56 protein-coding genes and 1 other RNA gene (1 of these 57 running past the window's edge) are annotated in these 57,671 nt (G+C 52.3%); 18 read left to right on the top strand and 39 right to left on the bottom strand.

Going from position 1 to position 57,671, the window contains the following annotated elements:
• Positions 1–185: 185 nt before the first annotated feature.
• Both AV656_RS00895 and AV656_RS00890 read left to right on the top strand, forming a co-directional pair.
• Positions 186–1,145 carry an anti-sigma factor gene (locus AV656_RS00895; protein ID WP_231877212.1) on the top strand — a complete coding sequence of 320 codons (960 nt, stop codon included), beginning with the start codon at positions 186–188 and terminating at the stop codon, positions 1,143–1,145.
• The gene (locus AV656_RS00890; protein WP_063177911.1) at positions 1,133–1,420 is read left to right on the top strand and encodes a hypothetical protein; all 288 of its coding nucleotides are present in this window, start codon (positions 1,133–1,135) and stop codon (positions 1,418–1,420) included. The genes AV656_RS00895 and AV656_RS00890 overlap by 13 nt, the downstream gene beginning before the upstream one ends.
• 111 nt (positions 1,421–1,531) lie before the next feature.
• On the opposite strand, the gene kynB is transcribed toward AV656_RS00890, so the two are convergent.
• From kynB to kynU, 3 genes are read right to left on the bottom strand one after another with little or no spacing between them, the layout of a single operon-like run.
• On the bottom strand, positions 1,532–2,161 hold the full coding sequence (kynB, locus tag AV656_RS00885; RefSeq protein ID WP_063177909.1) for an arylformamidase: 630 nt from the start codon (positions 2,159–2,161) through the stop codon (positions 1,532–1,534).
• 13 nt (positions 2,162–2,174) lie between these two features.
• Positions 2,175–3,029, bottom strand: a complete 855-nt coding sequence (kynA, locus tag AV656_RS00880; RefSeq protein ID WP_063177907.1) for a tryptophan 2,3-dioxygenase — start codon at positions 3,027–3,029, stop codon at positions 2,175–2,177.
• Between the two features lie 17 nt (positions 3,030–3,046).
• A complete protein-coding gene (gene kynU / locus AV656_RS00875) occupies positions 3,047–4,321 on the bottom strand; it encodes a kynureninase (RefSeq protein ID WP_082818550.1) in 1,275 nt (424 codons plus the stop codon).
• 185 nt (positions 4,322–4,506) lie between these two features.
• Between kynU and ilvA the strand changes: the two genes are divergently transcribed.
• A complete protein-coding gene (gene ilvA / locus AV656_RS00870; RefSeq protein ID WP_063177905.1) occupies positions 4,507–5,775 on the top strand; it encodes a threonine ammonia-lyase IlvA in 1,269 nt (422 codons plus the stop codon).
• A 47-nt stretch (positions 5,776–5,822) separates the two neighbouring features.
• Here the strand turns inward: ilvA and AV656_RS00865 are convergent, their stop codons facing one another.
• A complete protein-coding gene (locus AV656_RS00865; RefSeq protein WP_082818549.1) occupies positions 5,823–6,395 on the bottom strand; it encodes a uracil-DNA glycosylase in 573 nt (190 codons plus the stop codon).
• Positions 6,396–6,476: 81 nt separating this feature from the next.
• On the opposite strand from AV656_RS00865, the gene AV656_RS00860 reads away from it, so the two are divergent.
• On the top strand, positions 6,477–8,741 hold the full coding sequence (locus tag AV656_RS00860; RefSeq protein WP_063177901.1) for an ATP-binding cassette domain-containing protein: 2,265 nt from the start codon (positions 6,477–6,479) through the stop codon (positions 8,739–8,741).
• Positions 8,742–8,987: 246 nt separating this feature from the next.
• On the opposite strand, the gene AV656_RS00855 is transcribed toward AV656_RS00860, so the two are convergent.
• Positions 8,988–10,367: an aspartate aminotransferase family protein gene (locus AV656_RS00855; RefSeq protein WP_063177899.1), complete on the bottom strand. Its 1,380-nt coding sequence runs from the start codon at positions 10,365–10,367 to the stop codon at positions 8,988–8,990.
• 219 nt (positions 10,368–10,586) lie between these two features.
• Between AV656_RS00855 and AV656_RS00850 the strand changes: the two genes are divergently transcribed.
• Positions 10,587–11,450, top strand: coding sequence for a MurR/RpiR family transcriptional regulator (locus tag AV656_RS00850; protein ID WP_156484772.1), 864 nt, complete (start codon positions 10,587–10,589; stop codon positions 11,448–11,450).
• 112 nt (positions 11,451–11,562) lie between these two features.
• Here AV656_RS00850 and AV656_RS00845 read toward each other — a convergent pair whose 3' ends face one another.
• Positions 11,563–13,239 (bottom strand): formate--tetrahydrofolate ligase, encoded by a 1,677-nt coding sequence (locus AV656_RS00845; RefSeq protein WP_063177897.1) that lies wholly within the window; start codon positions 13,237–13,239, stop codon positions 11,563–11,565.
• A 130-nt stretch (positions 13,240–13,369) separates the two neighbouring features.
• Here AV656_RS00845 and AV656_RS00840 point away from each other — a divergent pair, with 130 nt between their 5' ends.
• Positions 13,370–13,993 (top strand): DUF3298 and DUF4163 domain-containing protein, encoded by a 624-nt coding sequence (locus tag AV656_RS00840; RefSeq protein WP_082818548.1) that lies wholly within the window; start codon positions 13,370–13,372, stop codon positions 13,991–13,993.
• A gap of 35 nt (positions 13,994–14,028) precedes the next feature.
• On the opposite strand, the gene AV656_RS00835 is transcribed toward AV656_RS00840, so the two are convergent.
• Entirely contained in the window at positions 14,029–14,631 is a 603-nt protein-coding gene (locus AV656_RS00835; protein ID WP_063177895.1) for an alpha/beta hydrolase, read from the bottom strand.
• Between the two features lie 176 nt (positions 14,632–14,807).
• Between AV656_RS00835 and AV656_RS16250 the strand changes: the two genes are divergently transcribed.
• Positions 14,808–14,945 (top strand): hypothetical protein, encoded by a 138-nt coding sequence (locus AV656_RS16250; RefSeq protein ID WP_156484771.1) that lies wholly within the window; start codon positions 14,808–14,810, stop codon positions 14,943–14,945.
• Between the two features lie 486 nt (positions 14,946–15,431).
• Here AV656_RS16250 and AV656_RS00830 read toward each other — a convergent pair whose 3' ends face one another.
• Complete coding sequence (locus AV656_RS00830; RefSeq protein WP_063177893.1) at positions 15,432–15,923, bottom strand: PaaI family thioesterase; 492 nt, start codon at positions 15,921–15,923, stop codon at positions 15,432–15,434.
• A gap of 310 nt (positions 15,924–16,233) precedes the next feature.
• On the bottom strand, positions 16,234–17,487 hold the full coding sequence (locus tag AV656_RS00820) for a cytochrome P450 (protein WP_063177887.1): 1,254 nt from the start codon (positions 17,485–17,487) through the stop codon (positions 16,234–16,236).
• Between the two features lie 157 nt (positions 17,488–17,644).
• On the opposite strand from AV656_RS00820, the gene pepF reads away from it, so the two are divergent.
• Together pepF and AV656_RS00810 are read left to right on the top strand one after the other, a co-directional pair.
• Positions 17,645–19,459 (top strand): oligoendopeptidase F, encoded by a 1,815-nt coding sequence (pepF, locus tag AV656_RS00815; RefSeq protein WP_063177885.1) that lies wholly within the window; start codon positions 17,645–17,647, stop codon positions 19,457–19,459.
• A gap of 138 nt (positions 19,460–19,597) precedes the next feature.
• The gene (locus AV656_RS00810) at positions 19,598–20,881 is read left to right on the top strand and encodes an NCS2 family permease (RefSeq protein ID WP_063177883.1); all 1,284 of its coding nucleotides are present in this window, start codon (positions 19,598–19,600) and stop codon (positions 20,879–20,881) included.
• 64 nt (positions 20,882–20,945) lie between these two features.
• Here the strand turns inward: AV656_RS00810 and AV656_RS00805 are convergent, their stop codons facing one another.
• Positions 20,946–21,695 carry a MerR family transcriptional regulator gene (locus AV656_RS00805; RefSeq protein ID WP_063177882.1) on the bottom strand — a complete coding sequence of 250 codons (750 nt, stop codon included), beginning with the start codon at positions 21,693–21,695 and terminating at the stop codon, positions 20,946–20,948.
• 133 nt (positions 21,696–21,828) lie between these two features.
• The gene (locus AV656_RS00800; RefSeq protein WP_063177880.1) at positions 21,829–24,414 is read right to left on the bottom strand and encodes a cation-translocating P-type ATPase; all 2,586 of its coding nucleotides are present in this window, start codon (positions 24,412–24,414) and stop codon (positions 21,829–21,831) included.
• Between the two features lie 169 nt (positions 24,415–24,583).
• Between AV656_RS00800 and AV656_RS00795 the strand changes: the two genes are divergently transcribed.
• Positions 24,584–26,641 (top strand): thioredoxin domain-containing protein, encoded by a 2,058-nt coding sequence (locus AV656_RS00795; protein ID WP_063177878.1) that lies wholly within the window; start codon positions 24,584–24,586, stop codon positions 26,639–26,641.
• On the top strand, positions 26,638–27,138 hold the full coding sequence (locus tag AV656_RS00790) for a metallophosphoesterase family protein (protein ID WP_063177876.1): 501 nt from the start codon (positions 26,638–26,640) through the stop codon (positions 27,136–27,138). The genes AV656_RS00795 and AV656_RS00790 overlap by 4 nt, the downstream gene beginning before the upstream one ends.
• A 37-nt stretch (positions 27,139–27,175) precedes the next feature.
• Here the strand turns inward: AV656_RS00790 and AV656_RS00785 are convergent, their stop codons facing one another.
• On the bottom strand, positions 27,176–27,760 hold the full coding sequence (locus AV656_RS00785) for a histidine phosphatase family protein (RefSeq protein WP_063177874.1): 585 nt from the start codon (positions 27,758–27,760) through the stop codon (positions 27,176–27,178).
• Positions 27,761–27,880: 120 nt separating this feature from the next.
• A complete protein-coding gene (locus AV656_RS00780; protein WP_063177872.1) occupies positions 27,881–28,747 on the bottom strand; it encodes an endonuclease/exonuclease/phosphatase family protein in 867 nt (288 codons plus the stop codon).
• A gap of 207 nt (positions 28,748–28,954) precedes the next feature.
• On the opposite strand from AV656_RS00780, the gene AV656_RS00775 reads away from it, so the two are divergent.
• A complete protein-coding gene (locus tag AV656_RS00775; RefSeq protein ID WP_063177870.1) occupies positions 28,955–29,257 on the top strand; it encodes a DUF5658 family protein in 303 nt (100 codons plus the stop codon).
• On the opposite strand, the gene helD is transcribed toward AV656_RS00775, so the two are convergent.
• The 9 genes from helD to AV656_RS00735 all read right to left on the bottom strand — a co-directional run bounded on the left by helD (position 29,228) and on the right by AV656_RS00735 (position 37,747).
• On the bottom strand, positions 29,228–31,486 hold the full coding sequence (gene helD / locus AV656_RS00770) for an RNA polymerase recycling motor HelD (protein WP_063177868.1): 2,259 nt from the start codon (positions 31,484–31,486) through the stop codon (positions 29,228–29,230). The two genes, AV656_RS00775 and helD, sit on opposite strands and share 30 nt — an antisense overlap.
• A gap of 105 nt (positions 31,487–31,591) precedes the next feature.
• The gene (locus AV656_RS00765) at positions 31,592–31,846 is read right to left on the bottom strand and encodes a DUF2087 domain-containing protein (protein WP_231877211.1); all 255 of its coding nucleotides are present in this window, start codon (positions 31,844–31,846) and stop codon (positions 31,592–31,594) included.
• Between the two features lie 28 nt (positions 31,847–31,874).
• The gene (locus tag AV656_RS00760) at positions 31,875–32,405 is read right to left on the bottom strand and encodes a GNAT family N-acetyltransferase (protein WP_082818547.1); all 531 of its coding nucleotides are present in this window, start codon (positions 32,403–32,405) and stop codon (positions 31,875–31,877) included.
• Between the two features lie 207 nt (positions 32,406–32,612).
• Complete coding sequence (locus AV656_RS00755; RefSeq protein WP_231877210.1) at positions 32,613–34,328, bottom strand: b(o/a)3-type cytochrome-c oxidase subunit 1; 1,716 nt, start codon at positions 34,326–34,328, stop codon at positions 32,613–32,615.
• Positions 34,325–34,798, bottom strand: coding sequence for a cytochrome c oxidase subunit II (locus AV656_RS00750; protein WP_063177864.1), 474 nt, complete (start codon positions 34,796–34,798; stop codon positions 34,325–34,327). Before AV656_RS00750 ends, AV656_RS00755 begins: the two co-directional genes overlap by 4 nt.
• A 17-nt stretch (positions 34,799–34,815) precedes the next feature.
• Complete coding sequence (locus AV656_RS16460) at positions 34,816–34,938, bottom strand: cytochrome C oxidase subunit II (protein WP_197462179.1); 123 nt, start codon at positions 34,936–34,938, stop codon at positions 34,816–34,818.
• A gap of 403 nt (positions 34,939–35,341) precedes the next feature.
• Positions 35,342–36,112, bottom strand: a complete 771-nt coding sequence (locus tag AV656_RS00745; protein ID WP_063177862.1) for a PH domain-containing protein — start codon at positions 36,110–36,112, stop codon at positions 35,342–35,344.
• Between the two features lie 65 nt (positions 36,113–36,177).
• Positions 36,178–36,873 carry a Crp/Fnr family transcriptional regulator gene (locus AV656_RS00740; RefSeq protein WP_082818546.1) on the bottom strand — a complete coding sequence of 232 codons (696 nt, stop codon included), beginning with the start codon at positions 36,871–36,873 and terminating at the stop codon, positions 36,178–36,180.
• A 211-nt stretch (positions 36,874–37,084) separates the two neighbouring features.
• The gene (locus AV656_RS00735; RefSeq protein WP_156484770.1) at positions 37,085–37,747 is read right to left on the bottom strand and encodes a hypothetical protein; all 663 of its coding nucleotides are present in this window, start codon (positions 37,745–37,747) and stop codon (positions 37,085–37,087) included.
• A 141-nt stretch (positions 37,748–37,888) separates the two neighbouring features.
• Here AV656_RS00735 and ssrS point away from each other — a divergent pair.
• Together ssrS and AV656_RS00725 are read left to right on the top strand one after the other, a co-directional pair.
• Positions 37,889–38,078, top strand: a non-coding RNA gene (gene ssrS / locus AV656_RS00730) — 6S RNA.
• A 74-nt stretch (positions 38,079–38,152) separates the two neighbouring features.
• Entirely contained in the window at positions 38,153–38,716 is a 564-nt protein-coding gene (locus AV656_RS00725) for an SLOG family protein (protein ID WP_063178837.1), read from the top strand.
• 134 nt (positions 38,717–38,850) lie between these two features.
• Here the strand turns inward: AV656_RS00725 and AV656_RS00720 are convergent, their stop codons facing one another.
• Together AV656_RS00720 and AV656_RS00715 are read right to left on the bottom strand one after the other, a co-directional pair.
• Entirely contained in the window at positions 38,851–39,525 is a 675-nt protein-coding gene (locus AV656_RS00720; protein WP_063177858.1) for a hypothetical protein, read from the bottom strand.
• A gap of 113 nt (positions 39,526–39,638) precedes the next feature.
• Positions 39,639–40,082, bottom strand: coding sequence for a helix-turn-helix domain-containing protein (locus AV656_RS00715; RefSeq protein ID WP_063177856.1), 444 nt, complete (start codon positions 40,080–40,082; stop codon positions 39,639–39,641).
• A gap of 204 nt (positions 40,083–40,286) precedes the next feature.
• Between AV656_RS00715 and thpR the strand changes: the two genes are divergently transcribed.
• The 3 genes from thpR (at position 40,287) to AV656_RS00700 (ending at position 42,332) form a co-directional block, all read left to right on the top strand.
• Entirely contained in the window at positions 40,287–40,835 is a 549-nt protein-coding gene (thpR, locus tag AV656_RS00710; protein ID WP_063177855.1) for an RNA 2',3'-cyclic phosphodiesterase, read from the top strand.
• A 125-nt stretch (positions 40,836–40,960) separates the two neighbouring features.
• Positions 40,961–41,284 carry a PadR family transcriptional regulator gene (locus tag AV656_RS00705; protein ID WP_063177854.1) on the top strand — a complete coding sequence of 108 codons (324 nt, stop codon included), beginning with the start codon at positions 40,961–40,963 and terminating at the stop codon, positions 41,282–41,284.
• Entirely contained in the window at positions 41,277–42,332 is a 1,056-nt protein-coding gene (locus AV656_RS00700) for a DUF4097 family beta strand repeat-containing protein (RefSeq protein WP_063177853.1), read from the top strand. The genes AV656_RS00705 and AV656_RS00700 overlap by 8 nt, the downstream gene beginning before the upstream one ends.
• 73 nt (positions 42,333–42,405) lie before the next feature.
• Here AV656_RS00700 and AV656_RS00695 read toward each other — a convergent pair whose 3' ends face one another.
• Positions 42,406–42,891, bottom strand: a complete 486-nt coding sequence (locus AV656_RS00695; protein WP_063177852.1) for a dUTP diphosphatase — start codon at positions 42,889–42,891, stop codon at positions 42,406–42,408.
• Positions 42,892–42,987: 96 nt separating this feature from the next.
• Between AV656_RS00695 and AV656_RS00690 the strand changes: the two genes are divergently transcribed.
• Positions 42,988–43,380 carry a hypothetical protein gene (locus tag AV656_RS00690; protein ID WP_063177851.1) on the top strand — a complete coding sequence of 131 codons (393 nt, stop codon included), beginning with the start codon at positions 42,988–42,990 and terminating at the stop codon, positions 43,378–43,380.
• 21 nt (positions 43,381–43,401) lie between these two features.
• On the opposite strand, the gene AV656_RS00685 is transcribed toward AV656_RS00690, so the two are convergent.
• The 14 genes from AV656_RS00685 to hflC all read right to left on the bottom strand — a co-directional run.
• Entirely contained in the window at positions 43,402–43,680 is a 279-nt protein-coding gene (locus AV656_RS00685; protein WP_063177850.1) for a DUF1294 domain-containing protein, read from the bottom strand.
• Between the two features lie 60 nt (positions 43,681–43,740).
• Positions 43,741–44,097, bottom strand: a complete 357-nt coding sequence (gene rplT, locus AV656_RS00680) for a 50S ribosomal protein L20 (protein WP_008299688.1) — start codon at positions 44,095–44,097, stop codon at positions 43,741–43,743.
• Positions 44,098–44,138: 41 nt separating this feature from the next.
• Complete coding sequence (rpmI, locus tag AV656_RS00675; RefSeq protein ID WP_008299689.1) at positions 44,139–44,339, bottom strand: 50S ribosomal protein L35; 201 nt, start codon at positions 44,337–44,339, stop codon at positions 44,139–44,141.
• 30 nt (positions 44,340–44,369) lie between these two features.
• Positions 44,370–44,933 (bottom strand): translation initiation factor IF-3, encoded by a 564-nt coding sequence (gene infC / locus AV656_RS00670; RefSeq protein ID WP_063177848.1) that lies wholly within the window; start codon positions 44,931–44,933, stop codon positions 44,370–44,372.
• An 884-nt stretch (positions 44,934–45,817) separates the two neighbouring features.
• On the bottom strand, positions 45,818–47,755 hold the full coding sequence (thrS, locus tag AV656_RS00665; protein ID WP_063177846.1) for a threonine--tRNA ligase: 1,938 nt from the start codon (positions 47,753–47,755) through the stop codon (positions 45,818–45,820).
• Positions 47,756–48,129: 374 nt separating this feature from the next.
• Positions 48,130–49,077 (bottom strand): primosomal protein DnaI, encoded by a 948-nt coding sequence (gene dnaI / locus AV656_RS00660; RefSeq protein WP_063177845.1) that lies wholly within the window; start codon positions 49,075–49,077, stop codon positions 48,130–48,132.
• Position 49,078: 1 nt separating this feature from the next.
• On the bottom strand, positions 49,079–50,449 hold the full coding sequence (locus AV656_RS00655) for a replication initiation and membrane attachment family protein (RefSeq protein ID WP_063177844.1): 1,371 nt from the start codon (positions 50,447–50,449) through the stop codon (positions 49,079–49,081).
• 28 nt (positions 50,450–50,477) lie between these two features.
• Positions 50,478–50,939 (bottom strand): transcriptional regulator NrdR, encoded by a 462-nt coding sequence (gene nrdR, locus AV656_RS00650; RefSeq protein ID WP_063178835.1) that lies wholly within the window; start codon positions 50,937–50,939, stop codon positions 50,478–50,480.
• Between the two features lie 190 nt (positions 50,940–51,129).
• A complete protein-coding gene (speD, locus tag AV656_RS00645) occupies positions 51,130–51,513 on the bottom strand; it encodes an adenosylmethionine decarboxylase (RefSeq protein ID WP_063177843.1) in 384 nt (127 codons plus the stop codon).
• A gap of 278 nt (positions 51,514–51,791) precedes the next feature.
• Positions 51,792–52,814: a glyceraldehyde-3-phosphate dehydrogenase gene (locus AV656_RS00640; protein WP_063177842.1), complete on the bottom strand. Its 1,023-nt coding sequence runs from the start codon at positions 52,812–52,814 to the stop codon at positions 51,792–51,794.
• Between the two features lie 128 nt (positions 52,815–52,942).
• Complete coding sequence (gene coaE / locus AV656_RS00635; protein ID WP_063177841.1) at positions 52,943–53,539, bottom strand: dephospho-CoA kinase; 597 nt, start codon at positions 53,537–53,539, stop codon at positions 52,943–52,945.
• Between the two features lie 13 nt (positions 53,540–53,552).
• On the bottom strand, positions 53,553–54,425 hold the full coding sequence (gene mutM / locus AV656_RS00630; RefSeq protein WP_063177840.1) for a bifunctional DNA-formamidopyrimidine glycosylase/DNA-(apurinic or apyrimidinic site) lyase: 873 nt from the start codon (positions 54,423–54,425) through the stop codon (positions 53,553–53,555).
• Between the two features lie 43 nt (positions 54,426–54,468).
• On the bottom strand, positions 54,469–57,102 hold the full coding sequence (polA, locus tag AV656_RS00625; protein ID WP_063177838.1) for a DNA polymerase I: 2,634 nt from the start codon (positions 57,100–57,102) through the stop codon (positions 54,469–54,471).
• 88 nt (positions 57,103–57,190) lie between these two features.
• Positions 57,191–57,671: the 3' end of a protease modulator HflC gene (hflC, locus tag AV656_RS00620; RefSeq protein WP_082818542.1), read on the bottom strand. Its footprint extends 572 nt past the window's final position; only the last 481 of its 1,053 coding nucleotides appear in the window; the start codon falls outside the window, past its right edge — the gene reads right to left on this strand; the stop codon is at positions 57,191–57,193.

Below are 57,671 nucleotides of genomic sequence, written 5' to 3'. Positions count from 1 at the left end.
GCAGCTGGATGCAGAAATTTGGTCAGTTTCCATATTTCTGCAACTTTTCGGAAACGGGTACGTTATTGATATTAGGTTCTTCAATGACCTATACCACAAACCTGACCTTCTGAATCCGGAACCCGGATACAAAGAGGTCATGATTTAGCGGCCGAAACCGAAATTGCTTAGATGGAGGAGATGGATTGGAATCATACAAAGAACGAATCGGCCGTACCCCCAAAAACACGGCGACCGGAAAAACCATGTCTGCCGCCAGGTGGAAACTGATTCTGACAATACTCACTGTGGCACTCCTGATCGTTCCGACAGGCTATATGCTGACTTTTGCCTATTATGCGTTTGGCACGAAATCGACGACACTGATGGATACTGCCAGCAATGTGCTTTATCTTACCGAACCGAACACCGCTTTGAAAGAATTGGAATTTGATATGGATTTCTCGCTGTTTTCGATGGATCTGTCATTTGACCAATACAAGCAGATTGGCAATGAGCATTATCCGGTCCGCCATTATGACCTGCATTTTGTTCTGGATGATCTTGTGGATAAGGAAATGACCTCAAATCTGGACAGGACACCGCCGAAGTACCCGACGGAAACCAATCAGTGGCTCGTCCATCCGGCACAGGGGGTGCCGGAATTCAACAGCGCACAGGAGTGGCAGGTACTTGCAGGACTGCCTGACGAAACCGTTGTCGAAGCCTACGTATCATTCAATGATCTCTATAAAGTGATCGATATAAGAAAAGAATTGCGGGGCACCGATGTTCTCTGGGCGGCGATCTACACCGGAACCGAGGATGAGATGCTGAGCACGGATGGTTATGTCGTTTCCCCGATCGGTTACCCGGTACAGCCTGACCAGACATACTGGTCACCTTTCCGGGATTCAATGTCACACGAAGAGACGTTCCTGCAGCTGCTTAAGGAAATTGAGCCGTATGAGGAGCTTGCAGCTGAAGTTTCTTCCCATAAAAACCTGAAACTCAAGGAACGGATCGCGTTTATTGAGGAAAATGGCTTTGCCGCATACGGTGCGGTGATCACCGGACCAAAGCAAGAGGTTGAGGCACTGAAAGATTCAGAGCTGATCCGGCATATGAAATTGGGTGAGGTGAAACTGTGGAATTGGACAAAGTAAAGCTTAAATCGTTTCAGGCGTTCGGATGGTTCAGTGTCATTACGGGTATTGTTGCGCTGGCGCTTCTGAACATTTCCATGCTGTCCGGGTACGATCTGGCGATCATCAGCCAGCTCTCCCTTTGGATATCGGTCATTCTCATATCGGGTCTGATTGCCCTCTTCAACAGACAAAGCCGTTCACTTGGTTTCTGGGGACTAGGAATTGCGGGTTACCTCGGATTTTTCGTTGCCGTGATCTTCATCCTCGGGTGGATCATCGTGCCGTTTCCCTGATGTCGCCAACGTCAACCCGGTTGACAAAATATTTTCTTCGTGAGCACTCAGGTTTTTCCCATTAATAAACCGGCCGGAAAGGAGTTCGTGCTCTTTCCGGCCGGTTGGTTCTTACGCTTTTCTGATGACGGCCCTGACCGGGCTCCCGTCAGCGCCATGGATGGCAAGCGGCAATGCAATGAAATCATAATCCCCCGGTTCAACATCAGCCAGCATCAGATTCTCGACGATATGGATGCCGTTGTCGCCGAGTGAATGGTGCGTCGGCAGTTCCTTGCTGTCTGTACGGTCAACGGAAGGCACATCGATGCCGAGAAGGAAGATCCCCTTCTCCTTTAAATAAGGTCCGATTTCCGGCCGGAGTTCGATAAACGACTCCGGGAACACAAGCGGATTGTTCGTTTCCGATGTCTTCAGGAGAAGACGCTCCGCACCTTCCAGGTTGTAGCCTTCCAGTTCGCTTCGTCCGAGTGAGGGGTGCATCGTCACATCGATGATTTTCGCTTTGCCGATGTAAGCGTTCACGTCCAGCTCATGAAGTCTCTTGCCACCCTCATCAAAATGAAACGGAGCGTCCGCATGGGTGCCCATATGGAGGCTTGTGCGGATTTCCCCGATGTTGACCGATCCGCTCTGCTCTTTCGTGACACCGAGCTCAAAACGGAACGGCGTATCTCCCGGCCAGTGCGCCATGTCATTACTGAGCGGCTGTGTAATATCTTTCCATCCTTCTTTCCCCATCCGTCTCCCCCTTTCAGAGTGTCGTTCTCAGGTCCCACAGCTCCGGGAAAAATCGGTGGTCAAGCACCTGTCTCAGGTAACCGACACCTGACGATCCGCCAGTGCCTTTCTTGAAACCGATGATGCGCTCGACCGTTTTCATATGGCGGAACCGCCACTGCTGGAGCCAGTCTTCCACGTCAATCATCTTCTCCGCCAGCTGGTACAGGTCCCAGTAACGGCCGACATCACGATATACCTCTTTCCAGGCATCTGCGACAGTGGGATCTCCGGCATAGACGACCGTATAGTCCCGGCCGATCAGTTTCGGATTGATCGGGAAACCTGCCCTCGCCAGCGCTCCGATTGCCGCATCGTAAAGCCCCGGCGTCCGGTAGGCTTCCAGAAGTTCCTGGTGCACGGCAGGATCTTTTTCATAGATTTTGAGTATGGCCTCCGACTTGTAGCCGAGTGCAAACTCGATCAGCCGGTATTGGTACGACTGAAAACCGGACGCCCTGCCGAGGCTGTCCCGGAATTCCAAGTATTCCGCCGGGGTCATCGTCGACAGCACATCCCAGGCCTGGATGATCTGGGACTGAATTTTCGAGACCCGAGCCAGCTTTTTGAATGCGGGCTGCATGTCATCTTTCCCGATGTCTTCAATGGCTGACCGAAGCTCATGCAGAATCAGCTTCATCCAGAGCTCGCTCACCTGATGGATGATGATGAACAGCATTTCATCATGGTGCCCGGACAGCCGGTTCTGTGAAGATAGCACTTTATCGAGTGACAGATACTCTCCGTAGGTCATCGAATCTCTGAAATCCGTATGGATGTCTTTTTCCTGTTCTAGCGCTTTTTTCAGGTCGGAAATTTTCTTGGGCATTGCCCGCCCCTCCTTTGTCAGGCGACGATGCCGCGCTTGTTTTCAAATTTCTTGTAGGCTTCCTCGTCCATGATTTTCTTCAGGATTTGGATGGTTTCATAGACTTCCTCAAATGAGTTATAAAGCGCGACCGGCGCCAGCCGGATTCCTTTTGGTGCTCTAAAGTCAGGAATGACGCCTTCTGCCTTCAGCGCACTGCAGATGCGTGCAGCCTCTTCATGTTCCAGATAGACATGGCCTCCCCGCCGGGCATCTTCCTGGGGGTTTGCCAGTTTGAAGCCATACCCATCAAGCTCCCGGCCAATCAGGTCCATCATGAAGCGCGTCAGTCCGAGCGACTTTTCCCGCAGGCGTCCGAGTCCGGCTTCCGCAAACAAGTCCAGGGAACCGGCAAGTGGTGCCATGCTGAAAAGGTTCGGTGTTCCCACCTGATAAGCGCCAGCGTGCGAAGCGGCAGTCATGTCATGTTCCATATCAAACTGTTTTTCTTTATCTGATCCGAACCAGCCGGCAAGTCCTGGAGCGGTACCGAAATGGCGTTCATGGACAAACAAACCGCCAGTCGATCCCGGACCGCCGTTCAAGTATTTGTAAGTGCACCAGAACGCGAAGTCTGCTCCCCAGTCGTGAAGGTCATGCTCCATCGCACCGACCGAGTGGCAGAGGTCGAATCCGATCGGGATGCCGTTCCGGTGTGCCGCTTCCGTCAGTGAAGGCATGTCAAGGATCTGACCGCTCCGATATAGCACCGACGGCAGGATCGCGATGGCGATTTCATCCGACATGGCGTTGATGATGTCCTCTTCCTCGATCAGGTGGCCGTCCCGGCTCTTCACACTGACCAGATGTTCTGCGGGATCCAGGCCGCGGAGCTCCAGCTGGCTCTTGATCGCATAAATATCACTCGGAAAGTTGAGTTCGTCCGCCAGGATCTTCGTCCTCTTCCCTTCCGGCCTGAAGAACGTGGCGAGGATCTGATGCAGATTGGATGTGGTCGACCCCGTCACCATCACCTCTTCGGGCTTCGCCCCGACAAACGGAGCCATTTTGGCAGAAAGCTCCTCCGGAAGATAAAACCATGGGCGTTCACCTCCGGTCCAGCCGTTGATGCCATGCACCTTCCAGGCATCCATCACATCCAGGAGTGCCCGCTCTGCCCGGCGGGACATCAGGCCAAGCGAGTTTCCATCCATGTAAATCGTTCCCGGCTGTATGTAGAATTCTTCACGGAAATCCTTCAGGCTGTCCTGCCGGTCAAATTCCCTTGCCTCATCCAATGTCGTTTTCGTCATTTCATGGCCCCCTAAGCTGTTTACTCAGACTGTACGGCAATGCCCCGGTCCTTGCAAGCGCTTTCGTTTTGTGGCTAGTTTTTAAAGATATAATTGTACACGAATCTTTAGAAAATTACCGTGAGATTTAAGATTATCCATGATAGAATAAAACCATTCAATTTCAAAAAAAGGTCGTGTTATGCATGCCAGCTACAAATGAACGGACAAAATTGCTTCATGTGGAGGATATCCTCATCGCCTACCAGAAGCTGAAGGAAGTCGTCGAACACACGCCCCTGCAGCTGAATAAACGGCTCTCCGAAAAATATGATTGCCGGATATACATCAAGCGCGAAGACCTTCAGCACGTCCGGTCATTCAAGCTCCGGGGCGCCTATTACAAGATCAAATCGGTCGAGAAGGAAGCCCGAGAAAAAGGCGTTGTCTGCGCGAGCGCCGGCAACCACGCCCAGGGCGTTGCCTTTGCATGTGCCGAACTCGGCATTGAAGGGAAAATCTTCATGCCTCAGACCACACCAAAGCAGAAGATCAACCAGGTGAAGATGTTCGGCCGTGACCAGGTCGAGATCATCCTGACCGGTGATACATTCGACGAATCATCTGCCCAGGCACTTGCCTATAAAGAGGAGCACGGTCAGCTGTTCATCCATCCGTTCGATGACCCTGTCCTGATGGCCGGACAGGGAACGGTCGCAGTTGAGATTCTGAATGACATCGAAGAACCTGCCGACTTCCTATTCGCCTCCATCGGCGGCGGAGGACTGATGTCCGGACTTGCCACCTACATGAAGAATGTCTCTCCGCAGACAAAAATGATCGGCGTGGAGCCGGCTGGCGCCGCCAGCATGAAAGCTTCAATCGAGAGCGGACAGGTCACTCCGCTCGATTCCATCGATAAGTTCGTCGATGGAGCTGCCGTACAGACTCCGGGATCCCTCACCTATGAGATCTGCAGCGAATACGTGGACGACATCCTTCCTATTCCGGAAGGCAAAGTGTGCACGGCCATCCTTGATCTGTACAATGAGCATGCCATCGTGGCAGAGCCTGCCGGTGCACTGCCGATCGCGGCGCTGGATGAATACAAGGGTCAAATCAAGGGCAAAACCGTGGTCTGTGTGATCAGCGGCGGAAACAATGACATCAGCCGCATGCAGGAAATCAGGGAAAAGTCGCTGATCCATGAAGGGCTCCTCCATTACTTCATTCTCGACTTCCCGCAGCGTGCGGGTGCACTCCGCCAGTTCCTGGACAATGTGCTTGGTCCGGATGACGATATCACAACGTTCGAATACACCAAGAAAAACAACAAAGAAAGCGGACCGGCGATTGTCGGAATAGAGATCAAGCACCCCGAAGACTACACCGGCCTGATCGAACGCATGAACACCCTCGGCTTCCCTTATAAAGAACTGAATAAAGACAGCTACCTTTTCGGCCTGCTGATCTGATTGGATAACTGTCCGGCGCTGCCGGGCAGTTTTTTCGTTTCATCGGGTCAGCTCTGTCCAATTTTATTTTTGACGAGCGCCAAGTCTTCTAGAAAGAGCTTATAGAGATTGGGACGGCGCCTGACCGCCAGGGGATGGTAGGCAACGGTCGTTTCGTAACCGTTTATTTTATGCCAGCTTCCCCTCAATCCCTTCACATCCAGTTCGGGGTCTCCGAAAAACGATTGCACGGCAACATTTCCAAGGCAGAGAATAAGAGTGGGCCGGTACTTCCGCAGCTGTTCGTCCAGATGGCGATGCATGCAAGTGTTCCTTGTTTGTTCCTTATCATATTTGCGGACCGGTTTTCTCTTCAAAATATAGGTCACATAAAACAGCTTGTTGTCCAACCCGGTTTCATGGATGGCCTGCTGGAAGGTCTGTCGGGTTCCGCATACAATCGGATTCCCCTCCCGGTCCTCCCGAGCGCCCGGATTGTCAAAGATCACCATGACGGGGGCCTTCGGATTTCCTTCTCCCCATATCATTCTCGTCCCCTGGAGGTAAAGCCCGCATTCCCTGCAATCCCGTTCATTTTCCGGAGTCGGATCCTCCGGCCAGATTTCCGGGCAAAATGGCATGATGTTCATCACCTTTCCAATCGTGTAAAGTACCCTATAACGGACAATTTATATCAATGATTGCCTTGAAGGAGTGTCATCATGCCATCCGTCAGCCAGGAAGTCATCCGCATCATCCATGCTAATGAGAATAACCTGAAAGACATTTCAGTGAATCTGCCCAAAAAGAAAATCACCGTTTTCACCGGCGTCTCCGGTTCTGGCAAGTCTTCCCTCTGTCTGGATACCATCGCCGCCGAGTCCCGCCGTGAACTGAACGAGACCTTCCCGAGCTTTGTACAGCAGTATCTTCCGAAGTATGGCAGACCCCGGGTCGGCAGGATTGAAAATCTGCCGGTGACGATCATCCTCGACCAGAGGAAACCGGCCCAAAATTCGCGGTCTACCGTCGGGACGTATACGGATATCTACGCCCAGCTCCGGCTGCTCTATTCCCGTATAGGCCATCCGTTCATCGGATACTCCGACGCCTTTTCCTTTAACCACCCGTCGGGCATGTGCACGCGTTGCGAGGGCATCGGCGAAGTGACGGACCTGGATGTTCACCGGCTGATCGACTTCGATAAGTCGCTGAATGATGAGGGAGTCATCAACTTCCCTGCCTTCACCACGGGTGCCTGGCGGTGGAAACGGTACGCCTACAGCGGCCTGTTCGAACTGGATAAGAAAATCCGTGACTACTCGCCCGAGGAATTGGAGCTGTTTCTCTACTCTCCTCAGATCAAACTCCAAAATCCGCCGGAGAACTGGCCCAAGTCCGCAAAGTTCGAAGGGATCGTCCCCCGCATGTACCGTAGTGTCATTACCCAGAAGGAGGGCAAGCGCCACCAGAAGGTGCTTGACCGGATGGTGACGACCTACCCATGCCCCGATTGCGGGGGCACCCGGGTCAACGAAAAAGTGCGGAGCTGCAAAATCGGCGGCAAAAGCATTCCCGATGTCGTGGCGATGCCGATCGAAGAAACAGTTGAATTTATTCGGTCGGTCACCGATCCGATTGCCCGCGAACTCAAGAAGGAATTGGAACTCCGGCTGCGTGCCCTGGTCGAAATCGGCCTCGGATACCTGACGCTCAGCCGCGGAGTCAGCACCTTGTCCGGAGGGGAAGCACAGCGGACGAAGATCGCAAAATACATCAACTCCTCTCTCACCGATATGGTGTACGTATTCGACGAGCCGAGTGCCGGGCTTCATCACTCGGACATCAGACGCCTGAGCAAATCGCTGATCAGGCTTCGGGACCATGGCAATACCGTACTGATTGTCGAGCACCATCCCGAAATCATCAAACTTGCGGATCATATCATCGACATGGGTCCCCTGGCCGGAGAACACGGAGGCGAAGTGGTATTCACCGGAAGCTATCCGGAGCTCCTGGCATCCGGCACGCTGACCGGACGCTCCCTGAAGCAATCCGTCCCGCTCAATTCCGGCCCCAGGACGCCTGCCGGGTGGCACCGACTTGAACAGGCATCGCTGCACAACCTGAAAGATGTCACCGTTGACCTGCCTCTCGGTGTCCTTACGGTGGTCGCCGGCGTTGCCGGATCAGGGAAGAGTTCTCTGATGCAGCTGTTTGAGCAGGATTGGACAGGTCTGATCGTCGCCATCAGCCAGAAAGCCATCGGAGCCACATCCCGCTCGACACCCGCCACCTATCTGGACATATCCGATGACATCCGGAAACGGTTTGCAAAAGAAACAGGTGAACCCGCCTCTCTGTTCAGCTTCAATTCCAAGGGAGCCTGCCCTGCCTGCCGCGGAAAAGGCATCATCGTTACCGGCATGCACTTTATGGACCCGATCGAAACAGTCTGTGAAGTGTGTGACGGCACCCGGTATGCACCCGAAGTACTTCAGTACCGGGTGGACGGGCAGTCGATTGCTGATGTGATGGGAATGTCGGTAAAAGAAGTGATCGGTTTCTTCGGAAACGAACCCTTCAAGGGACAGCTCATTTCTCTGGACCGCGTCGGGCTCGGCTACATCCGCCTGAACCAATCGATGTCGACCCTCTCAGGCGGTGAACTGCAGCGGGTGAAACTGGCAAGTCATTTGAATGAGAAAGGCACCGTTTTCATCATGGATGAACCGACCGAAGGCCTCCATCCGGATGATACGCGAAAGCTGATGGACCTTTTTCATCAGCTCGTCGAAGAAGGAAACAGCCTGTTTTTGGTCGAGCATCGGCTGGATGTCATCAAGCAGGCCGATTACCTGATAGAACTCGGTCCCGGAGGAGGCAGTGCAGGCGGCAACATCCTCTTCACCGGAACACCCGAAGAGCTTCTGAAAAGTGACAGGTCGATCACAAGACCGTATGTCGAAGAAAGCCTGCAACTCTGAACGAGGTCAATTTGAAACGGGCCCAGTCAACACGGATGAAACGCTTAAGAATCTGTTCAGATCAATTGTAAAGAGCGACAGGAAGGTCATCCCCGGTATCCTATTCACCGTTGTTGATCGCCTACAGCAGCCTTCTTGGAAATTGGGGAGGTTGTTTGCGTTGTTAGGTCTATTTAAGTAGTTGGTGTAAAACAAAAAAGAAGTCGAACGGTTATCATCACGTTCGACTTCTTCTCATTCGATTTATTATAGGCAATCAAGTGTCTGTTTGTATGCCTCCAACGTTCGATCCACTTCTTTTTCGCCATGAACGGTTGCCAGGCTATAACGGTTAAGAGGTTTGTTGTAAATGCCACGCGCCAGCAAGTGATAATCAATGTCTTTTCTTAGTGAATAATCGGATTCCTGCAAATCACGATAACTTTGGATCTTCTCTTTTTCCGTGATAATAATATTGAAAATGGAGCCCATGCCAATGGTCTGTACATGAATTCCTTTTTGAAGGAACAAATCATGTATTCCTGACTTCAATTGATTTGCCGTTTCAAACACATCGTCAATTTCTTGCTCAAGCACTTCAATTGTCGCCAATCCCGCAGCGAGTATTGTCGGATGCCCATTGTATGTCCCGCTATGAAACAGCACATCCTTCGCACCGGAGCGATTACTTTGACTGTTATCAAACACATCCGAAGCTGCGGTTGGTGCGCTGATCTCCATGATTTCTTTTTTACCCCCGACAATGCCGATGGGGAATCCGCCGCCGACAACTTTTCCCAATGCCGTAATATCTGGAGTCACGCCATAAACCTTTTGCGCGCCCCCTAGACCAAGGCGGAATCCCGTCTTCACTTCATCGAAAATAAGCAGAATACCCAGCTTTTTCGTCACGGCTCGCAGATCTTCCATGAAATCCTGTTCTGCCGGGATGAACCCTCCTTGAACAGGCTCCAGTATGACAGCCGCAATTTCATCCTTATGTTTGGTCAAGATTTCAGTCGTCGCTTCCAAATCGTTAAACGGCAAAACTATGGTGTTTTCAATTTGATGCGGCTCAACGCCTTTTGATTCTGCAATGGAGTTAGGGTTTTTCGCAGGACCAGCCTCGTTTAATGGTGGATTGACACTGAGAAGCACTTGGTTATAGCCGCCATGATAATGACCTTCAAATTTGGCAACCTTGTATTTCTCCGTATAGGCATAAGCCATTCTGATCGAAAGCAAGGTCGCTTCTGTTCCGGAATTCGTATACCGTAATCTTTCCATCCCCGGATAAAGCCCTTGGATTTTCCTCCCCATCTCCACTTCCAACTGATGGGGCGTTCCAAATAGCAACGTTCCTTCTTCCTCCATTTGGTTCCGAATGGCTTCCGTCACCTTTGGATGGCCATGGCCGGTCATTAATGCACCGTAAGAAAGCAAGTAATCCACATATTCATTGCCATCCAAGTCCGTCAAATAAGCGCCTTTCCCCTTTTGCATGATGACCGGATAAGGCTCAAAAAACTTGATATTGGCGGTCACTCCCCCGGGCATAACACTTCGGGAAGTCTCTGAAAACTCAAGTGAAGCTGTTGTTTTCCTGCGATACGCTTCCATCCCCGTTATCCCCTTGCTTTGCTCCATGCTTCCACCCCTAGTGAAGTTTTTATTTCATATTATATATTCAATATGAAATATTTATTTCGATTATACGGGGTGAGTTTGATCATGTAAAAGGATAAGGTTCCGATTTTAGAGTGGATTATTTGAAATTTAATTGATAATGAAATATCTGTTGCACTTTTTCTTTTATTCAAATAAGGTCAAAAGACAATAGAAAAATTAACGTTAGGATTTGATGTTTTGATTCAAAAAAATGTTTTTAAACATATTGCAGAAAACATGAATCAACTGAGTAAATCACAGAAGAAGATTGCCAACTACCTCTTGAAAAACGCCAACATGGTGCCCTTCTTCAAGGTCGCAACATTAGCAAAAAATGCGGGGGTCAGTGAAGCGACGGTCGTCAGGTTTGCAACGACCCTCGGATACAGCGGCTATCCGGAAATGCAACAGCATATGCAAGCCTCCATCCAGCAGCAGCTGACGTCGATGGACCGCTTAAAGATGTCTTCCCAGGTGTATGACGACAAAGAAAAAGCGATTTATGACATTTTCAATGACGACATCAGCAACATTAAGGCAACGATGGAAAACTTGGATGTCAAAGCGTTTCATAAAGCTGCCCAGTTACTTTTGGATGCTAAAAAAGTCTATATTTGCGCGAACAGAAGTACAGCGTCGCTTGGCATTTTCCTTCATTATTATTTAGACATGATTCTCGGGAACTCCAAACTGCTCGGATCATCTGAAGTGATTCCTGAACAACTTTATTCTTTGTCCGAAGATGATGTTGTCATTGGCATCAGTTTCGCCCGTTACTCAAGCAGCACCATCAACACGGTCGCCTACGCCAAAGAAATGGGAGCAGGCACGATCTCCATAACTGACAATCTTCTCTCCCCTCTTTTTCAGCATTCAGATGTCACCTTAACGGCTTCAAGCGATATGCCATCGTTCATCGACTCCTTCACCGCCCCGTTAAGTCTCATTAACGCCTTAATTGTTTATTTAGGGAAAGAGCGTGAACAGGAAGTCGAAATCCGGCTTATCAGGATGGAAGAGATTTGGAGCAAGTTTGGGAGCTTTTATAAGACAGAGACATGAGGGGACATGTCCTTTATACATAACTGGCGCTAACCCCTAAATTCATCATCCAAATCCAATCCATTCAAAGAAAACGGACCTCCCATTGTTCCGGGAGGTCCGTTTTAAGATGTTACATCAGGCCGACCGCATTTCCCTCTTGGTCGACGTCCATTCGCATGGCTGCCGGTTCCTTCGGAAGGCCGGGCATCGTCATGATATCACCGGTCAGACAGACGATGAACCCGGCTCCGAGTTTAGGGATTAGTTCGCGGATGGTAATTGTGAAGCCTTCCGGACGGCCCAGTACAGAAGGATCGTCGGTGAACGAGTACTGGGTCTTGGCCATGCAGACCGGCAGGATGTCCCAGCCCCGCCGCCTGATGTCGGACAGCTGCTTTTGGGCATGGTCTGTGAACCGGACGCCGGCCCCGCCGTAAACCTTTTTCACGATGGCTGCCACCTTGTCCTCGAAAGCATCGAGTTCATCATACACCGGGGCAAATTGGTTGCCTTCTGCGATCTGCTCCAGGACGAGCCGGGCGACCTCGGTACCGCCTGCTCCGCCCTGAGCCCACACATCGGCAACGGCTGCCCGGACACCCTGTTCCCGGCAATAATCGAGCACTGTTTCGATTTCTTCCTCTGTATCGGTAATGAAGCGGTTCAACGCCACGACCGGTTCGATTCCGAACGACCGGATGGTGTCGATATGCTTTGCCAGGTTTGGAAGTCCTCCGGCGACTGCAAGTGCATTTGCGCCGGAAAGGTCTTTTTTCGGAACACCGCCGTGCATCTTCAGCGCCCGGACAGTTGCGACGATGACCACTGCATCCGGCTTGAAGTCTCCCTGCCGTGCTTTAATGTCCATAAACTTTTCGGCACCCAGATCGGAGCCGAAGCCGGCTTCAGTGACCACGATATCCGCAAGCCGTTTCGCTGTCATTGTTGCTGCAAGCGAATTGCAGCCATGTGCAATGTTGGCAAATGGCCCTCCGTGGATCAGCGCAGGTGTGCCTCCGATCGTCTGAACAAGATTCGGCTTGAATGCCTCTTTCAGCAGAAGAGTCAGTGCCCCTTCCGCACCCAGATCGCGGACAGTCACCGGTTCTTTTCCGTAGGTATAGCCGATCACGATCCGGGCAAGCCGCTCCTTCAGGTCATCCAGTGACTTCGCCAGACAGAAAACGGCCATGATTTCAGATGCAACGGTGATGTCGAAACCATCTTCCCGCGGAATGCCGCCTGACGGCCCGCCCAGACCGACCGTTACATGCCGGAGTGCCCGGTCATTCATGTCCATCACACGTTTCCAGGTAATCCTTCTCGGATCGATGCCAAGCGTGTTGCCCCGGTGGAGATGGTTGTCGATCAGCGCGGACAGCGCATTGTTCGCCGTTGTAATCGCATGGATGTCCCCCGTGAAATGAAGATTGATGTCCTCCATCGGCAGCACTTGTGAATAGCCGCCGCCTGCAGCGCCGCCCTTTATCCCCATGACCGGTCCAAGTGACGGTTCGCGCAGCGCGACCATCGTTTTTTCGCCCAACAGGGAGAATGCATCGGCAAGCCCGACAGTCACTGTCGATTTCCCTTCACCGGCAGGGGTCGGGCTGATCGCCGTCACAAGCACAACCTTGCCGTCCGGATCGGCAGGAGCCAGCTTGTCCACATCGATTTTCCCTTTATAGCGGCCGTACGGTTCCAGTGCCTGTTCCGGAATCCCTGCTTTTGCTGCAATCTCATTAATCGGCTTCATCTCGGCGCGGCTGGCGATTTCCAGGTCTGTCAGCGGTGTCGTTGTCTTCATCACAAATTCCCCCTCCGGGCTGTCGTTATCTTCATTATAATGCCCTGAAAGCACCCGCCTTCTTCAGACTTCTTACAAAAGAATGACACCCAAACCTTTCTGACCGCATGAACTGAGGAAAACAGAAAGGATGATTTCGATTCCGTTCGATCTTCCTGTACAGATTGTGTCCCATCCCATCCACATGGCTACTCCAAAAATTGACCTGGTTTATCCGCAGGTAACCGGTCTCGCCAATCCGACTGCACAGTCGGCGATCAATTTACAGATCATTACCGAATTCACCAGGCTTGCCAAAGAACTTGGCTATGGAAACCCGAACCTCGTCGAAATGGTTGGCTACTATGAAGTGAAAACGAACGAACGCGGAGTGCTCAGCCTTCTCCTCGTTGTCTATTCCTTTACCGGTGGTGCACACGGCCTGACGCTGGCCAAAGGACTGACATTCGACGTGCACACCGGAAGGCGGTACCGTCTGGGAGACCTCTTCAAGACGGACAGTAACTATACCGATGTGCTTTCAGGCATCATCGGCGGGCTGATTAAAGAGTGGGAGGTCCCGGTCCTCGAGCCATTCGAGAAGATATCCCCTGACCAGGATTTTTATCTGGCCGACCATTCTCTGACCGTCTTTTTCCAGCTTTATGAGCTTACTCCATACGTCTACGGTTTTCCCTATTTTCCGATTCCGCTTAAATCGCTTGAGTCCATCATTGCAGATCCCAGTCCGGCAGCGACTCTGCTCCCATTTTAAAAAGCTCCGTTCCCCAAAGGGAACTGGAGCTTTTTTCAGTATTTATTTTTATACCAAGCTGCAGCCGCCTGGACTTCTGTCTGCGTCAGTGAGTGGCCAAAGTTCTCCCAATGGATTTGGACATCTGCACCCGCTCCCTCCAGAAGACTTTGCAGATCCTTCGCCTCATCCATCGGACAGATGGGATCATTGGTGCCGGCACCGATGAAGACCGACGTCCCTTTCAGTGGCGGAAGTTCCTTATCGCGGATCGGGACCATCGGATGGTGAAGGATCGCTCCCTTCAACGCATTTTCGTAATGGAACATCAGACTGGCCGCTATGTTGGCTCCGTTTGAATAACCGACTGCAATGACATTCTCCCGGTCAAACCCGTAGTCCTCTGCAGCCTTGCCGATGAAGGTATTCAGATCTTCGGTACGCTTGACCAGGTCTTCCAGGTCGAACACGCCTTCTGCCAGGCGCCTGAAAAATCGGGGCATGCCGTTTTCAAGCACATCTCCCCGGACACTCAGGATACCGGCATCCGGATCGATGAAATTGCCGATCGGGAGAAGATCATTTTCTGTTCCTCCGGTTCCGTGCAGGAGCAGAAGCGTCGGCTTGCCTTCTTTGCCTTCCTTGTAAATATGCTTCAATCGGATCCCTACTTTCTTTATCTCGAATTAAGGATAATGGTAACAGGTTTTGCCGCGCAAGAAAAGAGAGTTGTCTTTCTTAAAATAAAACCCAAAAAAATTATGCGTGAAATGTTTACTCCAATTCCTTCCGGGTAAAGTAACAGTACAAGGCGAACACCGCTGAATGCATCAGTTTGATCGATGCCGAAGGCGGAGAACTGCACAGCCTTGGCGGAAAATTTGCTTTATGTGACGAAGGTCTTTCTCGTCAGCGCCGCATGATCCGTGTTGGCCGGACCTTTAATCCGCAAGACGAATCATCAAAAGGATGATGGATCATGGAAACCAGGAGGACAAAAAAATAGGCAGATTGAAACACGGTATCTGCCAAAGCAATTGACCGGAGTGAATCCGGACAGCCAGTGCAATGGACTCAGGGGATGGTAGACGATGGACACCAGGAGGACACAAGAGAACCTGCCTGATCAGGCTTAGGTTTTCAGCATAGAACGAACGGATCGATTTTCCGTACGATCCTTGCACGTGACTCGGGAGATGGTGCCAATGGAAACCCGGAGGACGTCCGACAGGAAATGCGGCGAACAGTAAGTTTTTTGTAAAAGTGCATTTGACAGCCTGACTGTGAATTTGGTGGTCAATCAATTGACACCTTATGCCGGAAAGGCGACGGCAGTTTGGCCGATCACCTGCCACAGACGAGATGGACGACCTTCTTCGTCAGAGCAGTATTTGAATCAGCAAGTTTTCCGTTTGCAGAGAAACCGCCCGATCGTGGATCGGGCGGTTTCTCCTTTTTATTATTTCTGAAGGAAAGTTTCCGGCATAACCACAGCGACCACTTCACCTGTCACACATACTTCCCCGTCTGCTACAACCTCAACATTCACCTTAAACTTTTTCGGATGGATTTCCTCTACTCGACCGATTGCCTTCAGCACCTTACCGTGAGGTGTCGGCTTCTTGAAGTCTACATTGAGGGAGGCGGTGACGAACCGTGGCGGGTCCTCTCCATCCCCCGGTTCATGGCCGTTTTTTCTGTGCAGTGCCAAAGAGGCTGAACCGGTGCCGTGACAGTCGATCAGTGAGGCAATCACGCCCCCGTAGACAAATCCCGGAAGAGCAAGCTCATCGCCCGCAGGATCATAGTAGGTGACTGTTGCGTCCCCTTCCCAGCCCGTCCGAAAATGATGGCCCTTTGCATTTCGCCTTCCGCATCCGTAGCACCAGGCGTAATCATCCGGATACTCATCCTGGATGGCATGGACGATCTCTTTTGCTTCCTGTACCATCTGAACCCCTCCTCTTCACCCTATTATCTGTTTCCCCTTTTCGACAGCTTTTCCGGATATCCTGCTATCAAATTGATAAAGTGGAAATGTAGCACAAGGCAGTTCCGCCGTGTGAAACCACTTTTCGTACGCAAACGACTTGGATTCATACGCAAACTTCTGAGGCGCTCCACTCTTCGCACACGAATTTCTTGGATTCATACGCAAACCATGCCCCGCTGCTTATCTAACGCCTCCTAAAAAGATCTCCATAAAAAACTGCAGACAAAAGAGCTGCATGCTCATTTTGTCTGCAGAACCGGGTCGTTTTTCAGATTACTCGCCCCGTTACCCTGATATGATCCATGATGAAACGGTCTTTCGGGAGAGTCGGCATGCGGACCATGTTGATGGTGAGGTCCTGCTCCGGGACTTCGTAGGACAGTTTTTCTGTCAGGTACCGGACGCTTTCTTCGATAATCATGACCGCAATCGGTTCCCCCGGGCACCGGTGTCCGGTATCCGGATCTCCGCCGCCCTGCGGGATGAAGTTGAACCGGTCATCGGTAAAGTTATTGAACCGGTCTGGGTTGAATTCGTCCGGCTCTTCCCAGATACGCGGATCCCGGTTGATGCCATGCACATCCAAGATGACATGACGGCCCTCTTTGAACAGATAGCCTTTCCATTCGAAATCTTCTTTGACAACTGCCGGGAGGAAAGGTGTGAACGGATAAAAGCGCCGGATTTCGTTGGCAAAGTTATTAAGCTCTTTCGTGGTGCCGAGTTTGTTTTTCCACTCCGGGAAATCATGCAGGGCAAGTGCCGCGAACGCGACAAATCGGGCGACCGCGACAGCAGGCCGGATGACATTCAGCAGTTCGATGGCCGCCATATGGGCATCCAGCAGTTCCCCTTCTTCCTCATGGAAAGCGACCGTATGGACCGGAGTCCCTTCCTCGGCCTTCATCCTGCCGTCCCGGATTGCCTCGATCACTTCCTGGATCCAACCTTCCGTCTCCGTTCTGACCTTTTCCCCTTCGCGGTATCGTTTACCGACGCCGCCCGCTGCATCAATCATCACACCGACCTCATAGGCCCGCCGCCAGGATTCAGCGTCTGTCAGCGGAACGCCTGTCCACCGGCACATCGCCCTCAAAATCAGTTCCTCTGACTCATCAAACAGCACGGCCCGCCTTTTCTGTTCCATTTCCCGGCCCTTCCGCTTCCACTCTTCCTGAAGAATCGTCCGCAGATGGGCCAGCCTCTCCTCACCCATCATCGACATGAACATCGCTTTCCGGATCTTGTGCTTTTGTCCATCTTTCGTATGGATGCCGTTTACCCCGAACAGCGTTTTCTGGATCCGTTTTGGCATCGCGCCTTCCCGCTTGATCTTGGATTCATCATAAAACAACTCTGCGGCGTCCCGACCGGTCATGACGATCATCTTTTTACCGAGGATCCTTGCTTCGAAAACGTCTGTGTCCAGCCGGGACATCCGCTTTCCGACAAAGTTGTAGCCCTCTGTGACCACGTTTACCGTACTGTCAATCATCTTGATCTCTGGAATCTGTTTCGTCATCAGCACACCTCTTCTGTCAGATAGTCCTTCATGTATTCCCTGATTCCTCCATAGAATAACGTGTTTCTGCTAGTCAGAAAGCTCAGAATCTGCTTTCAATGATGGCCCGGATGTTATACAATTAATTCGACTACCGTAAGATTAGGAGGAAACACCAATGTCCGCAATTCCGCGTTCAGAAGTGAAGCTTGAAGAAACATGGAACCTGAGTGACCTGTTTGCTTCGGAAGCCGACTACGAAGCAAGGCTCGATGAAATCCGCGAAGCAGTGCGCAAGTTTGCAGAACAATACAAGGGCAAAATCACTGACGCAGCATCAGCTCTCGCAGCACTCAAGGACTACGCAGCCATCTACGAAAAGATTATTCCTGCGGGCACCTATGTCAGCCTGCTGCAGAGCGAAGATCAGACGAACAGTGACCACCAGATGAGAGGGGCGGCATTCGGCTCGCTGATGGCGAAAAGTTCTGCCGAGATGAGCTTCTTTGAGAGTGAACTTTCCCAGCTTCCTGAGGAAGAGCTTAAGCGGGCGATGGAACAGTCCGATGACTTCCGCATCTACCTGAGAGATATTCTCCGCTTCAAGCCACACAAGCTGCATCCTGAAGTGGAAAAAGTGCTCGCTTCGTTCTCTTCCGTATTCGATGCTCCTTATGAGCTCTACAATGTCACAAAACTCGTGGATATGGACTTCCCGGACTTCGAGGCCGGCGGCGAGCAGTTCCCGAACAGCTACAATCTGTTCGAGGGAACCTGGGAAACCGATCCGGATACGGAAAAGCGCCGAGCAGCCTACAAAGCGTTCTACAAGAAGCTGGCAGACTACCAGCACACAACTGCCAAAACATATGACACCCACCTCCAGACGGAAAAGACGACCTCCGACCTTCGCGGATTCGACACGGTCTTCGATTACCTGCTGTTCAACCAGGAAGTTGACCGTGAACTGTACGACCGCCAGATCGACCTCATCATGAACGAATTGGCACCGCACATGCGGCGCTACGCCAAGCTGCTGCAGGATGTGCATGGCATCGACCGGATGACGTTCGCAGACCTAAAAGTCCCGCTCGATCCGTCGTATGAGCCTAAAATCACGATCGAGGAGTCCAAGAAGTATATCTTCGATGCCCTGTCTGTTATGGGAGACGACTATTCCGAAATGCTGAAGCGCTCGTATGACGAACGCTGGACCGACTTTGCCCAGAACAAAGGCAAGTCCACCGGCGCATTCTGCTCAAGCCCATACGGAGTCCATCCTTATATCCTGATCTCCTGGTCGGGCAGCATGGAGGATGTTTTCGTCCTCGCACACGAACTGGGCCACGCCGGACATTTCTACAACGCCAACAGAGAGCAGGGTGTCTTCAACGCAAGGCCGTCTCTCTACTTTATCGAGGCGCCGTCCACGATGAACGAGATGCTGATGGCCAATCACCTGCTCAAGAACTCGGACGATCCGAGGTTCAAGCGCTGGGTCATCGCCTCCATCGTAGCGCGTACGTACTACCACAACTTCGTCACCCACCTTCTCGAAGCCGCCTACCAGCGCAAAGTTTACGAGCGGATCGATGCCGGACAGAGCGTCAATGCCGGTGTGCTGAATGAACTGAAGCGCGGTGTGCTTGAAGAGTTCTGGGGCAGTGATATCACGATCGAAGAAGGCGCTGAACTCACCTGGATGCGCCAGCCGCATTACTACATGGGCCTTTATCCGTATACCTACAGTGCAGGCCTCACGATTTCGACGCAGGTGTCCAAGCGGATCCTGGACGAAGGCGAGCCGGCTGTGAACGAGTGGCTGGAAGTTCTCCGTGCAGGCGGAACGAAGTCACCGGTGGAACTCGCGAAAATGGCAGGCGTCGACATCACGACGGATGCTCCGCTCCGCGACACCATCGCGTACATCGGCAGCCTGATCGACCAGCTTGAGCAGCTGACCGAAGAAGTCGCTTCCAACACAAAAGCCTGATTTGCCTCCCCCCTTCCGCTATTGCGGAGGGGGGCTTTAAATATCCGGAAAATCAGTGTATAATAAAGAATTGTGGCTTGCTCCATTAATGGAGTGAAGCGGGTTGGGAGAGGGATAACTGAATAGCAGGTTTTCTGTATGAAAAAAGATCTTTTTGATTTGAAGGGACACGGTACGAACATCCGGACGGAAGTGATGGCCGGTCTGGTCGGCTTCTTTACGATCGCCTACATCATTGCGGTCAACTCGTTTATTCTGGCCGAGTCCGGTATGCCGCTGGAAGGCGCCATGATCGCCACGATTCTGATTTCGTTCGTGGGCTGTCTCCTCATGGGCTTGTGGGCAAATGCGCCAATCCTCCTCGTACCGGGTATGGGCATCAACGTCATGTTCACCTACACGTTTGTCCACTCGATGGGCCTGGATTATCGGGCGGCGCTGACGCTTGTGTTCATCTCCGGCATTTTGTTCGTGGCTGTTGCATTCACGAAGCTGGGAGCCATCCTGAATCGGGTGATTCCACAATCCCTGAAGGTGGCCATTACGGTAGGAATCGGGCTGTTCCTGATTTTTATCGGCCTGGAGAAAGGCGGCATCATCGACCGCGGCACAAGTTCAATGATCGCACTGGGCGACCTGTCCGATCCCAGACTGATCGCCACGGTCCTGACGCTGCTCATCGCACTCGTTCTGTTTCTGAGAAACATCACGGGACACTTTCTCTGGGCGATGATCGCGGGAACCGCCATCGCGGCACTGTTCGGCATTATGCCTGACGGTTCCGGGAACGATGACATCTCCCTTGCTTCTTATGGCGATGTGTTTGCTGCCTGGTCGTTTGACAGTGTTCTCTCCATGGCGTTTATCGTCGGGACGTTTTCCCTGACGATGGTGACCGTCTTCGAGAACATCGGCCTTGTTCAGTCACACACCGCAGCAGCAGGCCGTCCGGAAAAGGCGGAGCGGGCATTACAGGCGACTTCGCTGTCCGCCATGCTGTCAGGATTGTTCGGCTCGAGCACGCCCGTGGCAACCGCAGAAACGGGCGCCGTCATCGCGGCAGGCGGCCGGACCGGACTCAGCGCAGTCACAGCAGGTATTCTATTCCTGCTGTCGGTCTTCTTTATCCCGGTCATCCAGTATATTCCGGACAACGCCATTGCGCCGATTCTACTGATTATCGGCGGACTGATGGTCCAGAATATCACCGACCTGGAGACATCTGACCTGACTGAGGCATTTCCTGCGATCTTCCTGATCGCCATGATTCCGTTTACCCAGAGCATTGCTGATGGCGTCGCGGTCGGGTTCATTCTCTATCCGATTCTGAAGCTGGCAAGCGGGCGGGCACGCGAGGTCGCCAAGCCGCTCTACGTGATCGCTGTCCTCTTCATCCTGAATTTTGCGGTTTATCTCGTGTGAGATGCCGCCATAGAAAAAGGCTTTCCGGATTCATTATCCGGAAAGCCTTTTATTATTTGTACAATCAGCCTTGAAGCCGATCAGACCGGATTCCCATCGCTTCTGCCATGAATCGGGCAAACCCGTCACCGAATTTGTCCATGTTTCGGGTGAACCGCTCATCCTGGATATACAGTTGCCCAAGCCCCTTGAAGGCTTCAGGTGAATAGGTGTGCCCCATGCTGTTCAGGAACGCATGCCATTCGCCGATTGCCTGCTGGACTTCTTCCGAATCAGGATCCTGATTTCTCATGGCGGCAAGTTTCCGGAACAAGGCTTCCATCTGTTCGCCGGTCTGCTTTTGCCCTTCCGGCCCCATGTTTGCCAGTGCCTGATTGGACCGGTCGACCGCCTCGTCTCCCCAGCGCCGCCGGGCTTCGTCCTCGTATGGATTATTTGTGAAGTCAAATCCCTCGAACTTCTCTTTATCCGTCATTTCAATTTCTCCTTTCGCGTCTTGTATGGTTTTCTCCAGAGTCCCGATCATCCGATCAAGCCTCGCCCTTTTTTCAAGCAGGGCCTCACGCTGCAGCAAAAGGGCCTCTTCCCTGTCAAATTCCGGGCTTTTCAAAATTTCACCGATGCGCTTCAGCTGAAAACCGAGTTCCCTGAAAAACAGAATCTGCTGGAGCGTTTCCAGGTCACGGTCTGAGTACTGCCGGTAGCCTGCCTCTGTCACCTGTTCGGGTGATAACAGGCCGATTCGGTCGTAATGATGAAGTGTCCGGATACTGATACCGGTCAGTTCTGCAACTTCCTTTACTTTTCGGAGCATCTCGACCTCCTCCTTCATTTCCTGAACCCAGTATAAGGTCTGACGTTACGTTAGGGTCAACACATCGATTCAAATAAATAACCGAATTCTACCTTTGGACGCGGGTAGAATTCGGAAAGGTTGCTGTTATTCTTTATGATTTCACGAAAAGCAATTTACCCGTCTGGATGATAACGAAAGGAACAAATGCCAGTCCGTAGACCATATATAGCTGTTCCTTGCCAAGCGGAGCCACTTCGAACAGACCAAGCGTCAAAACGAGATTCAGGAGGATAACGCCGATCAGAAAAGCGGTCCAGCAGGCGATGTTGGAAAAAATTCCGATCCTGAAAATGGAGTCTTTTGAGCGGCAGTTGAATCCGTGGAACAGCCGTGCGAGGCACAGCGTGGCAAAAGCCATCGTGGTGGCATCTGCGGGCCCCCCCGCAGTTAATCCATACTGGAAAGCAATGATCGTGACAGCGGCAATCAGCAGGCCTTCCAGGCTGATCTGCATGACATCCCGCTTGCTGAACAATCCTTCTTCCTTGTCCCTCGGTTTTTCCTTCATCACTTTTTTGCCATGCGGCTCCAGTCCGATGGCAATGGCCGGCAAGCTGTCCGTCAGCAGATTGATAAACAGAAGGTGGGCCGGAAGGAAAGGTACCGGGAGTGCCAGAAGAGAAGCGTACATCACGACGAATATCGCCCCTGCATTTCCGGACAATAAAAACTGGATGGCATTTTTGATATTGTTATACATGCTCCGGCCATTGGATACCGCTTTTACGATCGTTGAAAAGTTATCATCGGTCAGAACCATCGAGGATGCATCCTTGGCCACTTCCGTTCCGGCCATCCCCATGGCCACTCCGATGTCCGCCTGCTTGAGTGCCGGTGCATCATTCACGCCATCACCGGTCATGGCGACCACGTTCCCCTTTTCCTGCCAGGCTCTTACAATCCTGATTTTGTGTTCCGGGGAGACCCGTGCATAAACGGAATATTGTTCAATCTGGTCCTTTAATTCCTCATCAGACAGTTTTTCAATGTCTTTCCCTTCTATCGCCTCGGAGGGGTCATTTAAAATCCCGATCTGTCCGGCTATCGCGATGGCGGTAATTTTGTGGTCACCAGTGATCATGACGGGCTTGACCCCGGCCATGATACAATCTTCCACCGCCTGTTCGGTTTCTTCCCTCGGTGGGTCCATCATGGCGATCAGCCCCAGAAAAGTCAGTCCCTCTTCTTGGACGGCACCTGTTTTCAGCGGGAAGACTTCCTTATAAGCAAGTGCAAGGACACGCAGTCCCCCATCAGCAAACGAATGTGCGGCCTGCCTGATTGATTCAATCTGTTGCAGAGTGATGACCTGAACTCCGCCTGCCGTCTCGATGCGGCTGATTCTGGGAATCAGGACATCTGTTGCGCCTTTGGTGATCATCACCTGCTTATGGCCGATGCGGTGAATCGTCGACATGAACTTCCTGCGGGAATCAAAAGGCATCTCTCCGATGCGTTCATTCTGCTCCCGCTCCATCCTTTCATTAAATCCGTATTGCTTGCCGATGTTGACGAGAGCGATTTCTGTCGGGTCTCCGATTTCCTGTTCTCCTGCGGTCACGGCGTCATTGCACAGTAAGGCCATGCGCAGCAGCTTTTCGTGCTGTTTATTGCCGGGCTGCAACTGATCGGAGCCGATAATCTTCCCATCCGTGTAGAAATGCTGAACCGTCATTTTGTTCTGGGTCAGTGTCCCTGTTTTGTCTGAACAGATCACCGATATATTTCCCAGGCTCTCAACCGCATGCAGTTTACGGATGATGGCATTTTCTTTTGCCATCTTTTGTGTCCCGAAGGCGAGGACGATGGTCACAATGGAGCTCAGCGCCTCAGGAATGGCGGCGACCGCAAGGGAGACGGCGAACATGAACGAATCCGCCAGTTCACGCCCGCGAATGACATCCAATCCGAAAACGATCAGGCAGATCACCGTGATTCCGATGGCCAGCGCTTTTCCGAATTGATCCAGCCTTTCCTGGAGCGGGGTGCTTTTTTCCTTGGCGTTTTCGAGCAGATCCGCAATCTTTCCGATTTCTGTATCCATGCCGATCGCCGTCACAACCGCTTTGCCTCTGCCGTTTGTCACAAAACTCCCTGAAAACGCCATGTTTTTCCTATCGCCAAGTGCGACATGGTCTGCCGGAACGAAGTCCGCACTTTTTTCTGCCGGTACTGATTCGCCGGTCAGGGAACTTTCGTTGATGAGGAGGCTGTGGCTCTCCAATATGCGGGCGTCCGCACAAATATAGTCTCCGGCGTTGATAATCAAAAGGTCACCGGTCACGACTTCACGCGATGGAATCTGAACGACCTTGCCATTTCTCATGACATTTGCAGACGGAGCCGCCAAGGCCTTCAGACTGTTCAACGATTTTTCCGCTTTAACGTGCTGGATGGTACCCAGCGCCGCATTCAGCAGGACAACTGTCAGAATGACAATCGAACTTTCCACTTCTCCCAGGAACGCGGAGATGATGGCGGCAATATTTAAGATAATCACCAGGAAATCTTTGAATTGGTCTACGAATACGGCGCCGGCACTTTTCCGCTTCTCTTCCTGCAGCTCATTAAATCCGTGTTCTTCCTGCCTCAGCCTGACTTCTTCATCTGACAAACCTGTCCCGATCGCTTCAGGCTCGTTCTTTTTCGGCCTGACCGGTTCTATGATTACATTCATGCGGCTACCCCTCCATCGTATATGGCGATATCTCATGCAGTGGACAAGTTCTTCTTCATGTGAAGGTATGCGGAATGAACCTGTTCCATGCAGATCCTGTCAACTTTCCGGGCATTTGTTTTTGCCTGGCGCATAACAGGCTATACTTGGACTAGGAAGGAGTGGGAAAATGAGCGATTCCAATCAAACGAACCGATTAATCAACGAAAAGTCCCCCTATCTTCTTCAGCACGCCCAAAACCCTGTTGACTGGTATCCATGGGGAGAAGAAGCTTTCCGGAGAGCGAAGGAAGAGAACAAGCCGGTCTTTGTCTCGATCGGCTATTCCACATGTCATTGGTGCCATGTGATGGCCCATGAATCGTTCGAGGACGAAGAAGTTGCAGCGCTCATCAATGAGTACTTTATCCCCGTCAAGGTGGATCGTGAGGAACGTCCGGATATTGACGCCATCTACATGGAGGCCTGCATGAAGTTGACCGGCCAGGGCGGATGGCCGCTGAGCGCCTTTCTCACCCCTGACCAGAAGCCATTCTATATCGGCACCTATTTCCCGAAAACGGGCAAGTACGGCAGGCCGGGCATGATGGACGTCCTGCCTCAACTGCACGATGTGTATACCAATGATCCGGAGCGGGTCAATGAGATCGGCAACCGGATGAAAGAAGCACTGGAAGTCCGTGCCGAACCGGGAAACGGGGAAATCCCCGCATCCACGCTCCATCAGGCATTCGGTCAGTTGGCGCGGCTGTATGACGGCGTCTACGGAGGATTCGGCGGCGCGCCAAAATTCCCGTCGCCCCATCAGCTTCTTTATCTGTTCCGCTACTTCGAATGGCATGGTGAGCCAATGGCATTCGAGATGGCGGACCGGACGCTGGATGCGATGGCCTCAGGCGGAATCTATGACCAGATCGGGTCCGGGTTTGCCCGTTACTCCGTCGACGAATACTGGCTCGTCCCCCACTTTGAGAAGATGCTGTACGATCAGGCCATGCTCATGATGGCGTATACAGAAGCCTTCCAGATTTCCGGCGATGCCCGCTATGAGGGGATCGTGAAGGATCTGTTCAGTTTTATCAGCCGTGAAATGACCCATCCCGAAGGCGGATTCTATTCTGCGCTTGATGCGGACAGCGAGGGTGCGGAGGGCACCTACTACCTGTGGACGGAAGAAGAAGTGTTCTCCCTCCTTGATGAAAAAGAGGCAGAGATCGTCTGCGCAGTATATGACATCACGCCGGGCGGGAATTTCGAGGGCAAAAGCATTCCGAATATGGTCGGTCTCGAACTGGAAGCCGTGACAAGCGAATTCGGGATTTCAGAAGAGGAAGTGGAACGCATCCTGGACGAATCCCTGCCGAAAATGCTGGCGTACCGGGAGAAGAGGATTTATCCGCATCTTGATGACAAGATCCTCACCTCCTGGAATGGCCTCATGATTGCGGCTTTGGCAAAAGCCGGTGCGGCGTTTTCCGATTCCGGCATGGTCGAGGCGGCAAAGCAGGCAGCGGATTTTATCGGCGAACATCTTGATGCCGGAGACTACCTTTTTGCCAGATGGCGTGACGGGGAAGCCCGGTTCCATGCTTACCTGGATGACTATGCTTACCTGATCTGGGGGCAGCTCGAGCTTCACCAGGCAACCGGACAAGAACGGTACGCCTCAGAAGCTGTGCGTCTTGCCGGCATCCTGGAAGAACGTTTTGCAGACGGTCCCGGAGCCTTCTTCTTCACCGACCGGGAAGGAGAAACGCTTCTCACAAGAAGCAAGGATATTCTCGATGGCGCCCTGCCGTCAGGCAATGGCATTGCCGCCATGCAGCTGTGGAGGATCGGCAAGCTGACCGCGGATGAGCGCTGGATCAGCAGATCGGAAGCCATTATGTCGGAATTCGCGGGAGAAGCGGACCAATACCCGAACGGCACGCTCGGCCTGCTCATGGCAAGGATGGCATTCGAGGCCGGCGGACGTGAAATTGTCGTCACCGGCAGTCACCCGGAAAATCGTGAAGAACTGCTCGAAGCGCTTCGGGCAACTTTCCTGCCGTTTGACGTCTGGACAGAGCCGGCGGATGACAATGGACCGCTTATCCGCCTGACCTCAGGAAAAACAGATGACCGCCATCCGCTGACCGCCTTTGTCTGCGAAAGTAACGTGTGCCGCGCACCTGTCCACGGACCGGAACAGATTCTAATTGCTCTGGGCTTGGATGGAGCCACATGAAGATTGTCATCCTGGGTGATACCCATATGCCCCGCATGGCCAAAGCCCTGCCCCCAAGGCTCATCGCAGAGCTTGAAACCGCAGATGGGATCATCCATACAGGAGATTGGCAGACGCTTGAGGTTTTACACGAGCTAAAGCGCTTTGCACCGGTCGATGGCGTATACGGAAATGCCGACTCCCCGGAAATCAGGGAACTGTTCGGCAGAGAAAAACGTTTTATCTTTGATGGCATTGCGGTCTCTCTCGTTCATGGGGACGGGAAAGGCAAGACGACGCCACTACGCGCTCTGGAGACGTTCAGGGAAGAACAGCCGGATATTATTCTCTTCGGCCATTCCCATATCCCCTATCACGAACGGCACGATGGGATCGTCCTGTTCAATCCCGGCTCTCCGACCGATAAACGGAGGCAGCCGGAGTTTTCATTTGGGATCCTTGAGACAGCGGGTACCGGATTCTCCCTTCGCCATATTTTCTACAGCAGCAAAGTTTAAAGCCCGGAAGACGTCGAGTCTTCCGGGCTTTTGGGGATCAGGCATCCGACAGATGCTTCGTGCAGTTATATAGCGTGCACAGGTTCCGGTCATCTTGCATCTCTACGACAGTCACTGACGTATTGAGAATCCGGTCTGACTGCTCCAGGTCAGGAACCACTGCCTGAAGCAGCCGCCTGATAAAACCGCCGTGAGTGACCAGGAGCACATTTTCTTCGGGCCGCTTCCTGATTTCTTCAAGAAGTTCCACTCCCCGGGCCACCATATCTTCATCGGGCTCCATTCCGAGCGAAGGCAGAAGTGAACGCCACTCGCTGCCCCATCTCTCGACCCGGTCCTGTTCCGTCGTCCCTTCCAGCTGGCCGCCGTACACTTCAACCAGCCGGTCATCGGTGACCAGCGGAATGCCCGGGTTTTCTTTGCTGATGATTTCTGCAGTCCTGAGCGCACGCTTCAGCGGACTGGCGTAGATGATTTCCCAATCTTCATCCGCCAGACGGACCGCTGCTTTTTCCGCTTCGGCGATGCCTTCAGGAGCAAGCGGGATATCCGAATGTCCCTGCCATTTCCGTTCCTGATTCCACGTGGTCACGCCATGGCGGACAAATCCGATCCGTTTCATACAAAATCCCTCCTACACCCGTTAACGGGCCGTTCTCTATAACCTTTCGACCGGCAGCCTCTGAATCCTTCCCTTGGACGCAAAAAAGACCGCAGGTGCGGTCCTCGATGGATAGTCTTTTCAGTTTGGCATTAGCGCCTTCCGGCTGGTCTTTTCTGCTGCAAAAGGAATGGCGAGTTCCGCCACGATCGGCATATGGTCGGATGCGTGGGTGTCAATGACTCGCGCATTGCGGGTCCCCTCCACTCCCTTGTAGAAAAGATAGTCGATTCTGGATTCAGGCTCTGAATCAATACCGGAAGCGCCTTTAAAGCGGCTCGGGTACGTCAGGGATTCTTCCAGCCTGACTCCGTCAAATGCATCCCGGAATCTTAATCGTACTCTTTGGATCTCCGGGTGGTCCGGGACAGCATTAAAGTCTCCGGCGATTACTGCCGGGAAAAGCGTACCTTCTGCGATTTCCAGCAGCTCGCCGATATTCGACCGGAGTCCTTCTTCATGCAGGGCCAGATGGGTATTGAACACGCTAAGATACGTTTCGCCCAGATCAATTACAGTTTCCAGTACCCCCCTTGGCTCTGAACCTTCCGGAGGTTTATCAACCTCCCGGTAAGCGTGATTCACCGCATATTTGATCGGAAAACGGCTGAGGACCGCATTGCCGTATTTTCTGGCCGGCTGTCCGGGAATGAGCGGCGGCTCGACCAGGTTCGGTCCGTAGCTGTACGACATGTCCAGCATTTCGGCAAGGCAGGCAGCCTGATCCCTGAAGCCGCTACGGCCGGAATAGTGGCTGTCTACTTCCTGCAGAGCGATGATGTCCGCTCCGCTTGAGCGGATCACCCGGGCGATCCGTCCAAGATCCACCCTGCCGTCCATCCCTCGGCCGTGGGCGATATTGTAGGACATGATGCTCACCATCCTCACAGCACCTGCTTCCTGACCTGCCGTAAGCCCAGCCATGGACATTGCCGGTTTTCCTGTCATGAAATCTCTCCTTTTTGTGTGGTTTCTCTGACGGGGAAAATTGCTGCCTGTTTCCCCTCATACTCTAACCGCACAACATGTCGAGAGTGTAAGGGCTGTGTTAAAGATTGTAAAGTTGACTTGCCCGTGTTCATGAAATCTACAAGAACAGGGCTGAAATCAATGCACCGCGGGCAGGATGGATTAAAACGATAAGGTGGTCCGGCAATGAAAACCGATACACTCTTGCACCCCTCCATTCTCCTTCTGCTCCTATCCGTGGCAGATACTTATTTAACACTCACCGGGATTGCGGGAGGCTACATCCGGGAAGCCAACCCCCTCATGGATGCCTTACTGAAGGTTGAGCCTGCCTATTTCTTCGCGGTGAAACTCGCACTTCCCGCGATCCTGGTCGTCTTATCCCATGCAATCGGAGAATCGCGGCCTGTCCGGATCCTCATGAACGGGGCCCTCACCGTATATGTCACGGTGTTCCTATTACATGCGGTCTGGATTCTCCTGATCTGAGCGGCGGCCCAGAAGCGCACTGAAATCGCCGATCAGGTGCAGTTCGTGCATCGGCCGGGTCATTGCCACATACAGCAGCTTACGGTCCAGTTCTTCATCCCTGAACGGGTCACTGAATGCAGCGACCATCACGGCATCAAACTCCAGACCCTTTGCCAGATGCCCGGGTACGATGAGAAGGCGGCCTGATTCAGGCACGGATCCCTGGCTGAGGAGCATCACTTCACCATCCCCACCGGCAAGGCCGGCAAACATATCCGCCGCCTCTCGCGCAGTCTTCGTGATCAGTGCAACCGACCGGTGGCCTCTGGAACGTATTGCCCGGTAAAGTTCATGCACCGCTTCGGGATCAAATGTCTCAGCCTGGTGCACTTCCGGTTGAGGTCCGTGCCGGACAACCGGTTCAACGAGCGGAAGGCCGGCAGCCAGCCCGCCGAGCACCTTGTTTGCGGATTCCATAATTTCTGCGGTCGTCCGGTAGCTTTTCTGGAGTGTCCGGTAGGCAGCGCGCGGAAACAGGTTCCGCACCGTCTCCCAGTCCCGAACGGACCGGTAGGAATGGATCCCCTGCGCAAGGTCCCCGACAATGGTGAACATGTCTGTATCCAGGGCATCCCGGAGGGCAGCCAGTTGGAATGCACTGTAATCCTGGGCTTCATCGATGAAGACCGAACGCATCTTCCACTCATCAGGTATCCCCTTGAGGCGTGCCTGCAAATAAAGCAGGGCCGCCAGATCCTCGGTCTCCCAACGTTCTTCGCCCGCTGCCTTTACACAAACCTCCCTTTCCGTTTCTGTCCAATCACAGGCGGTTTTTCGGATGAACTCTTCATCTGTACACCATCTGCGGTAAAGCTGTTTGATATTGTAGGCGCGAAAACGCTTCATATAGGTGGCTGCTGTCTTCTTCCCCTCCCGCTCGATGGCCGGAAGACGCACATCCCGCTCATCGATCAGACGGGTCGTCTGTTCGCGCCGCCGCCGGTCATCCCGGATGCCGAACAGCGCCTTGTCCAAAGCCTGCTCGTAACGGACGGTCAGCGTGGCAAGGATTTCCTTCCGCTTTCTGGCTGTTTCCGTTTTGAGGATGCCGGCAATCCGGTCAAGACGCTTCTGAAGAGGCAGGTAACTGAATTCATTGAGGAAAAGCCGCCTGAGCCGTTCTTTTTTAATGATCCGGAACTTCTCGATAAACACATCTTCAAACAAGAGCGCGGTTTCTTTTTCAATCATGGCCACATATCGGTCAAGGGCATCCCGGTAAGCAAGGGACCCCTTCAGCCGAGAGAGAAGTAGCGTATTGCTGTCCACTGCGCTTCCCTCTGCAAGCCGCTCCAGTTTCCTGTTTGGATCTGCCACCTTCAGCTTCAGGCCGGTCGCCCCGAGCACAAATGTCTCGAAAGTGGTCTGACGGATTTTATCAACGCCCAGTTCAGGCAAGACATCCGAAATATAACCGATGAACAGTTCACTCGGTGCGAGGATCATCAATTTCTCCGGGGGAAAATTACCGCCCATTGTATAGAGGAAATAGGAAATACGATGAAGGGCGATTGTCGTTTTGCCGCTTCCTGCCGCTCCCTGGACGATGATCGGCCGCTTCAGGTTGGCACGGATGATTTCATTCTGCTCTTTCTGAATGGTCGAAACGATTTCCGTCAGTCGGACGTCCGCCTTTCCGGACAGTGCCTCCTGGAGAAGTTCATCATTCGTCGTCAAGTCGATATCACGGATATCCTTCAGGGTACCGCCTTCGATCTTGTACTGGCGTTTGGCATACAAATGTCCGCGGTTTTCTTCCCCGTTCACCTCGTAGGTGACATCCCCGATGCGCCCGTCATAATAGACGTTTGCAACCGGAGAGCGCCAGTCCACAATGACCGGCTCCTGCGTTTCCCTGTGAAACAGCGACGTCTTGCCGATGTAGAGCAGTTCGGCCCCTTCCCCTTCTTTTTTGAAATGGATCCTGGCAAAGTAAGGATTCTGAAGAACAGCTTCCATCTCTTCCTTCCGCCCTGCTGCCATCTCAAAGAATCGAGCATTCGTCAGGATATTGATGTAGCTTTGGCTCGAGTCCAAGTGCTCAAGATCTCCCATGGACTGGCGGATATTCTCCCTTGACTTCGCCGCTTCCCGTTCGGTTTCAGCGAGCAGACGCTGCATATATTCCTTGGTATATTCCAGCCGTTCCATTTCTTCCGAATAATCCGGATGATTGTTTGCCCCCATGGCACTCCCCCTCACACCCTATGTCTTCGCAGAAAACAGGACAGCATTGTACCACTCCTGTGGGGCAGCTTCAAGACGTCTTACAAAGGACCGTCGGACACCCACTCAGCGCTGTTCTGTCCTTCGGTACACCCGGCCGTCCTCCGACCGCTCCATCATTCCGTAATCGATCAGAAACCTTCGGATCGTTGCAAAGTCCGGATATGCAAGCATCAGAATTTCATTAACTTCCCGTTCATGATAAGATTTTCCTTTTTCGAACCGACCGGCGCGATGCTCAGCCACAATGAATTTTCTTTTCTCTTTCGAAGGAAAGACATCGAGCGGCCCGTCCGGCCCCTTTTTAAACAAGTTTTTCAATGTCTGTTCCCGCTCCTGATTAGTAACATTAAAAGCCACCCGATTCGTCCTTTCCAATAAGAATATTCAGGTCAGGCCATCCATAAACCAGTTCCGAATACCGGTCTCCGCCTATTTCAATCTCCTCTGTCCCAATCGGTATGCCGCCCAAAGCTTCATAAAAATGTCTCGAAGGATTATTTTGCAGAACCCTGACCAAAAGCGAACGGAATCCGGCCTTCTTCAAGGCACCTGCAACCTGTCGGACAAGATTTTGCCCGGTACCCTGGCCCTGGCATTCTTTCAACAGGTAGATGGCATACAATTCCCCGTCATAGTCAGGATAGCTGCCCGACCGTTCAGGTCCGCCATTGGCAAAACCGACAATGCCCCGCTCCTCTTCAGCGACAAATGCCTTTGTGTGAATGATTCCTTTCTTCCAGCTCTCCTCCCGCTCCTCTATCTTCAGCGACTCCAGGTATTCTTCTGAAACGATTCCCCGATAGGTTGTCTTCCAACTTGCCACATGAACTGAAGCCATTTCCCTCTCATCGCCCGCTTTAGCCCGTCTGACGATCATCCCGTCACTCCCTTTCACGGCATTTTTTCTTCCTGGTTCCATGGTGTCAGTTTTCCGGCCATGCGGCAATATGAAAAAAGCCTGTCCGATGCCGGACAGGCTTGCAGTTTACATTTCCTTTTCTGATCCAAGCTCCATGGCAATTACCATGGCGATGATCATAACGATCATGAATGATACAGTCATAAGCAGCATTTTCTCATCTCCTTACCAGTTGATAAAGCCTTTGGACCCCGGAGGTGCATCCTGGATCATATGGGTGATCGGGAACGTGTAGGCAAGCAGGATCAGGGCGACTGCGATGCCGATCCAGATCCACCAGTTTTCAAGCCATCTTGGTGTTGCCGAAGCATCGCTTTCCGCAATCGGAAATTCTGCATACAGGTCACCTTTTTCGGAACGAGGTTCAATCAGCCAGAGCCGGAACACGATAACCATGAGCAGCATTGCGGAGAAGAACAGGATGATCCCGCCAAGAGCCAGAGTCGACGTATTCGAGAAGAATCCGTCAAACCAGCCCAGTACCGTAGGATGATCGCTGTAATTGGAGTGCTGCGTCCGCCGCGGAGCACCCAGCAGGCCGAGTACGTGCTGTGCGGTGGACATGAAGAGCATGCCGACCGACCAGGAAATGATCTGGACAAACGCAAGATTTTTGGTCGTCTTTGTAAGTGTCCGTCCTGTCAGATAAGGAATCAGCCAGAACGAGATGCCCATGAATGTCATGGCGACCGGAGTACCTACAGTGATGTGGAAGTGGCCGACTACCCAGAGCGTGTTGTGGACCAATTCATTCAGCTGGAAACTGGTGTTGATGATCCCGCCTGCCCCGCCGGGGATAAAGAACACCATCGAGATAAAGAGTGATGTAAAGCGGATGTCATTCCAAGGCAGCTTGCCGACCCATCCGAACAGCCCCTTCGCCCCTTTCTGGCGCCCGGAGATTTCGAAAGTGGCAAACAGCGAGAACGCGGTCATGAGCGTCGGGATGACGACCATGAAGGTGAGCGTGACCTGAAGGAACTTCCAGAAATCAGCAACACCCGGCTCGGTCAGCTGGTGGTGAAGGCCGACCGGTATGGAGAACAGGATGAAGAGCAGGAATGACAGGCGCGCCAGGGAATCACTGAATACTTTTGTGCCCAGAAGTTTCGGGACGACAAGATACCAGGCCATATAGGCAGGAAGCAGCCAGAAGTAGACCAGCGGGTGGCCGAAAAACCAGAATAGCGTCCGGCTCAGTTCGACATTGATTGTATCCACCCATCCGAATGCCCAAGGAATGTACATGAATACAACAGCGGCGACAACCCCGAGGCAGGCGATGATCCACATGGCCAGTGTCGAGATGGTCATGAATGCGAACAGCGGACTCAAGACACCCGGGTTGGCTTTGCGCCACTTCACATAGTGGGCGATCAGCGCGAAACTGATGATCCAGGTACCGATGATCAGGAGAGCAAGTGATACGTAGAACCAGCCGCTCGCCTTAAGCGGTGCATAAAACGTGTAGAGGACACTTGCCCTGCCCGACAGGATTTCAATGGTTGCCCACACCGTACCGGCAGCGGCCACGAAAAATCCAATCCAGGACCAGCGGGCCACTTTAGGTCCGAAGCTTCCGAGGGACCTGCTCATGCCTGTTATGAGGAAGGCATAGATGAAAAATGTTGTATAGACAAGTGCAAGTGTCACGCCATGGACAGTCAGTACCTGATAATAGTCCAGCCATGCAGGCAGTTCGATCATCTCATTGCGCATGAACACCTGGATCAGACCGCAAAGGGTGCCGATTAAAAACGCTGTATAGGCGAAACCGATATTCCAGAGGGCGAGTTTCCGTTCGGATGCCGAAGCCGTTGCTGCAACAGCAGATGATGTGCGACGACCTGCGAGAGGTCCGCGTTCAGAGTGCAGAATCATTCCTCAACCACCTCGATTTCAGTATGCATGAAGTGATGGCCGGTACCGCAATACTCATTGCAAAGAATCAGAAACGTCCCGGGCTCATTGAAGGTATAGCGTTTTTCATTGATCTGTCCGGGGACGACCATCATGTTTACTTTCGTGTTGGGAATCGTGAAGCTGTGTATGACATCCTTGCTGGTCACTTTGAAGATGATTTCTTTACCGGCCGGAACTTTGATTTCCGAAGGCTCATATCCATACGCCATTGCCTTGATCACCACTTCATAGGTATCATCGTCAATCTGATGGACACCCGGATCATCGAACGGAGCCGTCACATCCACCTTTTCAGGATCAATTTTCTTCATGCCTCCTGCCGGTGTCTGTCCCTGTGTAAAAGCCTGAACACCGACGATGCCAAGGAATACGGCGAGCATGGCGATTCCGAAAATCAGCCAGATTTTCTCAAACTTGTGCAAGTGCATGACCTTCACTCCTTTCGTTATAGCGCCACATACATGGCGTAGACCGCAAACCACATTACGGCAATGAGGATCCCGACGGTGAGAACACTGATGAGAGTGCCCCTCAGATCTGCTTCGTGCGGGTTCTTCTTATTTTTCATCGCCAACCCTCCCGACCGGTTTCTATAGTCCCATCTTAAAATTCGCCGGACCCGGGAACTGTGATAAACATCACACGTTTTCCGATGATTTTAGGTCTTCTGTAATAAAATAGACAAAAAGACCCCCGTCTTCAGTAAGAGCAAATGGCTACTGAAGACAGGGGCTATGAAAAAAATCGTACCCTTAAAGACAGTGGATTAAAAATCCATCGAATTTCCGCTACGAGTCCTCGCTTACCGCGGGCGTTGCCTTAGCCTCCTCGAGCTGCGCTCTGCGGGGTCTTCGGCTAACGCTTTTCCCGCAGGTGTCTCGGACTCTCCGCTTCAATCTTTCTAAAAAGTGTTGCTTGCAATAGTTTTAGCTAAAAGATGCTTAAATTCATTTAGAGCTAGCCAATATATATTACAATCCAAGTAATTGTTTCTTTTTAGCTTCGAATTCTTCTTTAGTTATAATGCCAGAATCTAAAAGTCCTTTAAATTTAATAATTTCATCAGCAGAAGAAGCATAATTGGAGGACTGTAAGGAACTTGCTTCATCACCAGATGACTTTAGTTTATCCAAGACTTCATGAATTGCATTGTTAATGGATGAGGCAGAAGATGAATCTAGGGCTATATTAAACTTCTCTTGAGGTGTATCAATAGTTAACACCCCGAAAATCATTCCTTTATTAAAAGAAACATCATTAATTCTTTCGTGATTAACTGCTTTGAATTTCTCACCAGTAAGAGATTTTTGACCAAAAATAATTCGTTTATTGGTGATAGCATAGGCATAGTTACTATCATGCTTAGTAGTAGTTTGATAATTGTGTAATCCGATAAAGGTCATCAATACTTTCTCACCACGGATTAAATTATCTTGTAATACTTTGAAGTGTTTTACCCCCCACTTCTCATTAAATCCGGAACCAAAATTATTCTCTTTACAAAACTTGTACATATTTTCGGCTCGTGAAAATGGATCATCACCAAGTTTGTCTTCCTTGTCTTGAATAATCGCATTAATCTCATCAATTGTAGTTTTATTTATATTTATTGCCATTGCCCCACCAACTTTTTTTAAACAGCTAGGGCATAACCAAGCGTTTGATCTTTTTACTTTTACACGATTCAAGCCAACTTCGTCATTACACACACCACAAATTGCTTTTAGATCAAAGAAACCCATATTAGCCCTCCTCGAATTATTATTAAATATTAACAAGGTAGAACCGAGGTCTTTATTAAGATCATTTATTCAATGCTGCAGATTTCCATCGGACAGTTCTCGCAGTGCATCTCAGCGCGCAGGAACCCGATGTCGGTCAGGACAATCCGGCCATTCTCCATCCGGATCTTTCCGTTCCGCTTCAGTTCCGACAGCATCCGGTTGGCTACTTCACGGGCCATGCCGCAGAAATTGGCCAGTTCCTGATTGGTCAGTTCGAGATCGATCAGGATTCCGCCACCTTCTGCAGGTACCCCATAGCTGTTGGACATTCGGATGAGGGTAGAATACAACGCGCCTTTTTTCCCGTGAAGGATCAGGTCCCGAAACTTGGATTGCGTCCGCTGCTGCAGGACTCCCATCCATTTCATATAAGCAATCGCGAGCTCATGCTCCAGGTACAGCAGCTCCTCCAGGCGATCCTTCGGTATGGCTGCAACCTTTGTACCTTCCGTCGCCTTCGCTTCCACAGTATAGGCTGCCGGCGGACAAAACGGCATGACTTCACCGATAAAGTCCCCTTCACCGCAGATCCGGAATGTGATTTCGCGACCGTCAGGCGTCACTTTCCCCACCCGGACTTTTCCGGTCTCCACGTAGTAAAGCGCTTCAGCCTGTTCACCCTCCCGGAACAGATAATCTCCCTTATCCACTGCCAAGCTGCCCGCTGAAGCTTTCAGAATGCCAGTCATTCCTTCAACGGCAGATAATGCGCGTTCCATTGCGCCACTTCCTTTGTCCATGAATCACGTGGTCAGGCCTTCTTGTAGGCACGACGCTCGGCATACTCACCGCACGCCGGACAAACCTTGATGACATGACCGCGGTCCCTGCGATATGTGCGCAGAAGAGATGTCTTGCGCTTGCAGATTCCACATTTTTTCTTAAACAGTCCCAACATCCTAAAACACACTCCCAAATATGATCCCTGTCTTACTCTGTGCAGTTGCTCTGGCTGATCTGCCCTGAGGCATCCAGCCGGAATTCCGTTCCGTCGGTCAAAACGGCCGCAAGCGGATGGATTTCGGCGTCTTTCTTGGAGAAATACCATCTGCGCCCCTGAGGAACCAAAACGAAATAGGCGTCGCCGCTGCCAATGAAGTTCAGTTCATCGGGCTCGAGATCCGTGCCCCGGAGCGGCAGACCCGCATCAAACAATTTTTGCCCTGCCAGCTGTACGTCCTGTGCAACGAGTCCCACCTCGCTGAGATTCAGGAATGACGAACGGGTGATATCTCCATAAACGTCTTTTTTTCTTCTGCCGATCAGCTCGACGACGTTGCCGGCCGGATCCTCGAAATACATGGAGTCGGCATCGAAGGCACGGAAGTACACCTCATCCACACCATCTTCCCAATTCAGCGGGACCCTGTCCTGGATCCAATACTTCAGCATGGAAAACTGATTGCCGGGGATGTTGATTGCAAAATGGTAAAATGCCGGCCGGTCCCCGGCAACAAACGTCACATCGGTCGTACCAATCCTGACCGTAAATCGATCTTCCGCTCTTTCCGTGATTTCAAGTTCAAGAATATTGCCATAAAAGCGCCGCATTGCGGCAAGCTGATCTGTGTAAAACGTCACCGACTTGAACAAACGGTTCACCCCGCTTTTCATACTGTTTCCATTATAACACGGCAACGTATCCCCACTGCACCATCAGTCAGGAGATGGGCTGATTTTTCCACCGCCAGACATTTCCATTGCATCCCGGACCATTTTGCCCTATACTCTAAATACAAGCTGCATTGACCGTATTGATTATAAAGTTAAACCTTTGAGCTGAAATAGGGAGTTTAAAAACGAGATCGGAATGATAAGCTCCGGACTAATTCCGGAGACGTGCAGGAACATCTCTGAGGACACCCACTTTGTGGAGTGATGGTTTTTAACTTTCTAATTTTCCTACGGCAAAGGCGGCTTCTTATTTTGACTTCTACCGGCCAGTCCGTTCTGCGGACTGGCTTTTTTCATTTATTCTCTGCAGAAAGGATGTCGCTGATGCTGAAACGGCTGCTCGTAAGCGGCTATAAGCCGCACGAACTTGGGATATTCAATGATAAGCATCCTGGAATCGCGGTAATCCGCCGGGCGATCACCGGCAGAATCCGTGCCCTATTGGAAGATGAGGGCCTGGAGTGGGTGATTATCAGCGGACAGCCCGGTGTCGAAACCTGGGCTGCCGAAGCTGCATTTGAATTGCGCAAAGAATATTCCGGCCTGAAAGTAGCAGTGATTACGCCGTTCCTTGAGCAGGAGAAGAACTGGGACGACTCCAAAAAGATGGCCTATGAATCCATTCTTGAACAGGCGGATTTTACAACCGTGCTGATGAACCGGCCTTATGAGGGCCCGTGGCAGTTTTCGGAGCGGGATAAGTTTCTGCTCCGCAATTCGGACGGGTTGCTTCTGGTTTATGATGAAGAGAACGAAGGGTCACCCAAATGGCTGCGCCGGCTCGCCCTTCCCGCTGCAGAACAGGGCCACTATGAGTTGCTGACCATCTCAGCGGAAGACCTTAACTTTGCCGCAGAAGAGATGAGGATGGAAGAGGAAGACTGGTAACGGTGTTTCCGAGTGATGCCCTTTTTGCAATGTCCTTTATTATATTTCCTCAATACACCAAAAAGCCATCACTTCTTGAGAGTGATGGCTTTTTATGTTCATTGCCCGCTGTTGGCAGAGCAGGTTCAGATCTGTCAGAGTACGAACTCGGTATTCACGTAGACCAGTGTCCAGTGGTCGGCGTCAAGAAGGTCTTCAATTTTCAGTTTCTCGCCGTGGCCGAGCCAGACATCATCTCCCATGACCGCGACGACCATCGAACGGCCGCCATTATGCAGGTTTAGATAAATGTCTCCGATATTCGGCTGAATTTCCTGAGTTCTGGACAGCTTTGCCCCAAGCTTTGCATCTTCTGCAAGTGTCTCCTCGGACACAAGGGAATCGTCCTGATAAGCGATGTTCCGGGCTTCCGGGTTACGCCCTTCCTGCAGGACAACGAATTCCTTGCGCTTGATCGGATTCTGGCGGCCCGTAACGACTGTCCGTCCCTCGATCTGCTCCACTTTTTCAAATTCATTGAGACCATAATGGCTCATCGGTTCCGGATCCGGCTTTGTGACCAGGATGTACCCGTCGACTTCCGGCTCAAGATCTTCACGAATCGTATACCATTGCCCCATGAACATAAATGCATCCATGTGGCTCGGTCTGTGAAGCGTGATTTCTTCTGCCTTGCTTGTCACCTGTTCCATGTCTTTGATGCGGTACATGTGTACAGATTTTTTGGCAAGCGGGTTGATGGTATAGACTTTGTGCAGTTCGTTTTGATAATAAACAAACTGTCCCTTCCGTACTTGAAGTAATTTCACTTCATGTACCTCCTTCCTACAGTGACTCTCGTTCCATCTTAAGGGATGGACGGACGGGTGTCCATGAACATGCAAAAATTTCTATCGAAGTGCCCGGATAAGCCGCCAAACTTTTAGTCGTACCTGCTTTTAAGCACAGTGATAATCAGAAGTTCCCTGAGATCCTGTACACTCATCCCGGGCAGCCGGGCGGTGATATCTTTAATCATCTTTTCCCGTCCGTCCCGTTCCCCATACCTCTTATCTCCTGCCCGGATGAGTGAATCCGCCAGTTCATCAAGATTGGCTTCCTCTGATCCGCCTGCTGATGCGGGCTCAGTGGCACCGGATTCTATTTCACGTTTCAGTTCACCGGTCAGCAGGCTCTCTGCCGATACTCCGAACCGCTCGGAGATGGTGACGATCCAACTGGCCGAAGGGGCGCTTTTGCCTTCCTCCCAGTGCTTAATGCGGCTTGCGGAAGTCCCGATCTCTTTGCCGAAAGCCAGCATGGACAGCCCCTCTTGCTCCCGGAGTGCCTTCAGCCGCCTGCCGAATGCAGCCTGATTCCAAGCCATGGGGGTCCCTCCTTCTCTATTCCCCATCATAGCATAGCTTAACTTATTCAGAAATCATGGCTCATTGTTTATTTTTCCGTCATGATGCAACCGGCTCTTATTCTTTTTCACCGCAGGAGCCATGCAAAACCTCAAAAAATTTGTCTGATGTTTTCGACAACCGGTGGTACAATAAAGGCAATCCAGCGAAAGGAGGCGTTGTGCTTGCAGCATTATTTTCTTGGTATCCGCATCCCTTCAGGCGTACAGCCACTTGCCGAAAAGTATCTGGAACTTCACCGTCTGGCAGACCGTTACAAGGTCGTCTCCCATCCCGAAGATCTGCACATCACCCTTTTTTTCCTGGGTGCCTGTGATGACCAGAAACTTTCCAAGCTTTCTGTCCGTCTGTGCTCCATTGCAGAACAGCATTCCGCCTTTTCCATCGAAGTTGACGGGTTCAACTTTTTCGGCCCGTCTTCCGGCCCTCGTGTGACCTATCTTTCCGTTACGAAGAACCTGCTCCTTGAACAGCTCCAAAAAGAAGTGGCAGGCGCTGTGACGTCGGTAATGGGTCTTCCGTCGAAAGACCGGTTCATTCCCCACATCACCATTGCCAAGAAGCGAAAAACCCAGGAACGCCTTGCCCTGTCCCCGGATTCATTTGAGCCATATCCGGTATCTATAGATGGTTTCCATCTGTTTGCAATCCATCCGCAAAACATGCCGAAATATGAACCGGCCGAATTTTTCCCTTTCGGGCGGTCCGAGTAGCAGAACAGAACTCATTCTGTTCTGCTCTTTTTTCAGGTTGGTACTTGTCAATGAACAGTAGCCTGGAATATAATGTTCATACGGTACTGTTCTTTGTGCAGTACTAAATACAGGCAGGTGAGATGATGAATGTTCAGTTCAAAAAAGGGGTGCTGAATCTGTGTGTCCTGGCCCTGCTTGACTGCCAGGACCGGTACGGCTATGAACTCGTACAGATGATCTCCAAGCGGATCGAAGTCTCCGAAGGGTCTGTATACACCCTTCTCCGGAGGCTTACAAAGGAAGGTTATTTTGAGACCTACCTGAAAGAATCCTCCGAAGGACCCCCGAGGAAATATTACCGGCTGACCATCGCAGGACAGGCGTACCTGCAGGACCTGCTTGCTGAGTGGCGAACCTTTACTGAAAGTGTCAACGAACTGATCGGAGGGGATGGAAAAGATGAATAAGGAACAGTTCTTGTGTGCGCTTGGTGAAGAGCTGACAGCTTTGCCTGCGGAAGAGAAAGAGGACGTCCTGGGGGATCTGGATGAATACTTCGAAGAAGGAGTACGCGATGGAAAAAGTGAGCAAGAAATCGCTGCCTCCCTCGGTTCCCCGACAAGTATCGCTTCTGATATTCTGAGTGCTTATCCCGAATTTACGGATACGAAAGAACGGGATATCCGGAGCAGCAAACAGCGTGATGAATATGAACTGATCGAGATTCCGGGCGGGCATTTTACAGTTGCTCAAATCATGACAGAAACCGGTGCAGTCAGGGTGATTCCGTCAGAGGATGGAATCACGCGGATTGAACTGATCGGAAACCGAAAAGACCTGAAGTTCGACGCTGATGTCCAAAACGGCAAGCTGAGCATTACCCTGGTCGGACGCCGCAGCATCAGAAGCTGGTTCAGCTTCGGCAGTTCCCCGTTGTTTCGGATGGTCATTCATCTGCCGAAAAAGCTTTATGACTCTCTTGTGATCAGAACGGATAACGGTTCGATTTCAGCCGAACAGCAGCTGGCCAAACAATTTGCTGCCCATTCCGATAATGGACGCATCACCGTCAGGGAATGTGCGTTCCGTTCGGTTGAAGTCAAAACCGACAATGGACGGATTGAGATGAACAAGACTGAATCAGATACGCTCCGGTGCGTGACAGACAACGGCCGCATCCAACTGTCCCATATCCGTTCAGCGCAGATATGGGCTGAGACCGATAATGGACGAATTACAATGGATAATGTCGAAGGTGACATTTCCGGCAGAACGGATAACGGGCGCATCGAACTATCCGTCGAACAAATCACCCATCCGATCGACCTGAAAACCGACAACGGCAGCGTCATCGTCGCCACCATGGTCAAACCTTCTGATGCTTCAATCAGTGTCCGGACCGATAATGGCCATGTGGAAATTTTCGGTGAACGAAAAAAAGAGGCGTTCTATGGTGACGGCCGCATCCCGGTCAAACTCGAATCAGACAATGGCAAAATTCTGGTGAAGCAATAAACCCTTTTATCATGCTGTGTCTAAACGAAATGAAGCCGGTCCGGAACAGAATGCTTTCCGGACCGGCCTTTTTTCAATAACCGCGCTGTTGCCTGGCATAGTTTTCATTATTCTTTTCCCGGTAAGCTTGGATCATTTCATCTGCGGTAAATCCGAGCGTTTCCGCAATCGCGCGATAAAATACCCAGACAGCTTCATACGAATCCCTGTCCTGCCGTTCACCGAAGTCGAGTACAGCCCGCTGAGTCCGGATGAACAGATCGGTCAGGTCACCCTTCTCCTCCCCTTCCGGCCATTCCCGGAGATCCTCCATGCCCTTCAAAATCCCGAGCGACAGCAGGAAATGGATGGAATCCACATATTCCTCGATCAGCACCGGCTTCGGGGACGGTCCCTTCCTGCTCCAGAACTTAAAGCACCGTGTCTCATTGGCCAGTTCCGCCAGCTCAACGGTGAGGGCAAGCAGCTTCTCCCTAAAAACATCCCGTTCAACACCATTATTCTCTTCGATATATGTATCCAGCCGTTTCTGCATCTCAAACAGATCTGTCAGTTCCATTGGGACCCCTCCGGACAGAAAAAATTATTTTCGTGAAACCTTTTCGCGTTTCAATCGTATAGGAGGAAACCAGTATGTGCAAGGGGGGATACCGCCATGGCCTTAATTATCCGAGTGATTGTAATCGCCGTCATTATCTATCTGTTCTATCGGGGCATCCGATACTTAACCGATCCGAGAAGAAAGCTGGATGAAGCCTATGAGCAGGAACGGTACTACTTCTATGACGACGTAAAAAACGTCCGGAAAAACTTCTTCATCACCTATAAAGGCGCCCTCTTTGAAGGTGAGAAATATATGGGGACAACCGGCCGGTCCTTTGAGGTCGTTTCCATCTTTGTTTGGGTCAAAGACGAAGCTTCCCTTCAGGGGTTTACCCGAGATGATTTCATCTTCCTTGAAAAAGAAATCAGGATGAGTTATCCGGATGCGGACATCAGTTGGAAAAACCCGATTGAGCAGCTCATGAAAAAAGGCGGTACCGCTTGATGCGGTCCGCCCTTTTTTGATTTATCCGATTTGTAAATTCCCTGCAAGATAAAGAACAGCTGCAAGATCCAGGATGGCGAGCATCAGAAAGCCGACACGGAATGCCGTATGCTTCGTCTTGTGCCGGAATGTCTGCATGCCGGCATAGGAACCGGCGCCGCCGCCGAGAAAGGCGATCATCCAGAGCGTTCGCTCCGGCACCCGCCAGCCGCCGTTTTTCGCCTGCCTCTTGTCATAACCCATCATGAAAAAACCGTAGACTGACAAAATCAGAATCCAGCCGATCAGCACCTTTTCCATGCCGCTACCTCCGATCCATCCAAAAAGACCGGCGAACGGTTCGCCGGTCTCTTCACTGGATTAGTTAACTGCTTTTTTCGCTGCTTCTGCGAGTTGTGCGAATGCTTTCTCGTCAGTGATCGCGAGGTCAGCAAGCATCTTGCGGTTTACATCGATACCTGCAACTTTAAGGCCGTGCATGAGCTTGCTGTAAGACAGGCCGTTCAAACGCGCTGCCGCGTTGATCCGTGCAATCCACAGTTTGCGGAAGTCACGTTTTTTCTGACGACGGTCACGGTATGCATATTGCAGGGACTTCATGACCTGTTGGTTAGCTGTTTTGTAGAGTGTGTGCTTCGAGCCGTAGTAGCCCTTGGCAAGTTTGAGAACACGATTACGACGCTTACGTGTTACTGTTCCGCCTTTTACGCGTGGCATTGGATTTCCCTCCTGATGTTGATTCGTTTTCTATGATCGGATTATTTCATGTAAGTAAGCATTTGCTTGATGCGCTTGAAGTCGCCTTTGGAAACGACGGCAGCTTTGCGGAGATGACGCTTTTGCTTTGTCGATTTGTTGGCGAACAAGTGGCTTGTGTAAGCACGGCCGCGCTTGAGTTTGCCGGAACCGGTGCGCTTGAAGCGCTTTGCGGAACCTTTGTGTGTTTTCATTTTCGGCATGGTCAGTATCCTCCTAATCCTGTGCGTAGATTATTTCTTTTCTTCGATCGGGGCCATCTGCAGGAACATGCTTCGGCCTTCCATCTTCGGTCTCTGTTCAACCGTGCCCACTTCCTTGCAGGCTTCGGCAAAACGTTCGAGGACGCGCTGGCCGATCTCCTTGTGGGTGATCGCACGGCCGCGGAAACGGATGGACGCTTTCACTTTGTCCCCTTTTTCAAGGAACTTGATTGCGTTTCGGAGCTTGGTCTGGAAGTCATGCTCGTCGATGGACGGGCTCAGGCGGACTTCCTTGATGTTGATGACTTTCTGGTTTTTGCGCGCTTCCCGTTCTTTCTTCTGCTGTTCGAACTTGAACTTCCCATAGTCCATGATCCGGGCTACAGGCGGTTTTGCGTTCGGAGCGACAAGAACGAGGTCCAAGTTTGCACGCGAAGCGATGTCCATCGCTTCGTTCCGCGATTTGACGCCCAGCTGATCACCGTTTTGGTCGATGATGCGGAGCTCCCGGGCGCGGATGCCCTCATTGACAAATTTGTCTCGGTTATCTCTGCTAATCGTAAGCCACCTCCGTGTAGTAAATCGCGAATACATGGTTTGGGCAGGCTCGCGGGGATGGTCCCCGTGGCCAATCCGAAAGAAAAACGGGTGGACCTGGGTCCACCCGCCGCATATGTGACCGCGCCAACAGGCACGGGACGTCACAATGGTGCAAACCTGCCAACAGCCGAAGCGTCGATCAGGTGAGAAGCGGGCAGCTCCTTCTTCTACCACAAACTGTATTCCTTAACCTAATCAATAATATCCTATGCAATACAGCTTGTCAATGATTTTGTTGGAGATTGTTGTTTCAAGATAAGGTTTTTTATAGGGCTTGGTTGATTTCCGCTCCAGGCGGACGCTTTCCGCGGGGAAGGCTAAGAGCCGGCGCCCATACGCAGATGGGCGTCTGCGCCCACAAGCGAAGCGTTGGGCAGCACCTACTTGAGGGTCTCTCCGCTCTTCCTTTCCCGCAGGAGTCGCCGCCCTCCGCTGCAATCAACAACGATTAATTAGATGGTTTATAGCGCTCTCTTACCAGCTGGTACTCCGCAACTATCCTAATTGATTTATTCCGTTTTATAAACAGATTATTATCGCAGGGGATTATACGACTCAAAGCTATAGTTGACGGATTGGAGCCGTAGGACCCGAGACTCCTGCGGGAAAAGCGTTAGCCGAAGACCCCGAGGATGTCGCGCAACGCTCTGCGCTGCGCACAGACGCCAGTCTCCGTACTGGCGCCGGCTAAGGCAACGCCCGCGGACTAGCGGACGCCGTTACGTAGAACGGCGTCTGTGCTCAAAAGCGGAGCGTTGAGCGACAAGGGTCTGGAGCAGAAATTCGCAGGATTCTGAGTCAAAGAAAAACTGCAGACAAAGTGAGTGCTCCTCTGTCTGCAGCTTGAGATCTACAACATGGCAAATTCCTGAATCAGCTTACTTCTTCCCGTCTACTTCTTCGCGGAGTTTGGCGATGAAGTCGTTGAGCGGGATGGATTCGGATTTTTGTTCGCCGTATTTCCGGACGTTGACTTCGCCGGATTCGGCTTCTTTGTCGCCGAGGACGAGCATGTACGGGATTTTCTGTGTCTGGGCTTCGCGGATCTTGTAGCCGAGCTTTTCGTCACGGCTGTCGACATCGACGCGCAGGCCCTGTGCCTGGAGTGCTTCACGGACTTTTTCTGCATAGTCGTGGTGGACTTCCGGAGAGACCGGGATGATTTCCACCTGGACTGGTGCCAGCCATGTCGGGAACGCCCCTTTGTATTCCTCGATGAGGAATGCGACAAAACGCTCCATCGTCGAGACGACGCCGCGGTGGATGACGACCGGACGGTGCTGCTTGCCGTCGCTGCCGATGTAGTTCAGATCAAAGCGCTCAGGCAGAAGGAAGTCCAGCTGGACAGTGGAAAGCGTCTCTTCCTTGCCGATGGCCGTTTTAACCTGGACATCAAGCTTCGGACCGTAGAACGCCGCTTCCCCTTCCGCTTCGTAGTAGTCGAGGCCGAGGTCATCCATCGCTTCCTTCAGCATGCTCTGGGCTTTCTCCCACATTTCATCGTCATCGAAATATTTTTCCGTGTCAGCCGGATCGCGATAAGACAGGCGGAAGGAATAGTCGTTCAGATTGAAGTCTTTGTAGACATCCATCACCAGTTCGACAACGCGCTTGAACTCATCCTTGATCTGATCCGGACGGACGAAGATATGGGCATCGTTCAGCGTCATGCCGCGGACACGCTGTAGTCCAGACAGTGCACCCGACATTTCATAGCGGTGCATGAGCCCGAGCTCGGCGATGCGGATCGGCAGGTCGCGGTAGGAGTGGATGCCGTTTTTATAGATCATCATATGGTGCGGGCAGTTCATCGGGCGCAGGACGAGTTCCTCGTTGTCCGCCTGCATCGGCGGGAACATGTCGTCCTGGTAGTGTTGCCAGTGGCCGGATGTCTTGTAAAGCTCCACGTTTGCCATCACCGGTGTATAGACGTGGTCGTAGCCGAGCTTCTCTTCCTTGTCGACGATATAGCGTTCGACGAGACGGCGGATTGTCGCGCCTTTCGGTAGCCACATCGGCAGCCCCTGCCCGACAAGCTGGTTCGTCATGAACAGATCCAGTTCCTTGCCGATTTTGCGGTGGTCACGCTCACGGGCCTCTTCGAGCAGGCGAAGGTGCTCCTCCAGATCCTCTTTCTTGAAGAACGCCGTTCCGTAGATGCGCTGGAGCATCTTGTTGTCAGAGTCTCCGCGCCAGTATGCGCCTGCTGTGCTAAGGAGTTTAAACTCTTTCAGTTTTCCTGTGGACGGCACATGCACGCCGCGGCACAGGTCGAAAAATTCACCTTGGTAATAGATCGATACTTTTTCGTCTTCCGGAATCGCATCGAGCAGCTCAAGCTTGTATTCATCGCCGATTTCCTCATAGATTTCCCGGGCTTCGTCACGTGTGACTTCCTTCCGGACAATTTCAAGGTTTTCATTGATGATCTTTTTCATTTCCTTCTCGATCGCAGGGAAGTCTTCCGCGCGGATCGGTTCCGGAGAGTCGAAATCGTAGTAGAAACCGCTCTCGATCACCGGGCCAATGCCGAGTTTTACATCTTTGAACAGACGCTTGACTGCCTGTGCAAGCAGGTGGGCCGTGCTGTGACGCAGAATTTCCAGTGCCTCCGGAGAATCCGGAGTGATGATCTCGATGTCGCCGTCTTCCGCGATCGGAGTGCGGAAATCGATCAGCTGTCCGTCGAGCTTGCCTGCCAGCGCCTTTTTGCGCAGTCCCGGACTGATCGACTGGGCCACATCCTCCGTTGTAGTTCCCGCTGCGAATTCTTTTACCGCGCCGTCGGGGAAAGTCAATTTGATCTGTTCTGCCATGCCAATGGGCTCCTTTCGTTCTTCCAAAATACGCAAAAAAACCCCGTCCCAAAAAGGGACGAGGCCTGCTCGCGGTTCCACCCTTCTTCCTGCCGGCAATGAACGACCATGCCGGAGAAGCTCTGCATCGGATAACGGACCGGAGGCCGGCAAGGGCTATCCCGAAAATCCCGGGGGTCACCTTCGCTGCTCTGGGGTGGTCGATCCGATGCCGTGCCATCGGGGGCTCTCAGCCTAAGGCCCCGTTCTCTGTCTGGCCGGACAACCGTTCGTTGTCCCCGTCATTGCATTTGGAAGAAGTATTGAATTCATCATACGAAAAACCTGCGGGATTTGCAACCGTGTTTCACCCAATCTTATTGAGTGGCGTCCGCTCAGCCGCGGTCACGCCGATTTTCCCCGTCAAGACGGACGGGCACGGTCATCGCGCGGATCCGCTCCATGATGCGCCCTGCTTTGACGACTTCCTTGTCCCCGCGCTGGGTATACGACAGGTGGGTTTCCATCTCCTTGTAGTCAAAGTTCGACGTGAAGAAGGTCGGAAGTTTTTCCGCCATCCGGTGATGGAGAATGGTCGCCAATACTTCGTCGCGCGTCCAGGCGGTCAGTGTTTCCGCACCGAGATCATCGAGCATGAGGACCGGGGCCCGTTTGACGAAATCGATTTTCTCGTTCAGCGACTGATCCTGGATTGACTGCTTCAGCTCACGGAGAAATTCCGGTACAAACACGAGAACAGATGGCACGTGCCGCTTCGCCAATTCGCCGGCGACCGCTCCGAGCAAATAGGACTTGCCCGTGCCGAACGGACCGTGAATGTAGATTCCCTGTGCAGGCAGCTCGCCTGCGCGGTCATATTTGTCAAGGAACTCCAGAACAAGCTCTACTGCGGCCAGCCGGCTTTCTCCCTTGGTAATATCAAAATCGCGGATCTCAAGGTTGAGCATGTCCTTCGGCATATGCATGCTCTGGACCATGGAAGATACACGGCGCCGTTCCGTGTCCGCCGTTTTCCTCTTGCACATCACATAATCGACGCCGATTGAACCGCGCTCAATCACCAGTTTCGGTTCGTAGCCTTTCATCATATTGGCACATGATTCAAGACTCTCGCACTTGCCGCAGTCATGTGATTGGGAGGTATATTCATACAGTTTCCCCAGGCCGCGGTCGACCATCGCCTTATCCACTTCCCCGGCGTGCGCTTCGAGAAAAGCCTGCACGCCCGGATGGTTCAGAACTTCCGAGCGCATCTCTGAATATCGTTCGGCGAATGTCGGTGCATTGACAATTCGCTTTAGTGTGTCCCGGATCGGTTCCATCTCAGTTGACACCGCCTTTCGTCATGCCGAATTTCTCCATGAGGCGGATCCTCCTTGCCTCGACATCCGGATCCTTATCCTCAGCCTTCGGCTCTTTTTCGGCCTCGGGTTTGTTTTCTTTCCGGTAAAACCAGTCAGGTACGGCTTCGGTCTTGGCTCCAGGTTTACGGGACCTCTGAGTTCCCCCGCCCTCCTGTTTCCACTTCATATACTTATCATGCTCTGTCCGTGCCAGTTCGAGCGCGTCCTTCACATTATCGACTTTTTTCGCCATCCAATGGGAAGCAATCCGCTCAACATAGTTGTTTGTCAGCTTCCCGTCGTTCCTGAGCCAGACATACTGAAGCAGAACATTGACAACACCGGCCGGCAGGTTATGCTCCAGCACGAGCTTCTGCGCAAGTTTCACATCCACCTGCATCGGCTCACGACCGCCGTTGATGTCTTTCAGCATCTCAACCGGCGAGGTCGTTTCAAAATAGAGGATCAGCTCGTCCTCTTTCGTCTTGGGTTCATCGGAAGCAGCCGTTTTTTCCGGCGAAGCCATGATTTTCGTGATTTTCGGGGCGGTATTCGACCGGGACAGCTTGTAATAGTCGGCAGCCGCACGCTTCAGCCGGTCTTCCGTCAGGTTGCCGTCCGCATCGATGGCCAGCAGGACGACTTGCTGCATGTCAATCGGGGACAGGCCGTACAGGAAAGCGATCCGGACGATCATTTCTTTCACGGCCGGAGTAAAGGCCTTCCTCGGCACAAGCTGCGCGGACAGCCCTTCCATCATGAGGGGGAAATCGAACGGATGACCGGAGAAAGCGAGCTTATGCGCCCGCTGATCGGACTCATATGTATCGGTATCTTCCTCCATCGTGCCCGCCTTGATGGACTTGTACACTTCGGGGAATGACCTGGATACTTCCTCATAGCCTTCCGGGACCGGCGGGTTCAGAAAACGTCCGCGGAGCCGTTTGTATGTCTGGGCCCCCACCCTGCCAAACAGGAACATCGACAAGATCGGATCATGGAAAAACGTATCCGGATCCAGAGGGGGCTTGAGTTCATAGAGGAAGCTCCGTGCTTCCCCTTCATTTTTCCGATAAGTCTTGAGCAGCCCGATTCCCTCCAGTGACAGCCTGGCGTCAAACAGCGTACCGACCGGCATGTCAAGAAGGTTGAGGAGATGATAATGGGTGGACTCGACGGTCCCTTCCCGCTCGGCCTCTCCCCAAAGGGCAAAGAAAACCGCCATCGCCCCGTGCCCGATTAGCGGCTGGTAGAGTGCGGTCAGGATCTGGCGGTCAAAGTCGGAAAACGGATAAGGAAGCCGGACGCAATACGCATCCGACGGCTGCAGTTCTTTGTAGAGCGGATTCATATTCCCATCCTTTCTTTCCGCGAACCAATCAGTCATCTTCTTTCTTTAAAAGGTCTTTCAATTCGTCTATGAAGACATTAATGTCTTTGAACTGACGATAGACGGAGGCGAATCGGACATACGCGACATCATCGATCTCAACGAGCCGCTCCATCACCATCTCTCCGACATCTTCGGATTTAACCTCGGCATTTCCCTGGCGCCGGAGTTCCTTCTCAATCGAGAAGACGACCTCCTCAAGGACGTCAAGAGGGACAGGCCGTTTTTCACAGGCCCGGATCAGTCCGCGCAGTACTTTCTCGCGGCTGAACTCTTCCCGCGAACCGTCTTTTTTCACGACGATCAGCGGCATCTCCTCGACTTTTTCAAACGTTGTGAACCGGTATCCGCAATCCTCGCATTCCCTGCGTCGCCGGATCGCCTTGCTTTCGTCCACCGGCCGGGAATCGACGACTCGCGTCCCGTTGTGCTGACAAGCCGGGCACTTCATCGGCATCCCCGCTTTCTGAATGAGTTCATGATCGTCCGGTCACCCATGTGAACGGAGAGATCCATTCATTCCATTATAGCAGAGTTCTGCGGGCGGCTAAACGGGATTCTGCCTGCCCGGAAATTGCTCCAAAAATATAAAAAAGCAGAAGCTTCTGCCTCTGCTCTTGATGTCCCAATCATAAACGGTGTCAGGCCATGACGGTGACGGCTGTTTTGCCGGCCGCAACAGGGCCCATGCCCCGGGGCAATTCGGTCATCTGGCGGTTCTTGGCTCCGAGCGCTTCTGCGATATAGCCAGCTGCAATAGTCGGATCAAGATCTCCGCAAGTATACACGTCAATGCTTGCATAGCCGTGCTCAGGGAAGCTGTGGATCGTGAGGTGCGATTCCGAAATAATGACGACCCCGCTGACCCCTTGTGGTGCAAATTTGTGGAAAGCAACTTCCCGCACTTCCGCACCCGATCGCAATGCGGCTTCGACAAATGTCTGCTCGATATACGGCATGTCATTCAACTTGTCGAATTCGCACTCCCAAAGTTCTGCAATTACATGACGACCCATTGTTTCCATGGTTCGTCCCCCCTTCTTCAGTAGATGATTGCCGCTGTCGGCAAACGGGCAACCACGGGGGAAAGTTAGTCCGATGAGGTCCTAACCCTTTAAGCTGCCCAGCGTGAACTTTGAGGGCTCACGGGATTATTATATGATGGTAGCCCTCTGAACGCAACTATTAATCTCAATCAGAGGATAAAAGGCCAGGGTTTTCCAGCAATGATCTCTTTAAAATCAGCCGCCCGCCTTCCCCTCCGGCTAATAAAAACCCCGGGCAAAGCCCGGGGTCTGGAATATCATGCATTGACTTTCGCGCCGATCCCGGCTGCGACTTTCCTAGTGAGGTCGACAACGCGTGCAGAATAGCCCCATTCGTTGTCATACCATGCGAGGACCTTCACTTTACGGTCTCCCATGATCATGGTCGTGAGCCCGTCGATTGTAGCAGAGTGCGCATCCGTCTTGAAGTCACTCGAGACAAGCGGTTCTGTCGTGTATCCAAGAATTCCCTTGAGCGGGCCTTCTGCCGCACGGATGAACGCATCATTGACTTCTTCGACCGACACGTCACGGTTCAGGTCAACCACGAGGTCGACGAGCGAGACGTTCGGAGTCGGGACGCGGAGCGCCATGCCGTGAAGCTTGCCTTTCAGTTCCGGCAATACGAGTGACAGTGCTTTTGCTGCGCCTGTCGTCGTCGGAATGATCGACTCTGCCGCCGCACGCGCACGGCGGAGGTCCTTGTGCGGATTGTCGATGTTGTTCTGGTCATTCGTGTAAGCATGAACAGTCGTCATCAGTCCGCTGTCGATGCCGAATTCGTCATTCAGCACTTTGGCAACCGGTGCAAGGCAGTTTGTCGTGCAGCTTGCATTGGAAATGACATCATGACGGTCAAGGTCAAGCTGATCGTCATTTACGCCCATGACAATGGTGACATCTTCGTTCTTGCCCGGAGCGGTCAGGATGACTTTCTTCGCACCGGCTTCAAGGTGAAGGGCCGCTTTATCGCGGGAGTTGAACTTGCCGGTCGCTTCGATGACGATATCGACGCCGAGTTCTTTCCACGGTAGCTTCGCCGGGTCGCGTTCAGCAATTAGCTGGACCCGCTTGCCGTTGACGACGAGCGCGTCATCCTCAGTCAGGACATCTCCTTCAAACTTTCCGTGGATGCTGTCATACTTCAGAAGATGTGCAAGGGTTTCCGGCGGGTAACTTGCGTTGACCGCGACAATATTTAATCCGTCTTCGAGGATTGCCTGGCGGAATACCATACGGCCGATGCGGCCGAAACCGTTAATAGCGATGGAAGGGTTCATGAGGGGGCCTCCTGTAACTGTGTTATACTCATTTTTCTTTTGCTTGCAATTAGTATATCACATTTATCGAAAAATGCACCCTCGTTTATCCCGTTCTGTGAAGTTCAACTTTTCAGAAGTTTCCCTGTTCAGGGAGTGGCATTCCAGGCCTCCAAAATCCGGTCAAGCTGCTTTTCCGACTCCCCGATGGTCCCGTTGTTATAGATGACAGCATCCGCTCCACGTTCTTTTTCAGGGATAGGCAGCTGCGAAGAGATCCTGGCCCTTGCTTCCTTCTCGCTGAAACCATTCCTCTCCATCAGCCGCTTTAGCTGGGTCTCCTCCGTCACTGACACGACAAGGATTTTGTCGACGTAGTGCTGGAGCCTGCTTTCGAACAGGAGCGGAATATCCATCACGACAGTTTTTGCCCCTCTGTCAAAATACCCGTCGCGCTGACGCAGCATTTCCTTGCGGATGGCGGGATGCATGATGTCGTTCAGTTTCTTGCGTTCTGCCGGATCATTGAAGATCCGTTCACCGACCGCAGCTCTGTCCATGGTCCCGTCTTCAAGAATCACTTCATCTCCGAATGCCTGGCGGATCTCATTAAGGGCCGGCTGGCCGGGCTCGACCACGAGCCTGGCCACCCGGTCAGCATCCACAATCGGAAACCCTCTTTCCTCGAACATCCGTGAAACGGTGCTTTTCCCGCTCGCAATACTTCCGGTCAATCCGATAATCATCGTGACACCTCTTTCAATGCTGGCATTTCGGGCAATAGACCGATGTCCGCCCGGCTATCGTCACCCGCCTGGTTTCCGCACCACATTCGGGACAGCTTTTACGCCCGTACATGCGCAGCCGCTCCTGCATGCCGCCTGCTTCCCCGTTGATGTTCCGGTAATCCGAAATCGAGCTGCCGCCTGCTTCAATCGCTTCCCCGAGCACCTGCCGGATCTCAGCGAATAGCCGATCAAGACGCTTGATGCTGATTCTTCCCGTCTTCCGTCCCGGATGGATGCCGGTCCGGAAAAGTGCTTCAGTCGCGTAGATATTTCCGCAGCCAGAGATGACTTTTCCGTCCATGATTGTTTCCTTGATCGGTTTTCCTGCGTATTTCGGTGTTCTGCACAAACTCAGAAAATGTCCTGCAGCAGACTCATCAAACGGCTCCGGCGCCATCGCGAGCAGTGGCGGATGATCCCCTTCTTCACCGATCAGGCGCAGCTCACCAAAGCGGCGGATGTCTGCGTAGGCGAGCAGGCCGCCGTCCTCCATTCCGAAGATCACATGGATATGCCGGCGAAACTTTTCCTCTGTCACTTCATCGATGTCATTGACCGCAAACCAGGCTCCCGACATGCCGAGATGGCTGACAAGCAGATGGGGTTCTCCGTTTTTCTCAAGGTGAAAATAGATGTATTTGCTCCGGCGGGTGACATCCGTGATTGTCATCCCGCGCATCTGTCCGGCAAACTCTTCCGGTGAAATGTTTTTCAGAATCGCTTCTTTTGCTTCGGACTTTGATCGGATGATCGTATCGGAAACAGCGATGTCCCGGATTGTCCGTCCGGACGCGGCGGGGGCGAGCGACCGCACGACCCCTTCAACCTCCGGCAATTCCGGCATGTTGTTCAACTTCTTTCTTTTATAAAATGGTTCTTTTTCTGTCTTATTTCGTATCGTACCAGGATGGTCCGGAGGCGGATTCCACCAGAAGCGGAACATCTAGCTCCAGTGCAGCCTCCATCACATCCGGCACAATTTCCGTGAGCTTTTCAAGCTCTTCCTCCGGGCACTCGAAGATCAGTTCATCATGCACTTGCAACAGCATGCGCGCCTGGAGGCCTTCCTTCTCAATACGCTTGTCCATCTCGACCATCGCCTTCTTGATGATGTCCGCTGCGGTCCCCTGAATTGGCGTGTTCATTGCTGTCCTCTCGGCAAAGCTTCTGAGATTGAAATTCCGGCTGTTGATATCCGGAAGGTATCGCCTGCGGTTCAGAAGTGTGGTGACAAAACCTTGTTGCTTCGCCTCGGCAACCGAATCCTCCATGTATTGCTTGACGCCGGGGAAACTGGCCAGATAGCGGTCGATGAATTCTGCAGCTTCTTTTCGCGTGATGTTCAGGTTCTGAGAAAGTCCGTAATCGCTGATCCCGTAAACGATCCCGAAATTGACAGCTTTCGCCGCACGCCGCATGTCCGATGTCACATCCTGCGCTTCCACGTGGAACACATCCCCGGCAGTCCGGGTATGGATGTCCTCACCTTCCCGGAATGCGTCAATCAGCTTCTCGTCTCCGGACATATGGGCAAGGACGCGAAGTTCGATCTGTGAATAGTCCGCGGCGAACATTACCCAGCCCGGTTCCGAAGGGACGAAGGCTTTGCGGATTTTCCTTCCTTCCTCGATGCGCACCGGGATGTTCTGCAAATTCGGGTTGGTGGAGCTCAGCCTTCCTGTCTGGGTGAGGGCCTGCTGATAATAGGTATGGATCTTTCCATCCTCATGAATTTCTTTCAGAAGCCCCTCGATGTAAGTGGATTGAAGTTTTCCAAGCTGGCGGTATTCGAGGATCAGATCGATGATCTCATGCCGTCCGCGGAGCTTTTCAAGCACATCCGCCGCAGTGGAATAGCCCGTCTTCGTCTTCTTGATGACCGGCAGTCCCATTTCCTCGAACAGGATCACGCCCAGTTGCTTGGTCGAGTTGATGTTAAACTTCTGTCCGGCCTGAGCGTAGATCTGTTCCTCAATGGCTTCGAGCTTGCCGGCAAGGCCTTGTCCGATCTCTTCCAGGATTCCCCGTTCCGTCCTGACTCCGGTGGCTTCCATGCGGCCGAGGATCGTCGCAAGAGGAATCTCAAGCTCCCGATACAACTCAAGTTGCTTGTTTTCCTTGAGGCGCCCTTCTACGGTATCGCGCAACCTGTGTATGGCAAGTGCCTTGCGGCTGGCGTGTTTCGCCACGGTTTCCAGTTCGGGAACCGCCCGTTTGGTACCTTTGCCGTAGATGGCCTGGTCTTCCAAAATCCCCGAAAAACCAAATTCTCTTGCTGCGGAGGACGCATCCGTCAGCGACACGGACGGATTGGCGATATAAGCGGCGAGCAGGAGGTCAAAGACAATGCCGTCCGCCTGCATCCCAAGCCTGGCAAGCGCGGCAAGAGAGGCTTTTGCGTCAACGGTCAGTTTCTCCATCGACTCATCTGCAAGCCATTGTGCGAACTGCGCGTCCCCTACCAGACTGGCTAACGGAATATAGACGGTCTCGTCACCATCGGAAAGCGACACCCCGAGAATATCTGCCGTATGATAAAACTCATCGGACAGTTCAACATGGAAAGCGGTACCGCTTTTCAGAAGAGATTCCGGCGCTTTCTCGGCGACCGCGAAATGGATCTCTTCTGCTTCCTCGGATTCCGTTGCCGATTGAGGCCCATCCGCCTTCTCAATGAGTGTCCGGAAGTTCAGCTCACGGAACACCGGGATGACCTGCTCCATGTCCGGCCCAGGATAGCTGATGTCACCCAGTCCGATCTCGATCGGGGATTCGGTGTTGATCGTGGCGAGCGTCTTGCTCATCCTGGCCAGTTCCTCGTTCTCGATCAGCTTCTCCTTCAGCTTTTTCCCGCTTACCCCATTGATGCCTTCATAGACTCCTTCAACTGTTCCAAACTGTTTCAGCAGCTTGATCGCCGTCTTTTCCCCGACGCCGGGCACCCCCGGGATATTGTCGGACGCATCTCCCATAAGCCCCTTCATATCGATGATCTGTTCAGGCGTCAGGCCGTACTTCTCCATCACATGATCCGGCGTATAGGACTCGATGTCGGTCATTCCTTTTCGGGTGATCTGGACAGTCACCGCTTCATCAGCGAGCTGGGTCAGATCCTTGTCACCGGTGATCACGACAGTCTCGACTCCGTCAGCCGCCGCTTTCCGGCTCAGTGTGCCGATGATGTCATCAGCCTCAAAAGACTCAAGCTCGTACTGTCTGATGTTGTAGGCTTCCAGCATCTTCCGAAGATACGGAAACTGCTCGGACAGTTCGGGCGGCGTTTTCTGCCGGCCGCCTTTGTACTCCTTATAAGTGCTGTGACGGAACGTTGTCTTTCCCGCGTCCCATGCAACCAGCATATGGGTCGGCTCTTCATCTTTCAGGATCTTCTCCAGCATCATCGCAAAGCCATACACCGCGTTGGTATGAACGCCCTGATCATTGGTCAGGAGCGGCAAAGCAAAAAACGCTCGGTAGGCCAGGCTGTTCCCGTCAAGGAGCAGCACTTTCTGCTTGGTCATTCCGGTCAACCTCCATCCGCATATAAAAACGTCGTCTCCCTCCATCTTACCACAGGGGCAGGATGGAGCAGAAACGACGTGATGGCGCTTATTCCGTGAATCCGGAAAGGATTCTTGCATATGGGGAATCGGACGGAATGACAATCATCGTTTCCTCGCCGATCGTCTTCTTGTACGATTCCAGTGTGCGGTAGAGCTCATAGAAATCAGGGTCTCTCGAGAATGACTGGTTGTAGATGCGGGCGGCTTCCGCCTCACCTTCCGCCCGGATCACTTCAGCCTCCTTTTTCGCTTCAGCCAGAAGTTCCTGCACTTCCCGGTCTGTTTCGGCTTCGATGCGCCGCTTTTCCGCATCCCCTTCCGACAAATAGGTCTGGGCGGTGGATTCCCGCTCTGAAATCATCCGGGTGTAGATGGACTGTTCGTTCTCCGGTGGAAGGTCGATCCGCTTCATTCTGACATCTGTCACTGCGATGCCGAAATTCCCGGATTCCAGCAGCTCGTTCACCCGTTCCGTCACCTTGTCATTCAGGTTGCCCCGCGAAGAATCTTCGTCGTTGACGATGCTC

It is taken from the genome of Bhargavaea cecembensis (assembly GCF_001619585.1).
Lineage (GTDB): Bacteria > Bacillota > Bacilli > Bacillales_A > Planococcaceae > Bhargavaea > Bhargavaea cecembensis_A.
This window is presented reverse-complemented; position numbering and strand designations above follow the sequence as displayed.

Bases quoted from the DNA above. Each gene is read 5' to 3' on its own strand.
- kynB (WP_063177909.1), bottom strand. From the start codon at position 2,161: ATGGGGAAAGAAGGATGGAAAGATATTACACAGCCGCTCAGTAATGAC.
- kynA (WP_063177907.1), bottom strand. From the start codon at position 3,029: ATGCCCAAGAAAATTTCCGACCTGAAAAAAGCGCTAGAACAGGAAAAA.
- kynU (WP_082818550.1), bottom strand. From the start codon at position 4,321: ATGACGAAAACGACATTGGATGAGGCAAGGGAATTTGACCGGCAGGAC.
- ilvA (WP_063177905.1), top strand. From the start codon at position 4,507: ATGCCAGCTACAAATGAACGGACAAAATTGCTTCATGTGGAGGATATC.
- AV656_RS00865 (WP_082818549.1), bottom strand. From the start codon at position 6,395: ATGCCATTTTGCCCGGAAATCTGGCCGGAGGATCCGACTCCGGAAAAT.
- AV656_RS00860 (WP_063177901.1), top strand. From the start codon at position 6,477: ATGCCATCCGTCAGCCAGGAAGTCATCCGCATCATCCATGCTAATGAG.
- AV656_RS00855 (WP_063177899.1), bottom strand. From the start codon at position 10,367: ATGGAGCAAAGCAAGGGGATAACGGGGATGGAAGCGTATCGCAGGAAA.
- AV656_RS00845 (WP_063177897.1), bottom strand. From the start codon at position 13,239: ATGAAGACAACGACACCGCTGACAGACCTGGAAATCGCCAGCCGCGCC.
- AV656_RS00840 (WP_082818548.1), top strand. From the start codon at position 13,370: ATGATTTCGATTCCGTTCGATCTTCCTGTACAGATTGTGTCCCATCCC.
- AV656_RS00830 (WP_063177893.1), bottom strand. From the start codon at position 15,923: ATGGTACAGGAAGCAAAAGAGATCGTCCATGCCATCCAGGATGAGTAT.
- AV656_RS00820 (WP_063177887.1), bottom strand. From the start codon at position 17,487: ATGACGAAACAGATTCCAGAGATCAAGATGATTGACAGTACGGTAAAC.
- pepF (WP_063177885.1), top strand. From the start codon at position 17,645: ATGTCCGCAATTCCGCGTTCAGAAGTGAAGCTTGAAGAAACATGGAAC.
- AV656_RS00810 (WP_063177883.1), top strand. From the start codon at position 19,598: ATGAAAAAAGATCTTTTTGATTTGAAGGGACACGGTACGAACATCCGG.
- AV656_RS00805 (WP_063177882.1), bottom strand. From the start codon at position 21,695: ATGCTCCGAAAAGTAAAGGAAGTTGCAGAACTGACCGGTATCAGTATC.
- AV656_RS00800 (WP_063177880.1), bottom strand. From the start codon at position 24,414: ATGAATGTAATCATAGAACCGGTCAGGCCGAAAAAGAACGAGCCTGAA.
- AV656_RS00795 (WP_063177878.1), top strand. From the start codon at position 24,584: ATGAGCGATTCCAATCAAACGAACCGATTAATCAACGAAAAGTCCCCC.
- AV656_RS00790 (WP_063177876.1), top strand. From the start codon at position 26,638: ATGAAGATTGTCATCCTGGGTGATACCCATATGCCCCGCATGGCCAAA.
- AV656_RS00785 (WP_063177874.1), bottom strand. From the start codon at position 27,760: ATGAAACGGATCGGATTTGTCCGCCATGGCGTGACCACGTGGAATCAG.
- AV656_RS00780 (WP_063177872.1), bottom strand. From the start codon at position 28,747: ATGACAGGAAAACCGGCAATGTCCATGGCTGGGCTTACGGCAGGTCAG.
- AV656_RS00775 (WP_063177870.1), top strand. From the start codon at position 28,955: ATGAAAACCGATACACTCTTGCACCCCTCCATTCTCCTTCTGCTCCTA.
- helD (WP_063177868.1), bottom strand. From the start codon at position 31,486: ATGGGGGCAAACAATCATCCGGATTATTCGGAAGAAATGGAACGGCTG.
- AV656_RS00760 (WP_082818547.1), bottom strand. From the start codon at position 32,405: ATGATCGTCAGACGGGCTAAAGCGGGCGATGAGAGGGAAATGGCTTCA.
- AV656_RS00755 (WP_231877210.1), bottom strand. From the start codon at position 34,328: ATGATTCTGCACTCTGAACGCGGACCTCTCGCAGGTCGTCGCACATCA.
- AV656_RS00750 (WP_063177864.1), bottom strand. From the start codon at position 34,798: ATGCACTTGCACAAGTTTGAGAAAATCTGGCTGATTTTCGGAATCGCC.
- AV656_RS16460 (WP_197462179.1), bottom strand. From the start codon at position 34,938: ATGAAAAATAAGAAGAACCCGCACGAAGCAGATCTGAGGGGCACTCTC.
- AV656_RS00745 (WP_063177862.1), bottom strand. From the start codon at position 36,112: ATGGGTTTCTTTGATCTAAAAGCAATTTGTGGTGTGTGTAATGACGAA.
- AV656_RS00740 (WP_082818546.1), bottom strand. From the start codon at position 36,873: ATGGAACGCGCATTATCTGCCGTTGAAGGAATGACTGGCATTCTGAAA.
- AV656_RS00725 (WP_063178837.1), top strand. From the start codon at position 38,153: ATGCTGAAACGGCTGCTCGTAAGCGGCTATAAGCCGCACGAACTTGGG.
- AV656_RS00715 (WP_063177856.1), bottom strand. From the start codon at position 40,082: ATGGCTTGGAATCAGGCTGCATTCGGCAGGCGGCTGAAGGCACTCCGG.
- AV656_RS00705 (WP_063177854.1), top strand. From the start codon at position 40,961: ATGAATGTTCAGTTCAAAAAAGGGGTGCTGAATCTGTGTGTCCTGGCC.
- AV656_RS00700 (WP_063177853.1), top strand. From the start codon at position 41,277: ATGAATAAGGAACAGTTCTTGTGTGCGCTTGGTGAAGAGCTGACAGCT.
- AV656_RS00695 (WP_063177852.1), bottom strand. From the start codon at position 42,891: ATGGAACTGACAGATCTGTTTGAGATGCAGAAACGGCTGGATACATAT.
- AV656_RS00690 (WP_063177851.1), top strand. From the start codon at position 42,988: ATGGCCTTAATTATCCGAGTGATTGTAATCGCCGTCATTATCTATCTG.
- AV656_RS00685 (WP_063177850.1), bottom strand. From the start codon at position 43,680: ATGGAAAAGGTGCTGATCGGCTGGATTCTGATTTTGTCAGTCTACGGT.
- rplT (WP_008299688.1), bottom strand. From the start codon at position 44,097: ATGCCACGCGTAAAAGGCGGAACAGTAACACGTAAGCGTCGTAATCGT.
- rpmI (WP_008299689.1), bottom strand. From the start codon at position 44,339: ATGCCGAAAATGAAAACACACAAAGGTTCCGCAAAGCGCTTCAAGCGC.
- infC (WP_063177848.1), bottom strand. From the start codon at position 44,933: ATGTATTCGCGATTTACTACACGGAGGTGGCTTACGATTAGCAGAGAT.
- thrS (WP_063177846.1), bottom strand. From the start codon at position 47,755: ATGGCAGAACAGATCAAATTGACTTTCCCCGACGGCGCGGTAAAAGAA.
- dnaI (WP_063177845.1), bottom strand. From the start codon at position 49,077: ATGGAACCGATCCGGGACACACTAAAGCGAATTGTCAATGCACCGACA.
- AV656_RS00655 (WP_063177844.1), bottom strand. From the start codon at position 50,449: ATGAATCCGCTCTACAAAGAACTGCAGCCGTCGGATGCGTATTGCGTC.
- nrdR (WP_063178835.1), bottom strand. From the start codon at position 50,939: ATGAAGTGCCCGGCTTGTCAGCACAACGGGACGCGAGTCGTCGATTCC.
- speD (WP_063177843.1), bottom strand. From the start codon at position 51,513: ATGGAAACAATGGGTCGTCATGTAATTGCAGAACTTTGGGAGTGCGAA.
- AV656_RS00640 (WP_063177842.1), bottom strand. From the start codon at position 52,814: ATGAACCCTTCCATCGCTATTAACGGTTTCGGCCGCATCGGCCGTATG.
- coaE (WP_063177841.1), bottom strand. From the start codon at position 53,539: ATGATTATCGGATTGACCGGAAGTATTGCGAGCGGGAAAAGCACCGTT.
- mutM (WP_063177840.1), bottom strand. From the start codon at position 54,425: ATGCCGGAATTGCCGGAGGTTGAAGGGGTCGTGCGGTCGCTCGCCCCC.
- polA (WP_063177838.1), bottom strand. From the start codon at position 57,102: ATGACCAAGCAGAAAGTGCTGCTCCTTGACGGGAACAGCCTGGCCTAC.